47 protein-coding genes and 1 pseudogene are annotated in these 47,009 nt (G+C 36.8%); 30 read left to right on the top strand and 18 right to left on the bottom strand.

Features of this window, described 5'->3' with window-relative positions:
- Positions 1 to 441 precede the first annotated feature (441 nt).
- On the top strand, positions 442 to 1,317 hold the full coding sequence (locus ACRD7B_RS18080; protein ID WP_430826027.1) for a response regulator transcription factor: 876 nt from the start codon (positions 442 to 444) through the stop codon (positions 1,315 to 1,317).
- Between the two features lie 44 nt (positions 1,318 to 1,361).
- Here ACRD7B_RS18080 and ACRD7B_RS18075 read toward each other — a convergent pair whose 3' ends face one another.
- Positions 1,362 to 1,562, bottom strand: a complete 201-nt coding sequence (locus tag ACRD7B_RS18075; RefSeq protein ID WP_430826026.1) for a hypothetical protein — start codon at positions 1,560 to 1,562, stop codon at positions 1,362 to 1,364.
- Positions 1,563 to 2,232: 670 nt separating this feature from the next.
- On the opposite strand from ACRD7B_RS18075, the pseudogene tnpA reads away from it, so the two are divergent.
- Positions 2,233 to 2,511: pseudogene (tnpA, locus tag ACRD7B_RS18070) on the top strand (IS200/IS605 family transposase).
- Between the two features lie 260 nt (positions 2,512 to 2,771).
- Here the strand turns inward: tnpA and ACRD7B_RS18065 are convergent.
- The gene (locus ACRD7B_RS18065) at positions 2,772 to 3,698 is read right to left on the bottom strand and encodes an RteC domain-containing protein (RefSeq protein WP_430826025.1); all 927 of its coding nucleotides are present in this window, start codon (positions 3,696 to 3,698) and stop codon (positions 2,772 to 2,774) included.
- A gap of 232 nt (positions 3,699 to 3,930) precedes the next feature.
- Between ACRD7B_RS18065 and ACRD7B_RS18060 the strand changes: the two genes are divergently transcribed.
- The 19 genes from ACRD7B_RS18060 (at position 3,931) to ACRD7B_RS17970 (ending at position 20,321) form a co-directional block, all read left to right on the top strand.
- On the top strand, positions 3,931 to 4,266 hold the full coding sequence (locus ACRD7B_RS18060; protein WP_430826024.1) for a helix-turn-helix domain-containing protein: 336 nt from the start codon (positions 3,931 to 3,933) through the stop codon (positions 4,264 to 4,266).
- Positions 4,266 to 5,078: a hypothetical protein gene (locus tag ACRD7B_RS18055; RefSeq protein ID WP_430826023.1), complete on the top strand. Its 813-nt coding sequence runs from the start codon at positions 4,266 to 4,268 to the stop codon at positions 5,076 to 5,078. Before ACRD7B_RS18060 ends, ACRD7B_RS18055 begins: the two co-directional genes overlap by 1 nt.
- Positions 5,062 to 5,727 (top strand): ATP-binding protein, encoded by a 666-nt coding sequence (locus ACRD7B_RS18050; protein ID WP_430826021.1) that lies wholly within the window; start codon positions 5,062 to 5,064, stop codon positions 5,725 to 5,727. Before ACRD7B_RS18055 ends, ACRD7B_RS18050 begins: the two co-directional genes overlap by 17 nt.
- A gap of 30 nt (positions 5,728 to 5,757) precedes the next feature.
- Entirely contained in the window at positions 5,758 to 6,066 is a 309-nt protein-coding gene (locus tag ACRD7B_RS18045) for a hypothetical protein (protein WP_430826020.1), read from the top strand.
- Positions 6,067 to 6,806: 740 nt separating this feature from the next.
- Positions 6,807 to 7,181, top strand: a complete 375-nt coding sequence (locus tag ACRD7B_RS18040) for a hypothetical protein (protein WP_430826019.1) — start codon at positions 6,807 to 6,809, stop codon at positions 7,179 to 7,181.
- Positions 7,182 to 7,193: 12 nt separating this feature from the next.
- Positions 7,194 to 7,505, top strand: a complete 312-nt coding sequence (locus ACRD7B_RS18035) for a DUF4134 domain-containing protein (RefSeq protein ID WP_430826018.1) — start codon at positions 7,194 to 7,196, stop codon at positions 7,503 to 7,505.
- 3 nt (positions 7,506 to 7,508) lie between these two features.
- A complete protein-coding gene (locus tag ACRD7B_RS18030) occupies positions 7,509 to 7,823 on the top strand; it encodes a hypothetical protein (RefSeq protein ID WP_430826017.1) in 315 nt (104 codons plus the stop codon).
- A gap of 24 nt (positions 7,824 to 7,847) precedes the next feature.
- On the top strand, positions 7,848 to 10,250 hold the full coding sequence (locus ACRD7B_RS18025) for a TraG family conjugative transposon ATPase (protein WP_430826016.1): 2,403 nt from the start codon (positions 7,848 to 7,850) through the stop codon (positions 10,248 to 10,250).
- A 2-nt stretch (positions 10,251 to 10,252) separates the two neighbouring features.
- Positions 10,253 to 10,897, top strand: a complete 645-nt coding sequence (locus tag ACRD7B_RS18020; protein WP_430826015.1) for a hypothetical protein — start codon at positions 10,253 to 10,255, stop codon at positions 10,895 to 10,897.
- Positions 10,898 to 10,907: 10 nt separating this feature from the next.
- Positions 10,908 to 11,612: a hypothetical protein gene (locus ACRD7B_RS18015; RefSeq protein ID WP_430826014.1), complete on the top strand. Its 705-nt coding sequence runs from the start codon at positions 10,908 to 10,910 to the stop codon at positions 11,610 to 11,612.
- Positions 11,613 to 11,663: 51 nt separating this feature from the next.
- Entirely contained in the window at positions 11,664 to 12,599 is a 936-nt protein-coding gene (locus ACRD7B_RS18010) for a TraJ family protein (protein WP_430826013.1), read from the top strand.
- Between the two features lie 140 nt (positions 12,600 to 12,739).
- Positions 12,740 to 13,366 (top strand): conjugative transposon protein TraK, encoded by a 627-nt coding sequence (gene traK, locus ACRD7B_RS18005; RefSeq protein ID WP_430826012.1) that lies wholly within the window; start codon positions 12,740 to 12,742, stop codon positions 13,364 to 13,366.
- A gap of 19 nt (positions 13,367 to 13,385) precedes the next feature.
- On the top strand, positions 13,386 to 13,682 hold the full coding sequence (locus ACRD7B_RS18000) for a hypothetical protein (protein WP_430826011.1): 297 nt from the start codon (positions 13,386 to 13,388) through the stop codon (positions 13,680 to 13,682).
- Positions 13,657 to 14,790: a conjugative transposon protein TraM gene (gene traM, locus ACRD7B_RS17995; RefSeq protein ID WP_430826010.1), complete on the top strand. Its 1,134-nt coding sequence runs from the start codon at positions 13,657 to 13,659 to the stop codon at positions 14,788 to 14,790. The genes ACRD7B_RS18000 and traM overlap by 26 nt, the downstream gene beginning before the upstream one ends.
- A 27-nt stretch (positions 14,791 to 14,817) precedes the next feature.
- A complete protein-coding gene (locus ACRD7B_RS17990; RefSeq protein WP_430826009.1) occupies positions 14,818 to 15,618 on the top strand; it encodes a DUF4138 domain-containing protein in 801 nt (266 codons plus the stop codon).
- Positions 15,619 to 15,656: 38 nt separating this feature from the next.
- Positions 15,657 to 17,579 (top strand): type IV secretory system conjugative DNA transfer family protein, encoded by a 1,923-nt coding sequence (locus tag ACRD7B_RS17985; protein ID WP_430826008.1) that lies wholly within the window; start codon positions 15,657 to 15,659, stop codon positions 17,577 to 17,579.
- 32 nt (positions 17,580 to 17,611) lie between these two features.
- On the top strand, positions 17,612 to 18,292 hold the full coding sequence (locus tag ACRD7B_RS17980) for a DUF3945 domain-containing protein (RefSeq protein WP_430826007.1): 681 nt from the start codon (positions 17,612 to 17,614) through the stop codon (positions 18,290 to 18,292).
- A gap of 202 nt (positions 18,293 to 18,494) precedes the next feature.
- On the top strand, positions 18,495 to 18,875 hold the full coding sequence (locus ACRD7B_RS17975; protein WP_430826006.1) for a plasmid mobilization protein: 381 nt from the start codon (positions 18,495 to 18,497) through the stop codon (positions 18,873 to 18,875).
- Positions 18,876 to 20,321, top strand: a complete 1,446-nt coding sequence (locus ACRD7B_RS17970; protein ID WP_430826005.1) for a relaxase/mobilization nuclease domain-containing protein — start codon at positions 18,876 to 18,878, stop codon at positions 20,319 to 20,321.
- Positions 20,322 to 20,509: 188 nt separating this feature from the next.
- Here ACRD7B_RS17970 and ACRD7B_RS17965 read toward each other — a convergent pair whose 3' ends face one another.
- Both ACRD7B_RS17965 and ACRD7B_RS17960 read right to left on the bottom strand, forming a co-directional pair.
- Complete coding sequence (locus tag ACRD7B_RS17965) at positions 20,510 to 20,782, bottom strand: HU family DNA-binding protein (RefSeq protein WP_430826004.1); 273 nt, start codon at positions 20,780 to 20,782, stop codon at positions 20,510 to 20,512.
- A gap of 806 nt (positions 20,783 to 21,588) precedes the next feature.
- Positions 21,589 to 21,861 carry an HU family DNA-binding protein gene (locus tag ACRD7B_RS17960; protein ID WP_430826003.1) on the bottom strand — a complete coding sequence of 91 codons (273 nt, stop codon included), beginning with the start codon at positions 21,859 to 21,861 and terminating at the stop codon, positions 21,589 to 21,591.
- Between the two features lie 376 nt (positions 21,862 to 22,237).
- Between ACRD7B_RS17960 and ACRD7B_RS17955 the strand changes: the two genes are divergently transcribed.
- Complete coding sequence (locus ACRD7B_RS17955) at positions 22,238 to 24,049, top strand: PAS domain-containing sensor histidine kinase (protein ID WP_430826002.1); 1,812 nt, start codon at positions 22,238 to 22,240, stop codon at positions 24,047 to 24,049.
- A gap of 2 nt (positions 24,050 to 24,051) precedes the next feature.
- Here ACRD7B_RS17955 and ACRD7B_RS17950 read toward each other — a convergent pair whose 3' ends face one another.
- Positions 24,052 to 24,312, bottom strand: a complete 261-nt coding sequence (locus ACRD7B_RS17950; protein ID WP_430826001.1) for a cysteine-rich small domain-containing protein — start codon at positions 24,310 to 24,312, stop codon at positions 24,052 to 24,054.
- A gap of 178 nt (positions 24,313 to 24,490) precedes the next feature.
- On the opposite strand from ACRD7B_RS17950, the gene ACRD7B_RS17945 reads away from it, so the two are divergent.
- The 3 genes from ACRD7B_RS17945 (at position 24,491) to ACRD7B_RS17935 (ending at position 26,142) form a co-directional block, all read left to right on the top strand.
- Positions 24,491 to 24,925, top strand: a complete 435-nt coding sequence (locus ACRD7B_RS17945; protein ID WP_430826000.1) for a hypothetical protein — start codon at positions 24,491 to 24,493, stop codon at positions 24,923 to 24,925.
- Between the two features lie 74 nt (positions 24,926 to 24,999).
- Positions 25,000 to 25,389, top strand: coding sequence for a VOC family protein (locus ACRD7B_RS17940; RefSeq protein WP_430825999.1), 390 nt, complete (start codon positions 25,000 to 25,002; stop codon positions 25,387 to 25,389).
- A gap of 135 nt (positions 25,390 to 25,524) precedes the next feature.
- Positions 25,525 to 26,142, top strand: coding sequence for a hypothetical protein (locus ACRD7B_RS17935; RefSeq protein WP_430825998.1), 618 nt, complete (start codon positions 25,525 to 25,527; stop codon positions 26,140 to 26,142).
- Positions 26,143 to 26,235: 93 nt separating this feature from the next.
- Here the strand turns inward: ACRD7B_RS17935 and ACRD7B_RS17930 are convergent, their stop codons facing one another.
- From ACRD7B_RS17930 to ACRD7B_RS17910, 5 genes are read right to left on the bottom strand one after another with little or no spacing between them, the layout of a single operon-like run.
- The gene (locus ACRD7B_RS17930) at positions 26,236 to 27,087 is read right to left on the bottom strand and encodes a sugar phosphate isomerase/epimerase family protein (protein WP_430825997.1); all 852 of its coding nucleotides are present in this window, start codon (positions 27,085 to 27,087) and stop codon (positions 26,236 to 26,238) included.
- Complete coding sequence (locus ACRD7B_RS17925; protein WP_430825996.1) at positions 27,084 to 27,833, bottom strand: 3-keto-disaccharide hydrolase; 750 nt, start codon at positions 27,831 to 27,833, stop codon at positions 27,084 to 27,086. The genes ACRD7B_RS17930 and ACRD7B_RS17925 overlap by 4 nt, the downstream gene beginning before the upstream one ends.
- A 39-nt stretch (positions 27,834 to 27,872) precedes the next feature.
- Positions 27,873 to 29,357 (bottom strand): glycoside 3-dehydrogenase, encoded by a 1,485-nt coding sequence (locus tag ACRD7B_RS17920; protein WP_430825995.1) that lies wholly within the window; start codon positions 29,355 to 29,357, stop codon positions 27,873 to 27,875.
- 47 nt (positions 29,358 to 29,404) lie between these two features.
- Positions 29,405 to 30,964, bottom strand: a complete 1,560-nt coding sequence (locus ACRD7B_RS17915; protein ID WP_430825994.1) for a Gfo/Idh/MocA family protein — start codon at positions 30,962 to 30,964, stop codon at positions 29,405 to 29,407.
- Between the two features lie 5 nt (positions 30,965 to 30,969).
- Complete coding sequence (locus ACRD7B_RS17910; protein WP_430825993.1) at positions 30,970 to 31,452, bottom strand: DoxX family protein; 483 nt, start codon at positions 31,450 to 31,452, stop codon at positions 30,970 to 30,972.
- Between the two features lie 315 nt (positions 31,453 to 31,767).
- Here ACRD7B_RS17910 and ACRD7B_RS17905 point away from each other — a divergent pair, with 315 nt between their 5' ends.
- Together ACRD7B_RS17905 and ACRD7B_RS17900 are read left to right on the top strand one after the other, a co-directional pair.
- Positions 31,768 to 32,937, top strand: coding sequence for a DUF362 domain-containing protein (locus ACRD7B_RS17905; protein WP_430825992.1), 1,170 nt, complete (start codon positions 31,768 to 31,770; stop codon positions 32,935 to 32,937).
- Positions 32,938 to 32,940: 3 nt separating this feature from the next.
- A complete protein-coding gene (locus tag ACRD7B_RS17900; RefSeq protein WP_430825991.1) occupies positions 32,941 to 33,714 on the top strand; it encodes a DUF6599 family protein in 774 nt (257 codons plus the stop codon).
- Positions 33,715 to 33,751: 37 nt separating this feature from the next.
- Here the strand turns inward: ACRD7B_RS17900 and ACRD7B_RS17895 are convergent, their stop codons facing one another.
- The 3 genes from ACRD7B_RS17895 to ACRD7B_RS17885 form a co-directional block, all read right to left on the bottom strand.
- Entirely contained in the window at positions 33,752 to 34,465 is a 714-nt protein-coding gene (locus ACRD7B_RS17895; RefSeq protein WP_430825990.1) for a LytR/AlgR family response regulator transcription factor, read from the bottom strand.
- A gap of 68 nt (positions 34,466 to 34,533) precedes the next feature.
- Entirely contained in the window at positions 34,534 to 35,214 is a 681-nt protein-coding gene (locus ACRD7B_RS17890; protein ID WP_430825989.1) for a TrmH family RNA methyltransferase, read from the bottom strand.
- An 88-nt stretch (positions 35,215 to 35,302) separates the two neighbouring features.
- Positions 35,303 to 35,575 carry an HU family DNA-binding protein gene (locus ACRD7B_RS17885; RefSeq protein WP_430825988.1) on the bottom strand — a complete coding sequence of 91 codons (273 nt, stop codon included), beginning with the start codon at positions 35,573 to 35,575 and terminating at the stop codon, positions 35,303 to 35,305.
- Positions 35,576 to 36,041: 466 nt separating this feature from the next.
- Here ACRD7B_RS17885 and ACRD7B_RS17880 point away from each other — a divergent pair, with 466 nt between their 5' ends.
- On the top strand, positions 36,042 to 36,413 hold the full coding sequence (locus tag ACRD7B_RS17880) for a hypothetical protein (RefSeq protein ID WP_430825987.1): 372 nt from the start codon (positions 36,042 to 36,044) through the stop codon (positions 36,411 to 36,413).
- A gap of 80 nt (positions 36,414 to 36,493) precedes the next feature.
- Positions 36,494 to 36,880 (top strand): SRPBCC domain-containing protein, encoded by a 387-nt coding sequence (locus ACRD7B_RS17875; protein WP_430825986.1) that lies wholly within the window; start codon positions 36,494 to 36,496, stop codon positions 36,878 to 36,880.
- Positions 36,881 to 37,182: 302 nt separating this feature from the next.
- Here the strand turns inward: ACRD7B_RS17875 and asnB are convergent, their stop codons facing one another.
- The 5 genes from asnB to ACRD7B_RS17850 all read right to left on the bottom strand — a co-directional run bounded on the left by asnB (position 37,183) and on the right by ACRD7B_RS17850 (position 45,492).
- On the bottom strand, positions 37,183 to 38,769 hold the full coding sequence (gene asnB / locus ACRD7B_RS17870) for an asparagine synthase B (protein ID WP_430825985.1): 1,587 nt from the start codon (positions 38,767 to 38,769) through the stop codon (positions 37,183 to 37,185).
- 292 nt (positions 38,770 to 39,061) lie between these two features.
- On the bottom strand, positions 39,062 to 39,970 hold the full coding sequence (locus tag ACRD7B_RS17865) for an endonuclease I family protein (RefSeq protein ID WP_430825984.1): 909 nt from the start codon (positions 39,968 to 39,970) through the stop codon (positions 39,062 to 39,064).
- A 67-nt stretch (positions 39,971 to 40,037) separates the two neighbouring features.
- Positions 40,038 to 41,384 carry a DUF5689 domain-containing protein gene (locus ACRD7B_RS17860; RefSeq protein WP_430825983.1) on the bottom strand — a complete coding sequence of 449 codons (1,347 nt, stop codon included), beginning with the start codon at positions 41,382 to 41,384 and terminating at the stop codon, positions 40,038 to 40,040.
- A gap of 15 nt (positions 41,385 to 41,399) precedes the next feature.
- Positions 41,400 to 42,782 (bottom strand): DUF5689 domain-containing protein, encoded by a 1,383-nt coding sequence (locus tag ACRD7B_RS17855; RefSeq protein ID WP_430825982.1) that lies wholly within the window; start codon positions 42,780 to 42,782, stop codon positions 41,400 to 41,402.
- 10 nt (positions 42,783 to 42,792) lie between these two features.
- The gene (locus tag ACRD7B_RS17850) at positions 42,793 to 45,492 is read right to left on the bottom strand and encodes a carboxypeptidase regulatory-like domain-containing protein (protein ID WP_430825981.1); all 2,700 of its coding nucleotides are present in this window, start codon (positions 45,490 to 45,492) and stop codon (positions 42,793 to 42,795) included.
- A 241-nt stretch (positions 45,493 to 45,733) separates the two neighbouring features.
- Between ACRD7B_RS17850 and ACRD7B_RS17845 the strand changes: the two genes are divergently transcribed.
- Complete coding sequence (locus ACRD7B_RS17845; protein ID WP_430825980.1) at positions 45,734 to 46,786, top strand: endonuclease/exonuclease/phosphatase family protein; 1,053 nt, start codon at positions 45,734 to 45,736, stop codon at positions 46,784 to 46,786.
- Positions 46,787 to 47,009: the final 223 nt, after the last annotated feature.

Below are 47,009 nucleotides of genomic sequence, written 5' to 3'. Positions count from 1 at the left end.
GCGGGCAACCAAGCTGGAAGGCAGTTTTGGAAAGGATAAACAACATTACTATCTGAATCGCATCAAAGCTCGAACCAAGCAGAATGAAATCCTCTTGATATTCTTTGGTATACATGTTAGCAATGCACTTGAGATAGGTCGGCGGATGCAAGATCACCTATCTTTAGCAGCCTAGGAATTTATGAAAATAACATAGTCCACCTGGGATTGGTATGCTCTTTAATAATCGGAACAAAGCCAATTATATACTCATTAATAGTTATGAAAAGCAAAGAGGCTAACCATAAATGATTAACCTCTAAATTTTATTTAAAATCTTGTTACTTCTGAAATTGCCTAGCTAAAGCTTACATTGAGCTTCACGAAGGAACAATTGATTTTGAAAGTGTACAAAATGAGCTAACAACTTTTAGGATAACGCTGAAAATTGGCACAGAACATTTGCTTGATAGTAATAGCTGTAACAGTGATTCTGAAAGTAATTATAAACGAGAGATCGTTGTTCTTAATAGCACAAATGTTCAAGTTAAATCTACTAATACGAAAGGAAGTGGAGCCAATATTGTTGTTGTTGAAGATGATAAGGAAATAAGAACATATTTAAAAGACTTATTAAGTCAATTTTTCGTTGTTATCGAAGCAGCGAACGGGATTGCAGGCTTTGAGGCTGTTGTTGAACATATACCTGATTTGATAATTTCAGATGTTATGATGCCAGAAATGGATGGCTTTGAGTTATGTGAGAAGGTTAAATCAAATCTTGAGACGGGACATATACCGATACTATTATTGACAGCAAAAGGTTTACCTGAGGATGAATTGTTTGGTACAAAAAAAGGAGCTGATTTATATATTTCAAAACCTTTTCATCCAGATTTATTACTCGAAAAAGTACGAATGTTAATTTCAAGCCGAAAAACGTTAAGTAAAAAATATTCCAAACAGATTCATTTGGCAGCTAAGAATATTGAAATATCAAACCAAGATGCTGTACTTATTGAACAAGCAATTAATCTTATTGAAGAAAATATAAGTGATCCTAATTTAAATTCCGAATATATTGCAAAAAAGATGGCATTAAGTTTGTCAACCTTAAATCGACGTTTAAAGAAAATTACCAATAAAACGTCGCATGAGTTTATTATTTCAGTTAAAATAGAACTAGCAGCTCGTTATTTAACGGAATCATCTGATACAATCTCTGAGATTGCTTATAAAGTTGGCTACAATGAAGTCAAAACATTCAGGAGAAATTTCAAAGATACGTTTAAAATGTCTCCAACTGAATATAAAAATGAACATTCTGAAGCATATTAGGAGCAGCTTTGGGAACAGTATTAGTTCGTGCTTTTTTTTAATTTTTAATGTGTTTTTTTTCCATTCTTTTCCATTTCGTTACTTAAGTAACGCATATCATTTTTGATTCCCTTTGTCCATATGTGATACTTAAATTCTGCTTTTCTTTTATTAAAAAATTGTTTAGCATCATTATATATAATGCGTTCTCCATATATGTAACTTCCTTTTTTTGCTATTAGCGATGACACCAACTTCACCATCATCGACTTAAATAATTAGCTCGTCTTTTTTGCTTTCTACATTAAATGAGTTCCTAAAACACAAATTTTACCGTGATTAGTTTGAACAATGAATTGTTGCTCTTTGGTTTTATACAAAAATTCCTTCACCTTGATGCTCTACTATTTGTTCATTAATATATTTACTGTAATTGATTTTACTATTGATATTTAGAAGTGCAAGTATTTGTCTGGTAAGCTTATTATTTGAGTGCGATTCTTATTTTTAATATGTATATGATTACAAGAAACCACAGCTGAGGAAAATATAGTGAATAACATTAGGTAATTTTTTATATGTAAAAATATTTAGAAATTAGAAAATTAACAATATTGACTGACTTAATAAACTATTAGTAACGTAATACTCTCTTTAATAGTTATTTTTCAGGTTCTAAATCTTCATCACTCAATAGTTATGGATTTGCATTTTGTTTGTCTTAATGAGTATATAACTAGTGAAGTAGTCTTGGTGGAGGGTGTTTTTTATTAACATGTGAGAAATTTAGAAGACGGAAAAATTAATCAACTAATAATGTATGTAGTTTAGTAGAAATAAATTTATTGGTCTCAATTGTAATTAATAGTATGCACTTTAGTGCATCTTGCTCTAGCTTTTAAAAAGGTATCTTTGAAATTATGGTGCAAATAACTAATGTTATACATCGTGTGGTCTACGAAATATCAATACTCCGTTCTTCAAGGAGAAATAAAAATAAGGTCTCGAACATTGCTGATTCAGATATGTGAAGTAGAGGATGTTCTTATATTGAAAGGCGATGTGTCATTGGATGATATTCACACGCATATCAACTGTTGACCATCACAAAATATTAGTGAACTTGTAAAGAAATTCAATGGTATAACTTCTCGAAAGTTGCAGCAGGAACTTCCTGAACTAGGGAAAAATATTGGTGTGGCATTTTGGCAATAGGTTTTGGTTGTTGGAGTACAGTAATTATAACTGATGAAATGGATAAAGCATAATTGGAGCATCATAGAAAGCTCAAAGATTAAAATATCTCAAATTTTATCATAAAATTGTTGAATAGAGCTCAAGAATAATGACTTTCAAACATTCTAGTCGCTATGTAAATCATTGATTATTAGTATACTGTGGTTAATTTATAATGTCTTAAAGTGATTGCTTTTATCTAATGAAAGTACAATACATCTTAAGGTATTATAATAATCCTAACTCATATCACCATCAATACGCTTCCTTAAATTTGCTTTTAGCTTATCAATAAAAGCCGCGGGGTTCTCCCTAATTTTCAAGTCAGAATAAATACGATAAAACTCTAGTTTATCAATGTTAAAGAACAGACAAACATACTTCGCCAGTTCTTTAATATCTACGTTGCCATTATTAATACTCCCAGAGCTTGCCAAGGCATAAATTAATTCTGTGGCCGCTACTTTGGTGTCGGTCCAATAAAAAGGTGAATGGGATAACCACTGTTCAAGTGATTTAAAGGTTTTTTTCTTCTGTGCTTTTAGTTTTAATAATTCATCTTCCAGATATTTAATCACCTTTTCATGAGCTCTGAATTCGGCGAAGAGATAATCCTTACTAGTGGCAAAATTCGTATCTATCATTGAATAGGGATGATAATGATAGTCTTCTACTTTTAGATAACACCTTACAAAATAATATTCATCACATTTCTTATTCCCTTCAGAATTGTAATAGGCATAGCATTTAAAGTTCTTCTTTAAAAAATGACTAAATCTTTCCAGTTTTTTCTCTAAAAATTCTTGTAAGACATAGATGGTGCATACAGGACGATGGTGGGTAATTTCCTTTAAGTAGCAATAGTAGAGAAGGTCTCCTACTATTCGTGGCTTAATGTACTTGAAAAAATTGATTTCATGCTCCTTAGAAGTAAGGCAACCTTCTTGCACTTTAATTCTTAGACGTTGAATAAATATTTTGCTGATTTGAATGCCCTTTTCAATATCAGATAGAGGATTAAATTCATTCAGTTTAATTTGGCTAATTTGCTGTTCGTATTCTGTTAAAATAGCTTGGATAACATCTGGCGATTCATTCTTCATCACATAAGTATTGGTTAAACCATTTAAAAAAAGAGATTCGACAGTAAAAAAAATAACTAGCATTCAAAAGTAGTTATATTTTTGTTTGGTAAAAAGAGTTAGTTCTATCTATTTATATGATGGGTTTATAATTATTGTGAGTTTGATTAGGAAGTTTATCGTAGCATTCGATTAAATTATTTAGCAATCATGGTAATTTTTTTAAAAGTGATACCAACTTGGGTTTGACTTGTGAATGAAATCCAAAAAAGGTCTTAAACTTTGAAGGATTCATTTTTCACCAAATCAAATTATTATGGCACTCAAATCAGAACGGGAAGCGAGTTATGGACATGAGAAATTGTACCGGGAGCAGATTGTTACCACTTATGATCTTAACCATTTCAAAGAAGTTTTGCTAAAAGATTTAACAAAGATTATTGCTGAGAACTATAGTTCAAACCCGAAAAAGTGGTTGAAAAGCTTTGAAGTAAGAGAGCTGTTGGGCATTTCACCAGGTACACTCCAGAATTTCAGGGTTAAAGGTGATTTACCATACACGAGAGTAGGAGGTATGTTGTTTTACGAATACGCTGACATTCAAAAAATGTTGAAGAGTAATAAAATTTCCACTCCCGACAGATTCAAGTAATGAATTACATTAGACATCTAAACAGTGTTTTGGATCGTTTAGCTAAGGACCAACGTGTGTTACCAAGGCATATCAGCTTGTACATGGCCTTATTTCATATCTGGAATAAGTTGACGTTCATTGAAGGAATGCAGATCGCCAGACAAGAAGTGATGCCGCTATCCAAGATAGGTTCTATAAATACCTATACTCGCACCATCAAAGAGTTGGACGCATGGGGATATGTGAAATACAAACCATCAAAAAGCATGTATCAAGGTTCAAAAGTCACTATTATCACTTTTGATAATACCGGTGATAATAGTACTGATAATTCAGATGGTAATACTGGTGGTTTTATCACTGATAAAACCACTGATAAAACAAGTGCTATAAGTGATGGTAACACCCCTGATCATAGTGGTGATAAAACAAGTGATACGCCTTTAATAAATAACTATAAAACATTATTAAACAAAGAAAACAATAATAAACTATTACAAACAAATGGAGCACGCGCGCAAGAGGAAGCCAAAGATAAAGCTGGTCAAAAACCGTTAGAAAAGAAAACAGTAGGATTTAAGAAACCTGAGCTGATAGATGTTAAAAGTTATTTCCAAGAGAAAGAAATTAATGAGATGGAAGCTGTTCGTTTTTTTAATTATTTTGAATCCAATGGTTGGAAGGTAGGAGGTAAGAGTCCCATGAAAGACTGGAGTGCAGCTGCCAGAAACTGGATACTTAACATTTCCAGATATGCTGACAAATCAAAAGAGAATGGTATAGATTATCTATCCACAAAAAATGACAAAGACTATGATGAGCCCCTATAAAACCATGCGTTGGGAGAAAAATGGTTGGATGAATTATAGTTTTCCAGCTTGTTTGACATGGTTAGAACATGCTGGACAGAAACGGTATGGCATGCACTTTAAGGTGCAGACAAAAGACCATGGTGTATTATACAAACTATTGGTTTATGCCATCGGTGATAAAGAGAACATGATTCGACTTGGCTTAAACCCCGATAAAGGACTTTTAGTAGTTGGTCCTGTGGGCTGTGGAAAAACCAGTTTGATGTACCTTTTGAATAACTTTTTCCCCAAGGAGAAACGTTACATCATTCACTCATCGAGAGAAATAACCTTTAGTTTTGTGCAACAAGGCTACCAGCTAATCTCAAAATATACCACTTCCTCCTATCAGTTTCTATCGAATAATTATTGTCCAAAAGTTTACTGTTTTGATGATGTAGGAGTGGAGCGTCCCGTTCATTATTTTGGCAATGAATGTAATGTCATGGCAGAGATACTATTGAGTCGTTACGATCATTTTGTCAATCGAAAAATGTTAACACACCTAACAAGTAATTTGTCGGCCTCGGAATTGGAACGTATCTATGGTAATCGCCTTAGAAGCCGGATGCGTGAGATGTTTAATCTTATCAGTTTTGATAAACAGGTAGGTGATAAAAGGCAGTGAACTATGGATTATAGTTACTATTTTTGAGCTATGAATAAACAGCCTGGAGATATTACAGAGTTGCTAAAAGAACATGTACAGTCATTGGATCCTTACGCGGAGATAACTTTGTTGTTTCCACAAGGTAAAGGACGTGATGAAGAACTACAGGTTTATGTTTTATCGCCCAATAGGGTTGATTTTGGATTGGAACAGAAGTATTTGAACGCACGTTATCAAGTAGAGCTCCATTCAGGTCATTCATTATCGCTTTATGTGTATTCCAAGGAAGACTGGCATAAGCAATTTAGCAATACCCCCATCTACCATAAAGTGAATACAGAAGGCATTGTTCTTTAATGTATATGAGATATTGAGCCCGGCACATTTGAAAAAGAGACGGTAAAAATTAGAGGTTAAATCAAACTATTAGGAGTTACCTTTTTCAAACAAGCCGTTTCGCATCCGCTCACTCCTTAAAGGCATCACAGGCTTCATCGCCTCGCTTAGTTGCCCAAAGCCCATCCGAACCATACTAAGCTCGGCGCTTCACCTAAGATGCCCTTTTGGAAGGTAAAAGAGCTATCACATACGACCTTCCATATTTCAATAAATGAATTATTATTAGCCATTAGTGATGCTATTAGTTAAGCATTGCCATATCGCGCCACAAAGGTGTAATCGGGAGCTGTGTTTTGCAAAAGCGTTCGGCATAAACCCACCGCACTTGATGCGCATGCTTTTCTTATTTGCGGGTGAAACACAGGTGTTTTTCTAAATAGCTTATAGTGACAAGGTCAAATAGTTGTAATCAGTGAACAAAAACACCTAAGTTTCCCACCTTTTTAGGTCATGCCCATCAATAATTGCCAACTGCAAAGTTTTATTCCGTTTCCTTTTGCAAAACACACCAATCCCTATTAGAAAAGTGGTTTACGCGTTATGAAAATGCATCAAAATATGTCAAAGTGATGCAAACTGAATCCCACTTGGGAACGACTGTGGAATGAAATCCAGAAAGCCTTCAGAACTTTGGGAGGTCATTCAAAAGAAGCCAAAGCATTTGAGTTGGTTAAGGAAGTTGAACTAAAACAAAACACATGTTTGGATTAGAAAAGATATCCCATTTGCAGTTCATTCAATTAATAGCACTGTGTTTATTTATCTATTATCTAGTAGTTGTTCTGTATCTATTGGTTAAACAAACAGGAAAGGAAAAGCAACAAAGTTTCGAGTCAGAAGCCCTTGCTCCAAAAGAGCTATTGAAGACCCAGTTTGTCAAAGCCGATGAACTACCTCAGGAACGTGTTTGTGCCGTTGAAAATACGGAGGATAGTTTTGTGTTGAAACCAGATAATGGTGTTGATGAAACAGGCATTAAACTGGACGATATGATGCTTCCATCTAAGATGAGCAATGTTCAAATGAGCCAACAATTGGCCTATGCCGCCAATCAAGAAATACCTAATTCATAAAAATACCAAGACATGAAACACAAGCAAGTTATCATTCGAAAATCCTTATTTATCCTCATAGGATTGCTTTATATTCTTCCAAGGCTATTTGCGCAATCTGCAGACGGTATTGACCAAGCCACAACGGAGGTGCAATCCTATGTAGATCCCGTTGCCAATTTAATAATTGCCATAGGAGCTGTTGTTGGTCTCATTGGCGGTATTCGGGTATACATCAAGTGGCAAAGTGGTGATCAAGACACCCAGAAAGCCTTGATGGGCTGGTTTGGGGCTTGCCTCTTTTTAGTCTTGGTAGGAGTTGTTATCCGAGCTTTCTTTGGTTAAGAAATGAAGGGCAAAAAACACTATCGCATCAGCAAGGTAGATACAAAACTCTATGTCAAAGGATTCTCCGGTGTATTAGTTTACAAAGCCCTGTACGCTGTTTTGATTTCTTTTGGCGGGTTCACTGTGATTTACCTGCTGACAAGCCCTTTGTTAGCTGTCTTTTTAACGGTTCCATTGCTTCTTTTTGTACTTTATCGATTGAGTAAGATTCAACGTACCATGGGACCCGAAGCCTATCAAAAGCAAAAGATAGCCAAACAGCTACCACAGTTTATCAGCATGAAACATCCTTTAAAGAAAATTATCAAGCAATAGTCAACTGAATATCCAATACGCATCATGAAGATAAAAAGCATCGAGGAAAGTATGCCCGTCTTGGGTTTTGATGGAGATATTCTATTATCCAGTAATTTGGATATGACCATTGGAATTCGTTTGCAACTACCCGAATTGTTTTCTTGCAGTGCGGAAACATTAAATGAGCTACACGATATTTTCCGGCGGCTTATTGCTATGTTACCTGCTGGAACCCTTCTTCATCGTCAGGATTATTTCCTCCAGAGATCGTTTAAATCAAAGGAGCAAGACGCAAGCACAGATCAAGTAGAAGTGTCCTTTTTGGATAAAGCGTACCTCAATCATTTTGAGGGCAGAAGTCACCTGCAGCATGAAGCCTATTTGTTTATTTCGCTTATGAACACAGGCCTGTTAAAAAATTTCTTAGGTACCAGCCTTTTCAAACCAGCTGTAAATCGTAGGAAAGCAAAACATGAGCAAGACCAACTGGAAGAAATTAGCACCAATGTAATGGCGCAATTACTTCAAGGTGGAATACAAAGCAGTCTGCTATCTAGAGATGAGATGATGCACCTGATGCAGCGTTACCTAAGCATGAACTTTCAGGATAAGACGAGTGTTTTAGGTAGTCTTGACTTTAGGGATCATTTAAAAGTGATGAATAGTTTTGTTGAGACCTTTAGTCTGAGTAATTATGATCATGTACCAGGAGAGGTGAGCCCTTGCGGGGAAGAACCTATGACCAACCTGCCAGTCTCAATGGTTTATCCACTTAGCTTCGGTTTACCATTTTCCCACATCACCAATTGCTTTTTGTATGTAGGTAATCAAACGGTCATCAAGAGCCAGTTGGAGAGTGCTCACAAAAAGATTTATTCCCTCTCAAAATTCTCTACAGAAAATAAACTCAATGCAGAATTGATAGAGCATTTTCTGGAAATCGTTCAGCAAGGCAGTGAGCCCATTGTGCAAATGCATTATAACCTGATGCTTTTTGATGAGTCTTTAAATGGCTTAAAGCAAAAAAGGAGTGAAGTGCTCACCAGCTTTTCCAAAATGAACTGTTTGCCCTATCGCCATAGCTTTGACCTACCACTCATGTATTGGGCTAATATGCCAGCTAGCACGCAACTGCCCGAAACAGAATTAATGCTGATGCAATCTCCTGAGGCTTGTTGTTTCCTGAATTTTGAAGGCGCCATACAAAATAGCCAATCTCCTTTTTTTATTCAATTCTCAGATCGCCAAAATGGATGTCCAGTTAAAGTGGATATCTCGGATGAACCCATGGAAAAGCATCAGATACATAACCGTAATAAAATCATTATTGGGGGCTCCGGTTCGGGCAAGTCATTTTTAACCAATCATCTTCTAAGGCATTATGCCGAGAGTGATAACTGCCATACGGTACTTCTTGATGTGGGTAGAAGTTATGAGTTGTTGGTGAAGTACCTTGATGAGTACCTGAAAGATAAAGGAGGTGCCATGCATGTGGAATTTACCGAAGAGACACCCATTTCATTTAATCCCTTTGTGCTGAATAATGGCCTTTCTACCGAACGAAAACAAACCATCTTATCGGTGCTCTACACCATTTATAAACCACAGCTTAGTGAAATTGATAAGGATGTGATTGCCCAATCGGTAACAGCTTATTACAAAAAGCACCAAGAAGGACATAGCTTCAATAGCTACTATGAGTTTGTTCAGCAATGGATACCTGCTTTGGTGGGTGATAAAGGCTTGTGTTTTAACACCGGAGAATTCTTCTTTATACTGAGCAAATACTACGTGGGAGGAGAATATGATTACCTCTTGAATAAACAGATGCAGACAGATGAGTTTTTTCAATGTCCCTTCATTGTTTTTGAGCTGGATAATATCAAAGACCACCCTGTAATTTTTCCTGTGGCCACACTCATCATCATTGACATCTTCATGCAGAAAATGCGTCTTTTGAAAGGCACACGAAAAGTCATCTGTATTGAAGAAGCCTGGAAAGCCATCGCCACGCCTCAGATGGCGGATTACATCAAATACTTTTTCAAGACCATACGTAAATTCTTTGGCGAAGCCTTGGTGGTCACCCAGGAGATTGAGGATGTGATCTCCAGTCCCATAATACGCGATGCCATCATTAATAATGCCGATACCAAGATTCTATTGGACATGCGCAAGTTTGCCAATAAGTTCGATAAGATAAGTCAGGTATTGGGGCTGACAGACTTCCAAAAGGAGCAGATCTTATCGGTGAACCGCAACCTGCCCACAGGACGGAAACTCAAAGAATGTTTTGTAGGTCTGGGCAGTTATTCCAGAGTCTTTGCTTTGGAAGTGAGTAAGCAAGAATACCACTGTTATACCTCAGAAGAGAAAGAAAAGCAAGTCTTGCTACAACAAATGCAAGAACATAACTCATTTATCAAACTACTTAAAACGCTATAACCATGAAAAAGCAAATTTATTTATCACTACTCATTATCATGTTTTCAGCTACGGTTTTATCTCAGGCACCTGTTACTGATGTGGGAGCAGGGATTCAGCGAGAAGCATTGTGGATACAAGAAAAAGGTATTCTCAGTAAGATGAGTTGGTATAACATTCTTATTAAAGCCTTGAATGGAGATATCAAAGGATTAACCGGTGATTTACTGGGTATTGATCAGCAGTTATTGGATGCCGTAGAGAATGTCTCAGGACTTATTAAAGACTATAAACGCATTGAGGAAACGCGTGATATGTTGAATAAGATATTGGATATCTATACCACTAAAGTACCCAAGCTGATTCAGGATAATAATTTCACGCCCCAGCAAGCGGCAGCCATCCTACAAGCATTTGATATTATACTGACCGATAGTCGCGATTTGGTCACGAAGGTACTAAGTACCATCACCATTGACAAAGCCTTCATCATGGATGACAAAGCACGTTATGATGTCATCAATGGCATCTACCGTCAGGTGCACCAGCATTATGGCACCATTTGTTACCTCTATAACAAGATTCTGTATGCTTCCTATATGAAAAGCTATAGCATGGGAGATCTGAAGACCTTTGCTTTTTATTATAGCCTTTATGAAACCAACTAATCTTGAATCCATGAAACGTCTATTTATAGTACTAACATGTATTTCACTTTTGAGTATTGAAGTTTATTCTCAAAGCGTCTTTGATACTAAAAAATGGAAAGGACGCTATCCCACCATGAACAATGATTATCCCTTAAGTTTTGTTTGCTGGAAGGGTTGGTTACCACCTGTAGCGCATAGTTTTGTTCGCCTTTATCCAAGTCACTATTACTATTATGCGAATTCAGAACCTGTTTATGATGTTAAAGGCTATTTACATATGGGGGTTAATGATGCGATCAAATTGATATTAAAAAGTCTGGATAAGAAAACTCTGGGTAAGTGTTTGGATGCAGTGGGCGGTATAATGCTCAATCAGGAGGCACACGAGATTATTGAAGGCTTTTTGCGAGATAGTAGACTTATGAATATTCCTGATGTATATGGTTTAACGCAGAATTTTCAATTAAACCTGCAAGCTTTGGATTACCTCAAGCAGCAAAATGTGCCTTCTGAGATAACAGAAATCTTTGAAAATGCCATTAGACAACAAATGGAAGCTTATCTGATGATTAACCACTTGGATGCTGAGCAAGCAGATAAAATAAAGGCAATGGGTGAAGTTCAGCAAGAACTAAAAAACCTATTGGGATCAATCACTTATTCCACTCAAAAGTTTAGTTATTACCAGATGTTGAATCAATCGGGTAATAATCTTGACTTTATGGGGCAATAGATACAGCATTGGCACATCAACGAAACCACTAATACCAAACATTTTAGCACCATGAATATTGAAAACTTCTTTGTATTTACAGATAACTTGATTCAGATAGGCATTGAGCATGCGCGTTTATTAGTGGATATGGCTCGTGCCATTGGTGGGATAGCAGCTTTTTTATTTATAGCCAAGCGTATATTTGAACAACTCATTGCAGATAATCCCATCCTTATATTACCATTGTTAAGACCTTTTGCTTTCGTGTTAGTCATTACTTTCTGGGGGCCATTTGTTCATCTTTTATTGAGTCCAACAAAAGGCTTAACCTATTTGTCAGAAGAGATCTATAGCAATCAACAAGAACACGTAAAAGAAAAATTAGAAGAAAAGCAGATGTCCATTTTATTAACTGATATGCCAAGTTTTCAGGAGAATGGGGACAAGGAAGCCGATCTTTGGGACAGGGGCATTAACGTCATTCTTACTACCTACAATATTGTCAGTGGTCGTGCCCTAGGCAATCAAATAGGTTATTACATTATGGAAGGATTACGCCAAGTGACCGAAGTGGCATTTGAAGTGGTGGTCTATCTGATTGCTTTTTTACGCACCATCTTTTGTGTGCTTCTGATCATCTTTGGCCCCCTGGTTTTTTCCATTTCTATTTTTGATGGTTTTCAGGATAACTACCTACAATGGATAGCTCGTTTTATCAATGTTAATCTTTATTTGCCCATTGCTTTAATCATTTTGTCATTGACCCAACAGTTGCTGATCTATGTGCTCGATATAGAGATCAACCTGATTAATCAGATGGGCGTTTATCAAGCATCCATGTTTTTTGTCTCGGGTTTGATTGTTCCGGTCTGTGGTATCTGTGGTTTGGTGATGGTACCTAAGATAGCGACCTGGATTGTGAATGCTTCAGGAACTAATACAGGAGGTGGTCGAATGCTCAGAACAGCTGCTATGATGGCTGTTTCTAAAGGTGCACTGAAATAGTAGAGTGACGCCCCGGCCAAATGCTGATTGACATGATGTGCGAAAACACATGAGCTCATTATGCCTCGAATAGTCAATAGTAAAAAAACTTCAGCCTCTTAGTGTTGATATCTAAAGGTCTAACAATCTAATGTCTAATTATGCAACAACTTATTCAGATACAACGGCAGTTTCGATACACCGTCTATGTGCTTTTGGTAACGACAATTTTAAGCCTTGGTGCCGGCCTTTATACTTACATCACCTCATTACAAATGGTAAAGGAATCTCGCCAGAAGATATATGTCTTGGATAATGGGCAATCGCTCTTGCTGGCCTTAAGAGCGGATATATCGGAGAATCGAAGCGCAGAAGCCAAGAACCATGTTAAACGTTTTCATGAGCTCTTCTTCACTCTGGAGCCGGATAAGGATTATATCGAAAATAACATACGAGAGGCGCTCTATCTGGCAGATAAAAGTGCTATGAAACAATACCGTACTTATAAGGAGAATAACCTTTATAATCGGGTGATAGCCTCTGATATCAGCATGACTTTAAGTAGTGATTCGGTGCAGGTGGATTTTTCATCTTATCCATACACCTTCCAACTCCACGGTAAGCAAAAGATTGTGCGTAAGTCCAATATTACGATACGCCAATTATCAACAAGTGGTCATTTGCGCAATATCTCACGAACCGATAATAATACCCATGGCTTTTTAATCGAAGGCTGGATTATTAATGATAACAGTGACATCGAAACCCGAAAGCGAAGCAACTTTTAATTCATTAAAAACACAAGTGATGAATAAGAAGATTAAACAGTGGCTCATCAGAGTGGAACAGAAGGACAAGACTTTAAGTAAGGGTAAACGCCAAATTAAATGGCTGAGTATTCTGGGAGTATTCTTTGTCTTGTTTTTACTGTCCTTTTTCATAGGTGATAAAATGGGACTTGGCCATCAAGGAGTTTTACAATTAGACACCTTGAGGCATCAAGAAGATAGTTTAAAGATGGACAGTCCATTTGAACTGCCAGTCGATTCGTTTGAACAACTTTTAAATCAGCAAATCCATGAAGACACTCATCAAAAAAAATAAAGGCTTGTTTATTCTACCCTTATTGGCATTGCCCTTTGTGGTGCTAATTTTTTACATCCTTGGAGGAGGTCAAGGACAAGCAAGCATTAAATCTGCAAACAAAACATTCAATGGGGCCAATTATCAATTACCCGATGCAAATCGGAATATCAAAATAATGGATAAAAAAGAAGCCTATCAGCAGATGGAAACGGTGGAAACACCAACTATTGTTGAACTCAATGTGGATACGACAATAAGTGATGCAACCATTCAGCAGGTGAAGAATCTTGATAAACAAGGCGCTACAGAGGTCTTGATGGAGCGTATTAAAATACAAGAGGAGCGATCAAGACAAGCTTTGAATGAAGCACAAGGAAGCGTCAGTCATGAGAGTCAAAATGCCCAAAATATAAGTGATGCCAAACGAATAAGCGGTCAACGGCCCCCGAAGGCTAAACAGAAAAGACACGCTCGTAGCCAACCAATTGAGCTGGAGGAATTACAAGATCTATTGAGCGAGCATGAACAGCTGATCCGCCAGAAAGACTCCATGCAAATGCAGTTGCAAGAAAAGCAAATGGTGCTAAACCAATATGAAAAGCTACATAGGAGAAAACAGAAAGGCTTTGAAGTAAAGATTAAAACGACATCTGGTTTTAACAAGAATAGCAATGCTCATCAATCCCTAAAAGCTCAAATAGTAGAAGATAGTAAAGTCATGACAGGCAATCGTATCATGTTGCGCCTTTTAAACGATACAGAAATAAATGGCCAGCAAATCAAAGCCAATACCCTGGTGTATGGACTGTGTAAGACAGATAATGAACGATTGCAGATATACATTAGCAGTATTCCCAAACGAGATAATTTCCTAGCAGTTAAACTTAGTGTCTATGATATGGATGGTATTAAAGGTTTGTATGTGCCGGATAATGTAGCACGAAAAGTCTATCAGGATGTGGCAGGTGATATTAATCCATCTGTTTTGCTGACACCAACAGACGATCCAATGGCTTATATGGGAATAAATGCCGCCAATGATCTAAGTAAAAACATGATGAAACGAGTCAGGTTAAAAAAGGTGAACCTCAGAAAAAACACCGTTGTCATTCTTCAAAATGATTAATCAATCTAGACCAGTAAAAGCCACATTATGAAAGTATCTATAATTCTTATACAAGCCCTTTTGATTAGTGCCTTAGTATCGGCAAATAACCTAATTAAAGTCAATGAGCAAACGGTTGTTCACCTGCTTTGTCCAGCTGCCGTTAGTTATGTGCAGGTGGGTAATGCAGAAAAACTAATAGCCGAAACGATTGACGATTATCCCAATATAGTTCGATTGAAAGCACTTGAGATATTTACGGATACGTCTTCTTTGACCCTTGTATGTCAGGATAAACTCTATGCATTTGAAGTGAGTTATCATAAAACGAGTGCTTTGAAGATAAACCTTAATGATTTTAAGGGTGAAGCCTTCTTAGGATTGTCACAATCAGCGATGCCCCTTCATAAGATTCAAAGTGCTATTAATAGAATGCAGACAATGGAATTGAAACGTTCAATTAGCAAGGTTAAAGAAAATGATATTGAGTTGGTATTGGAAGGTATTTGTGTTAAGCATGATTTACTTTTTATGAAACTAAACGTGAAGAATAACTCTAACCTGATCTATCGAGGGGAGTGCCCGGTTTTTTTAATGCGAGACAAACGCCCAAAGAAAGCAGCCAATGTACAGGAATATATGCTTGAACCAATCCAGGTTTCTCAGAAGATACTTTTCATTAAGCCTCAATATACAAGTATTGTTATCCTGGTTTTTAAATCCTTTAGCATCCCAAAACATAAAGAAGTGGAAGTCTTGTTAAAAGAGCAAACCTCGGGTTACACAGGGCGCGATTTAACCCTAAATTTTAATAATAAAGCCATTGTCAAAGCGGCTTACCTTCAATAAGTAAAAGATCACAATACTAAATCAATTAACTAATTGTCATGTCTCAAACAGAGGGAACACAACTTATACGCCTGCATGAAGCCTTTCGCTTTATGAGTTATATGCTGCTTTTTTTATCTATCTACCTTACCTGTTTGGATTACTTTGTGGCGCATAAATTTTACCTCAAAGGATTGGATGTGGTATTTGAACGCTTGTTGAAACTGCGTTTTTTATCCGATATCACCTTGTCAAAACTAGTCTGCTCACTGATACTGCTAGTAACTTGTATGGGAACCAAAGCGCAGAAGAAACCAGACTTAAGTGTTACCACCATTGTACTTCAGATATTGACAGGCTTGTTTTTTTATTGGATTAGCATACTGCTTTTGCCTTCTCAAGTATTGGCCTATATCATTCTCTCAGTGGGGTCTTTTGTGATGCTAAATGTTGGCTTTGACAATGTATCTAAGTTGATCAATGTAAACCTGATGAAAGATCGGTTTAATGAAGGCAATGAAAGCTTTCTGCAAGAAGAAGACTTGAAATACAATCATTGGTCGGTTAATCTTCCCATTAGCTATGTGCATCAACAAAAAGAAAGACAAGGCTGGATTAATGTGGTTAATCCCTTTCGGGCGAGCATGGTAATTGGAACACCAGGATCGGGGAAGTCATATAGCGTAGTTCAGCCTTTCATTACCCAGCATCTGCAAAAAGGTTTTGCTATGTGTGTCTATGATTTTAAGTTCCCTGATCTATCCCAATTGGCCTATAGTCGCTTCTTGCGTGAAAGGGTTAATGGTAGTTTGCCAATGAAAACCCAGTTTTGCGTAATCAATCTAGATGACATTGAAAAAAGCCTAAGGTGCAACCCCTTGGCACCTGAACTCATGGATAGTCCAATAGATGCCTTTGAAGCATCTCGTACCATCTTGTATAACCTGAACCGTGAATGGATTCGTAAACAAGGTGAGTTTTTCTCAGAATCAGCCGTGACCTTTTTTGCAGCTGTCATTTGGTTTTTAAAACGCTATGAAGGTGGACGTTTCTGCACTCTGCCGCATGCTATCGAACTTTTGCAGTTGGATTATGAAGAACTTTTTGATGTCATGGGGACAGAACAAGATGTGGTTAATATTATTAATCCTTTTATCAATGCCTATCACCGTGGAGCTCAGGAACAGCTGGAAGGGCAGTTGGGTAGTTTGAAGATTGCCATTTCGAAAATTATTACTCCAGAAATTTACTGGATATGCTCGGGAGATGACTTTTCATTAGACATTAATAATCCATTATCCCCAAAGGTGCTTTGTCTGGCCAATAACCCATTGCGTATTGAAATATATGGAGCAGTCTTGTCATTGTTTATTACGCGTATGCTGAAGATCATCAATAAAAAAGATCAACAAGCGTCTTCACTAATATTTGATGAGTTACCGACTATTTATTTTAGGGGGTTGGACACATTGATTGCAACAGCCAGAAGTAATCGTATTTCAACATTACTTGGTATACAAACCATAGATCAACTTATTCGAGATTACGGCAAAGAAGCCGCCAATGCGATACTGACCAATATTGGCAATGTGTTCTCGGGTCAAGCCTCTGGGGAAACAGCCAGATACATGCAGAATCGTATGGGCAAAGTACTGCAAGAGCGGCAATCTCTCAGTATCAATAGAAGCACACAGTCCTCTACCTTTTCAACACAGATGGATTTTTTAGTGCCTGAGGGAAAGATGGCCACTTTGCCACAAGGTCATATGATTGGACAGGTGGCTGATAGTTTTAAGTACCCCATCGAGCGAAAAAATTTCAATGCGCTAATTAAAGTTGATACGAAGGGATATAAGCCAACTGTATCGATGCCAGTCTACTACCATTTTGATAACAAAGCACTTATTCTTCAGCGAAATAGAACCCGCATCTACAATGACATTCAAGCCATTTGTCAAAAGCGAATAAACGGCCATAACTAAGCATTTAATGTTGAACCATAAATACAGATATGATGGAACAAAACACACGTTACAAATTAGAAGAGGTACCCTTGGATAAGCTTGAAAAGGCAGGTGTTAAACGAGATTTTATCACCAAGATGGAGCAAAAGGAATTAACTGATTTTTTGAACGGTTTTCGCTCACAAAAGCTTTATACCGTTAATGCCAAAATCAATGATGAAAGCTATCGTATACCGGCTAAAATACGCCTTCAAAAGGAAGAAGGGGAGATGAAGGTGAGGATTCATCCCATTCAGCGCCTGCATATTCCAGATAGTTTCATGGGCCATACCTTCACCAAAGATGAAAAATCAGCTTTGATTAATGATCGTAATTTAGGTAAGGCTTTAGAAATGCAAGACTTTAACGGCAAGAAGGATAAATACTACATTGGTATTGATTCAAAAACCAATGAGATCATACCCCTTAAGCAAAAGAACATCCAGGTGGCTGATAGAATTAAGGGAGTTACACTGACAGCCTCTCAGAAGGAGAAACTAAGCAATGGTGAGAAGGTGCAATTGAAAGGCATGACGGGTCGGAATGATAAGAAATTTTCAGCAGCGCTTCAAATTGATCCGGCAGAACGAAATATTCGCTTTTCTGATTTTAAGCAGGAGAAAAAGGCAGGGCAAAAACAAGAGAAATCGGAAACACAAAAGCAAAGTAAGGCTGCTAAAGTGGGAGGCTGATTATGCCTAATCCAAAACGTAAAAGGAAAAGAGGTATGTCCCCTTTTCCTTTTTTATTAGTTGCTTTTTTCTTTTTAGAAATAGATGAAGGATATCTCTAACGAAGTACAGGCAAGATATGTTTTTGTGATACAAAAACGCTTGTTCTTGCTCTACGAGGTGATAAAAAAAATGATTCATTAGTGAAAGCCAAAAATAACCAATGCGACCGAAAATCATCCCTCAGGAAAAGCTATCAAGTTTTATAATTATCCGTGTAAGTGAAAGAGAGAAAAAAGATATTCAGAAGCAATTTCGGCATGAACGATTTTCCACCTTAAGCGATTTTGCAAGAAATCGACTATTGAAAAAAAGACTTGTTAAACACATTACAGTCAGTGAAGAATACTTTCAAGTGTTTAGACGATTGGATTATCAACTGGCAAAAGTGGGTAATAACATGAACCAGGTTGCCCATAAGTTAAATGCCTATAACACCTATATGCTAAGCGAAGAGGATAAGATGAAAATTCAAGAATGCTATCAACTGCATAAGGAAGCGGTTTCTGTTCTTTCTAATTACTTGAAGGTAATACGTCTTTAAATGATCATTAAGATTCATCAATCACTTAACACGGAAAGAGTCTTTTACTATAATGAAGAAAAGGTAGAGAAGAATGAGGCCCTTTTCTTTGCTTTTGCCAATGCTAATTGCGCGAATCCTTTTATGTATGAAAAGGCATTTCGTCTGAACATCTTAACTCAGATTGAAGACGGAAATAACAGAGCCAAACACAAATGTTTTCACCTATCAATTAACCCTGCTAGTTCTGATTTGGATCGAATTGAGCCAAGCAGTTTAAAAGCAGAAATAGATGCGTTAATGTGCAAGCTGGGATATGGACAGCAACCTTATTACGTCTATCGACATCAGGATATTAAGCGGGAACATTATCATGTGGTGTCAACTCGCATTGATGTGAATACACGAAGGCAGATTAAGAATAGTAATGACCGATATATTATTAAGGATTTTATCAAGGAACTTAATTTGAAATATCAGTTGGAAACAGCCCAAAGCAAAAAAATGGCTCTTAATTTAATTTCATCTTCAAAGAGTGCTGAATTAAAGGAATCTATTCAACAAGTATTTAGCCTATTGAATCGCTCTAATATTGTTTCTAAACAAGAGTACTTAGATATACTCAAGGCCTCTAATCTGGAGATTTATGAATCGGCTAATGGACAATCTGTGTTGGTAAAGGATCAAGAAGGAGTCACGCTACGTCATCCCATCAATATGTCTGATTTTAATGAGAAGGCGGCTTTGGAAAAGGTGCAATTCAATAAAACAGAATTAAATTTAGAGAGGCAGAATGCACTTAAGTCAAAGACAGAGCAAACAATAAAAGGACTGATAAAGAACTATCGCTTTTACACAGAGGAGGAACTTCGAAAAGCCTTTTTGAAAAACGATCTGATCCTTTATAAAGTAACGAAAAATGGCAATTATAATATCTATTCGCCCAATGATAAAATGGTGGTGGATGCTCAATTCATCTTAAAGAAATATAGTGTTCGATTAAAAGATTTTGCCCTCAGTAATGACCAGTTTTATACTATTATTAGAGAATATACACAAGACCTTAAAGGTAAAGGTCAAAGTATTGTTGATGCATTGATCGACAAGGATAAGATGAATAAAACTGAAAGAAATAAAAAGCCAAATATTAGCTTTGAAAAGCTTGATTTAAGCTCTAGTAATGAATTTAGTGCGATAGTGTCAAGTCATGATGAAAAGGCTAAAAAAGCCATTCAAAATGCAGTTAAAGCTCATTTTGAATACCTCTTTTCCAAGATGGATTTAGAAGGAGTCACGACGAACACAGAAAAACGCTACCTGACTAATCAATCAGGATGTTGGGATAAGATTAATCGGCAGTTTTTACTTGAACTAACGAATTATTGGCGTAGGGAGGAGGGTCGAAATAAATTGAAAAAACAAGGGAAGAGCCATCGGTTTAATAAAAGAAAAGGTAGGCGGTTATGAAATCTTTATCAGACCAGGGTGTAATAAAGTCTGACCATAAATGTTTTTGGCAGTTTTTGCATTCACGATATTTTCTTGTGAATGTGTTTTTGTAAAATTGTAAGTTGTCTTTGAGAGTTGTTTTATTGTAACTAAAAAAAGGCTATCGCAACAGATAGCCTTCTATTATTTAGGCCTAATGAAAATTCCTAATTTACACTTTCATCCAAAGCTTTTCCTGCCTTGAATTTAGCTACATTCTTTGCTGCTATCTGAATTTCTTTCCCTGTTTGTGGGTTTCTGCCAGTTCTTGCTGAACGTTCTGAAATTGAGAATGTACCGAATCCAATTAATTGGATGCTTTCCTTTTTAGTAAGAGTTTCTTTTGTTGTTTCAACAAATGCATTAACTGCTTTTTCTGCATCTACTTTTGTAATCCCTGCCTTTTCTGCTATTGCAGAAACTAATTCTTGTTTATTCATACCTTAATAATATTTAGCTTGTACTAAATTATTAAAAAAATCATATAAATTGGGGTTGTATGTAATTAAATAATTTGTAAATCCTTCAACGGCCACTAATAGTTCTAACTATTTAGTACGTTATTAGAAAATTCATAAAAAAGTAAGTTTATATCTACTATACAAATATGAAATAGGTAAATAATTAATTTAAATGGTTGTTATGAAATTTGAATATATAAAAATACCTCGCCATTAAAATAAAAATGACGAGGTAATCTGAACTTTAGACAATTTTGAGTTGTCTCCTCAAATATAGTTTTTTTGTAAATGCGTTAAAAATAATATAATAGAAATTTTCTTAGGATCTGCTCTTTGCAACAGCATGTTATAAAAAACGTCTGTATGGTTCTTTGTAAATTACTAAAAATTCGTAAATTAGTGATTATTAATCTTTATTATTTCGCTAATATCATTTAACTTTGCTTGTGGTCATTTGGATGCATTACAAGCTTTAAGGTACCATTTAAATTATGATGTTCGTAGTGGATTAATAATAAAGAGCGTCAGAGATTGGGTTCGAGTCCCGCTCTGGGCACAGAAGCCGAATTTCTTTTGAGATTCGGCTTTCTTCTTTTTACAGTGGCTATAATTAAATTGTTATCCTCGATAGTTAGCAGATGTCAGCATGCTTCATGCTTTGATTTGAAATGAGTCCTGATATTGAAATGTTATAAACTAAAACAGTCCTCAAGAATTTTCTTGAGGACCGCTTAGAATGTTATTGAATTAGTCTATTTATCTAGAACTATTCACATATCCAATTCTTAATTTACACTTTCATCTAAAGCTTTACCAGCCTTAAATTTAGCTACGTTTTTAGCAGCAATCTGAATTTCTTTACCTGTTTGCGGATTTCTACCAGTTCTTGCAGAACGTTCAGAAATTGAAAATGTACCAAATCCAATTAATTGGATGCTTTCTTTTTTAGCTAGGGTTTCTTTTGTTGTTTCAACAAATGCATTAACTGCTTTTTCAGCATCAGCTTTTGTTAGACCTGCTTTCTCTGCAATCGCAGAAACTAATTCTTGTTTATTCATATCGTTATAATATTTATCTTTTACTAAAGTATAAAAAATTCTAGATAAAATAGGTCATTGCAAATAAATTGGAATAATTAAGTCATCTGCCCACTTTAGTAATGTCACTTTTCTAGTCCTGGGATGCTGTGGTAAAACTATTTATCGTATTCACGTAATTATGAAGTAAAATTGAGGATTCGACTTAAGTATCTAGAATAAATTTATATCTATATATGTAGGAAAAAACAGTCTGTTATTAAGATGATGTTCGTATATAATAATGTTGTTGCACCTGTCTATAAAGGTTAGAAGCATAATATTTAAAAATCATAACATTGGGGAAGTAATATTGTTATATTGAAGAGTTCATAAGGGTGAAAATTAAAAAGGTTGAATGGAGAAGAGTGAAATAAAGAGTTCTGAAATGATATACAATAAAATAACGTTATCATTTCCTGAGCAGATTGAGAAGCTATTTCGAACCAAGTATTATATTGATTCTATTGCTCAGGTTCGTATTGCACTATTGTTGGTAATGTTTCTATACGGAATGTTTGGGATACTCGACTCGATGATATTTCCACAGTATGCACATTACTTTTTCGCGATTCGCTTTTTCGTAGTAATACCTTTATCCATAGTTGTGATTCTGTTGTCATATACTAAGGTATTTCAAAAAGTATGGCAGTTTTTATTGTTAGTATGTTTTATAGTCGGGGGAAGTGGTATCATTGCCATGACGATGTTTGAGCCTGAAAATTATGCTTACTATGCAGGTATGATGTTGGTTATTTTTTCGGGTTACCTTTTTCTAAAAATTCGCTTTTTTGTAGCCGCCATTGGTGGATGGTCAATGATTTTAATATTTAATTTAATAGCGCTTTTTTACGTGAAAGCATCATCCATTGTAATTATCAGTAATAACTTCTTTTTTGTAAGTGCTAATCTTGTTGGGATGTTTGCCGCGTATTTTATGGAACTTAAAATACGACAGAACTTTTTTCTTAATCAGAAATTGGATGAAGAGAAGGTAACTGTTGAAGAGTTGAATGTTGATTTGGAGAAAAAGATTGAGAAACGAACCAAGGAATTAATCGAATCTAAAAATATTGCAGAAGAAGTAAGTGCCAACATTGCTGCAATTATTGAAGGAACTTTTGAGAGTATTTGGGCCTTTGATACAGGTTTCAGAATATTGTATATAAATCAAACGTTTCAACGCGAGTTTTTTGAGAGTTTTGGCGTAAGATTAGAACCTGGAGTTAATTTGATAGAATCCTTACCAGAGCCATTGCAAGCTATCTGGAAGTCAAGATATGATCGTGTTTTAGAGAATGAGCAATTTACCGTTGAAGATGCTGTTCAAACCGAGGGAGGAATAGTATATATTCAAGTTGGGTTTAATCCAATTATTAGACAAGGGAAAGTAGTAGGCGGTTCTTGTTTTGGGCGCGATATAACATTTAAGAAACTAGCGGAACTTGAGATAATTGAGGCAAAGGAGAAAGCCGAAGAAAGTGATCGTTTAAAGTCAGCTTTTTTAGCGAATATGAGTCATGAAATACGTACGCCAATGAATGGTATTTTAGGCTTTTCTGAGTTATTAAAGGAACCTTCACTAAGCGGTGAAGAGCAGCGACAATACATTGAGATAATTGAAAAGAGTGGAAACAGAATGCTTGGTATTATTAATGATATTGTTGATATATCAAAGATTGAAGCTGGGCTGATGGAGATTAATATTGAGAAAGTTGACATTAAGCATCTGATTGATTACGTGTTCTCCTTCTTTAAATTGGAAGCTGAAAGCAAGGGTTTGAAACTTTCTGCAGTAGAGCCTGAATTGAAACAACCCCTAATAATTAAAACTGATAGGGAGAAATTATATGCAGTTCTAATAAACTTAGTTAAGAATGCGATTAAATATACGGATGATGGAAGTATTGAGTTTGGATATGAGTATGATAGGTTGAAGCTTAAATTCTTCGTTAAAGACACAGGCATTGGAATTGCAGACAATCGACAGAAAGCAATTTTCGAACGATTTATTCAAGCTGATTTGATCAATAAGATGCCACACCAAGGAGCTGGTTTAGGCTTGTCTATTTCAAAAGCCTTTATCGAAATGTTGGATGGTGATATTTGGGTGGAAAGTGCAGAAGATGAAGGTAGTACTTTCTTTTTTTTACTGCCATTCAAAGTGTAATTTTATTCTCTTTCACTTCCAATTTTTATAACCACACCCATTTTACTCATTACATAATCGTGCGCTTTTCTAGTATGAGGTATGGTGCAGTCGCTACAATCTTTCACATTGTTTGAATATTTAAAGTTACCGCCGCATTTATCTTTCAACATGTACAATGGGCAATAACAGAATAAGCAGTTGAAATCGGCTTCGTTTTTAACTGAATGGCAAGGGAAATATTCACATTTTTTATGCTGTGAGAATTTATAGTTTTCTGACATTTTATTTTCAATTATTTGGAAGTATAAAAGTACAATTTGTAATTAATCCGTATGCAATATTTACATTAATAATTGTGATTCACAGCTTATAAATTGAATTAAAAGTCTCTCATAATTTTGCTTTTTGATAATTAAAACATATTATTATGTTTTAACTATAATTCAAGTTGTAAGATTGGTGAAAGTTTCAAGGCAAATAAAGCTTGTATGTCATAGATGTTTCGATCTACGTTTGGGTAGTTATGGGGCACTAGCTATGGCTATCATTGTCTTTTGGATAAACTATTCCGCTACCAATGAAATATATCCATCGTCAATAGCTGCATTAAAACAGGCTGCCTATACTTTTCTTTTTGGTGGAAGTTTAATGAAAGCTTGTGAGTATCTTGCTACATCAATAAAGAAACCTGTTTGGGCGATAGTGGCATCAATTATTATACCGTCCATTGTTACTTTGCTGCTTACCTTTAGTCTACATAATATAAAAGGTACACCTGAACCATTGGCATCAACTCTTCCAACGTGTTTTATTATTCCAACTACCGCCTACTGGGGGTATACCAAGCGCAAGCAACTAGATACCGCTATTTTGCTTGAGGAGCAAGCTGTCTGATGGTGGATTTGAGTTTAGTTAGAGGCTATTGGGTGTTTTGATCAATAAAAGTATTTGTACTTAAAGAAAAGTTTATGAAAATCCATCATATTGCCATTTGGGTTCGTGATATAGAGAAAGCAAAAGAATTTTACGAAAAATATTTTAATGCAAGTTGTGGTGAGAAATATGTCAACGAAAAAAAGCATTTCACTTCCTATTTCTTGACTTTTAAGGGTGAAGGAACAAAGCTTGAGTTAATGCACAATCCTGATATTATAGAAGATGTTGAGCAGAAAGCTTACTCAATTGGCTTAACGCATATGGCTTTTTCTGTTGGTGGTAAGAGTTTAGTAGACGAATTAACTGAGACATTAAGAGCAGATGGTTATCGAATTGTTGGAGAGCCCCGAACCACTGGCGATGGTTTCTACGAGAGTGTGGTTGAGGATACAGAAGGGAATAGGATTGAAATTACGGAATGAATTGACTAGGTTGTTTCAGAAGAATTAGAAAGGATTTTTGTGAGTTTAGATACGGATTAGTAATATTTATTATATTAGCATTTTAATAGTTTTGAAATTTTAAAGATTATTTATCTAATACCTAACCTAATTATTATGAAAAAAACACTGATTTTATTTACTTTAGTATTATGCGCTATTTGTGGCAATGCACAAGGACAAAAAGGATTGAGAGAACTTGGTGGAAGTTTTTGGTATAGTTCAGAAAGTAATGATGAATGGGTGCATTACCTTTCTACTAATGTTGAAAGTAAAAGTGAGAGATTTGCAATAAGACCAAAAGTAGGCTGGTTTCTTAATGAATCATCAGTGTTGGGTTTGGGTTTAGGTTATGAGTTTAATAAGTATACTAACCACAATGATATACTAAAAACTAATGCCTTTTCAATAAATCCTTATTTTCGAAACTATAGCAAACTAAGTGAAAAGTTTTATTTTACCACCACTGTCAATTTAACATTTAGTTTTAAAAAAGGAGTAACTAATGATGACACTGATTACAAATCAAGAGAATATCGTTTGGCTGTTTTACCTGGAATAAGCTATTTTATTTCGGAGAAATTCGCTATTAAAACGTATTTTGGCGCACTATACTATAATTACGCTACTGTTAAGGTGATTGAGCAAGAGGAAGAGTTTAAAAGTAAGTCTAATGATTTTAGGCTTGATTTTAGTATGGATTCTTTTGGTTTAGGAGCAAGCTATTATTTTTAGTTTTTTGTAAAACCGGTGCTCTAATTAAGCAGACATATTAAAAAAGCAAGGACAGCAATTAAAGTTGTCCTTGCTTTTTTATTAATCTTGTGCCTATTTCACATAGCTCGCAGCCGTTAAAAAGTCGAGACTTTTTTTCACACTTTCAAGTGGTGTATAGTTGTATCGTTCTACTTCTACAATAATGTATTGCATGCCGGCTTTCTCTGAGGCTTTAAAAATCGGTTCGAAGTTCATTAAACCACTTTCTCCCAGTTCTTTTTCATCTTTCACATGCCACAGTTCAAATCGCTTTGGGTATTTCTCAAAATATTTAAGTGCATTCTTACCACCTTTCATAATCCAATATAAATCGAGTTGGAACATCACTTTTTCAGGGTCGGTATTTTGAAGCATAAAGTCGTAACGTATCTGACCATCTTCAGCTAAAAATTCCTTGTCGTGATTGTGGTATCCAAAACGAATACCCTTTGCATTACATTTTTCACCAACAACATTGAAATAGTCACAATAACGTTTCAGGTCTTCTAACGAACCATAGCCATGTTTATCCATTGATGGTTGCACAATGTATCTAACGCCAGCTTTAACATGAGCCTCTATGCATGTATCCCACCAATTCATGGTTCTTTCCCACGAGCTTGAATCAGGTAAAGGTTGGCCTGTATGAGATGAAATAAAGGCCAGACCATTATCGTTTAATAGTTGTTTGAAGTCTGTCGGCTCCATGCCATAAAACTGCCCATTGTTATAACCAGCTGTTTCCACAAAGGTGTAACCCATCTGGCCTATTTGCTCAATGGTGCCACTTACATCTTTTTTCATGTCGTCGCGTACCGACCATAGTTGAAGACCAATGTCCTTTTTAACCGGTTGTGCGCAGGCATTAAATAACATGGTAGTTACAATTACAATTAATATGTTTTTTGAATTTAGGATTCTCATAATTCCTTAATTTTAATGTTACGAAACCATACATCATCACCGTGATCCTGAAGTCCGATATAACCTTCAGAAGCCACATCGGCCCAAGTTGGGTTTAAGCCAGGGAATTTACTGCCAGCCACTAATTCGTTCCATTCTGGAGTCCATAAATGATATTCAACTACAGTTTTACCATTTTGGATGTGCCATACGGAGCCCTTATAAACTTTAATTTCTACGGTATTCCATTGGCCTGCAGGTTTCGCATTTTGTGGCGTAGCAGAATATAAATCGTACAAGGATCCTGCCTTACGGTTACCATCAATACCAGCTTTGGCATCAGGGTGTTTCTCATTATCCAATATCTGCATTTCGGGTGCCGTCATCCAGATGTAATCGTAATTTTCATTTTCTTGTCCCAGATAGAAAATACCGGAGTTACCACCTTCCGAAATTTTCCATTCCAATTTTAGATGAAAATTACTAAACATTTTCTCGCCATAGAGAATATCACCACGGTCTTTACCACCTGCTTCGCCACGTCCCGAGCCAGGGCAATGAATGGTACCGTCTTCTGTAATATCCCACCCGTCAGGGAAGGTTGTTTTCGCATAGTTGCGCCAGCCGTCTGATGTTTTGCCATCAAATAAAAGCACCCAGCCATCGGCTTTTTCTTCGCTTGTAAGAGTATTCGGGCCTGATTTTTCGGTACATGAACCAAGTGTTAGCATGGCTGTAGCTATAATTAAAATTAGTTTGTTTGTCATGTCTTTAATATTTAAGTGTTCAATAAGGTAATACATAGTTTATTTCGGCATTGGAGGTAAAGTCCATCCATCGCGATAATTGTGTTTGATTAATTCTGCAGCAAAAGCGTTGGCGTTAATTGGATCAGTCCACTCCTTACTAAAAGTAGGATGCCCGTCATGAATCTTAAATCCATCTTTAATCACTGTTTTAATGGTTTCATCATTACCAATGTTGGTGAATCGCATGTTGGCGCCATCCCATTCCAATTCTTTATTGAGGGCTTGTAAACGAACGGCTAATACGCCCATTACCACCATTTCGTTGAATGGCCCGGCTTCGCTGAAAGGAGATAAGGTTTCCGTTCTGTTGTCTGCTGATTCCTTACAAGCTCGCACCCAATCCATTTCGTGACTGGTGTTTATACGAGGTAATGTTTTAGCAACTTTTGGCACATTACCCGATAATAACCAAGGATCTTTGCCGTAACAACCACATACCAAGGTGTCTTTTGAACCGTGGAAAAGAACGCCGCCTCCACTGTTATTCATGTCTTTTCCTGCAGGCCACCCTTCGGGTTTTAAAGGTTGTAAACCACCATCGTACCAATGCACATCTACTTCAGGCATTTTTAATTTACCTACTTTCTTACGTTCCGGGAAAACCATCTTAACTTTTTGAGCTGTAGGTGCGGCATCTGTCAATAACAAGGTCGAGCTGCCTTGCGCTTTTGTCGGATAGCCCAGGTTTAAACCTTTGAAAACAGGGTGCAAGATGTGGCAGGCCATATCACCCAAAGCACCTGTTCCAAAATCCCACCAGCCTCTGAAATTCCATGGGGTATAGATTTCATTGTAAGGTCGCATTTTTGCAGGTCCAACGAATAAATCCCAATTGAACGTTTCCGGTATTTTCTGTACCTCTTCAGGTCTGTTTAAACCTTGTGGCCATATTGGTCTATCGGTGAATGCTTCTACTTTTCGTACTTCACCAATCTCACCATTTTGAATCCATTCGGTAGATTGAGCAACTCCTTCAAGAGAAGCACCTTGGTTACCCATTTGTGTGGCAACTTTATAATGTGCTGCTAAATTAGTAAGTAGGCGTGATTCATAAACTGTATGGGTTAATGGCTTTTCTACATACACATGCTTACCCATTGTAATAGCAGTAGCCGCAATTATGGCGTGTGTATGATCTGCGCTTGCTACCACAACAGCATCTATGGAGTCACCCATTTCATCTAACATCTTTCGCCAGTCCCAATATTTTTTAGCTTTTGGAAAATAATCGAAACAGCCCTTGGCATATTTCCAATCCACATCACATAAGGCAACAATGTTTTCGCTTTCCATGGCTTTGAGTACACCAAAACCACGCCCACCAATTCCAACGCCTGCTATATTTAGCTTGTCGCTTGGTGCACGGTGACCAAGGCCACTCACTACATTAGAAGGGAGAATGGTTAATCCGGCAGCAGCCAATGCGGCGTTGCTCAAGAATCGGCGTCGACTCATTTCTAAGCTTGATTTTTTGTGTGTCATAATGGATGTGTTTGATGAATAAATGTGCTATATTTTGTTCTTTCTACTTATATGATCTTTTCTCTGTCAGCGTCCCAATAAACCTTTCTGTTTTCGCGATAAGCAATGGTGGCCATATGTGCTGTAATGGCTTCTTCGAAGGCTTGATCGATATCGCAACTTGGTTTCTTGTTTTGGCGAATGCATTCGAGCCATTCTTTGATATGCAGATGAGCGGTATTTACACGTTTGCCTTCAACATGTGTATAAAGCAAACCTCGACTGGCAAAATATTGCTCGGTGGCCGAACTAACCACGTCAAGGCTGTTTTGCCCTGGCGCATATGTTATCATGGCTTTATTTGGATTTATCCATCCGGCATCTAATTGTTTTTTGTATTGAGTCGATCGGCTATCAGGATAAATGCTTAAGGTGTTTTCCATTTTCATGGTCGCATCATGTCCCATAATTACTTTTCCTCGATAATGATCATTTGCCAATGAAGCGCTATACATAAATGTTAAGTCGCGATCGGGATATTCAAAAACGGACTGAAAAACATCAGGTACTTCACGGCCATCTTTGAAATAATACACACCACCAGATGCTACTGCGGAATGTGGAATGCCCAATTGTAAAACTTGATTGATGGCATCGTATTCATGTGTTAACAAGTCTCCGCTCAATCCGGTACCATAGTCCCACCAGCAGCGCCATCTAAAAAAACGTTCAGCACTGAAAGCGTGTGAGTTTGTTGGTTCAATGAATTGCTGCCAGTCTATGGTATTGGCATTTGCATCTGGATGAATAGGATAGACCCATGCGCCATTGGGATCATTACGGTTGGTGCAAACCTCAATTAGAGATATTTTACCAAGCACATTTTTGTCAATTAATTCTTTGGCTTTGTTGAAGCTGGCAGTTTGTCGTCCCTGATGGCCCAGTTGCATCACAATACTTGATTGAGCAATGGCTTCTCTTATGGCGAAGGTTTCTTCCACCGTTCGTGTAAATCCTTTCTCAACATAAATGTGTTTACCTGCTTTTGCAGCGTCAATACACATTTGAGCATGCCAATGGTCGGGTGTGGCAATAATAACCGCATCCACATCTTTTGAAGCTAATAAATCGGTGTAACGCTTATACCGTTTGGCTTTAGGATGGATTTGTTTCGTATCTGTTAGTTTGTTTTCATTGGCTGATGCCTGAAGTGCTTGATCGGCATGATGATCGAATATATCGCAGATAGCCGTTATCTCCATATTTAAATCATCCTGATTCCTAAAATCCTCTAAACGTTTGTCATTCGAATTGTTATGGTTGTTTTCTTCCCAGTTTTTGAGGGTATCGGGATGTGCAAAGCCGGCCGATTCCAATAAATATTTACCTCTGCTTCCGCATCCAATTATTCCCACTTTTATGGTAGCACCACTTGATGACTGAATGTTGCTCGGTGCATCATAAAGGTTAAGCCCCAGTTCATCGGCTATGTTATAGGTCTTTTCTTGTTGAAAATTGAGTTTCTTAGCCAAACCATAGCCGAATGCACCTAATACCGGTACTGTGGCCAAAGTTTTCAGTACGTCTCGTCTGCTGAATTTATTTTTGGGAGTTTTATTATCGTCCATACTACTTAGTTGCGTTTGTTTTTAAATAAGAAGCGATCAATGCCAATTATGTGGCTGGTGGGTAGGCTATAAAGTAACAAAAGTATGGCGATGAATATTAAGTTTTTATCCACCCATAAGGTATTTTCCATTAGCATTTGTTGGCTCGTATTTATCAATGGCGGATGAGCCAGGTAGTAAAGAGTGAGTATGCATATTGCAGCGATACTTGCCACTTGTGATAAAGCACCAAGTATTAAACCAAGTCCTATGGCTATAAGTCCCCAAATATTAAGAAAGTTAATAATGTCTACTGTATTGGGGTTTTCACTTATTGATATAAAAAAGGAGGAAAACCAACCCTCTGAACTTTTAAGAAAGCCAATGGCTGTCCAGTGTGGATGCAGTAATTTACTACAACCTTCGTATAAGAAGTACCATCCCAATAAAACGCGAACGGTTAGTAATAAGAAGAGTTGAGTTTTGTTGAGCTTGTTCTGTATTCTCATGTGTGATTTGTCTTTGATAGTTTAGGTGTGCGCTTGTTTCTATTGAAATCTTATTATCAGTTCATTAAATTAGCGATTTTTAGGCTTAATTCTTAATGAATTGGTGAAATGTGAGTTTTATGTGAGGTTTTGTGTATTAATAAAATGACTAACTATTCCCTTTGTTGACGTCTGACGAAATAGGTCGTTATTCTGATATCGCAATAATGATGAGTTTGTATGAAAAAAGTGAATTGAAAATCAGTATTTCTAGTTTGTTTTGATGAAATAGTCGTGCATTATGGTTATTTTGGTGTGTACATAAATCCATTAGTTATGAGTAAAGTAAACTTTAATCGACGTTCCTTTTTTAAGTTAGCTTCAGTTGCTGGTGCTGGTGCTCTTTTAGCACATCCAAAATCGATATTGGCTGCACCTCAAAAAGAGGAAGCTGCAGTGAAACCAGCAACTAATATTGCAGATGCTTTAAAGTATCCACGAAATGAAAAATCGATGCCGGGTAAATATCCGGGTAAAGTCATTAAAGTTGTGAATGAGAAAAGTGTTGTTGACAATCAAATACAAGAGGATGTAGCTTTTCAGATGATTGAAAAAGGTTTGTTACAATTAACAGGAGAGTCTGACATTAATAAGGCTTGGAAACATTTTGTTGGAAGCGATGAGGTGATTGGTTTAAAGGTTAACCCTGTTGCAGGCAAACTCCTAACTACTAGTCATGCTGTGGTTCAATCCATTGTTAAGCAGCTTGAAGCAGCTGGGGTTAAGCGTGAAAACATTGTGATTTGGGACCGACGTTTGATGCAATTACATGAGACCGGATTTACTTCTGATAATTATCCGGGTGTTGAGATCGCTGGTACCGAGCAGCAAGATAAGGATGGTGGATTTTACGGTGAAGATGGAAAGTTGTACGGTGAGAAGATGATTGATAAGGAATGGTATTATTACGCCGAAGTGGAAGGTGAGTACGATGAATATACCATGCCATATATGGTAAATGGCGGCAAGTATTCATACTTCACAAAGATATGTACGCAGCAAATTGATAAAATAATAAACGTGCCTATTCTTAAAAATGCAGGGGCAACTACTACTTTATGTCTAAAAAACCTGGCCTATGGATCGGTTAGTAATACTGGACGTTTGCACAAACAACTATGGAGCGAGACTTGTGCCGAAGTTTGTGCTTTTCCGCCTATTCGTGATAAGGTAGTTCTCAATATTGTAGATGGCTTACGTGGTTGTTACAATGGGGGGCCGGCTGCTAATCCGCAATTTATTTGTAATTATAATACCATTATGATTGGTTCCGATGCGGTTGCCATTGACAGAATAGGACATGATATAGTTGTTAAAAAACGAATTGCAGAGGGGGTACAGGAAGAGGATGATCCAAAATATTTGCATTTTGTTGAATTGGCTGAAGAATTGGAGTTAGGGGTGGCCGATATCACCAAAATTGAAATCGAATCATTAATAGGATAATATATGAGTAAGATTTTTCTAGTGATAACTTTTTTCTTGTTGTTTATAGAAGTAAAAGGACAATCTGATTATGAAGTTGAGTCAGAACAGAGGTATGATGCCGGAGCCTTGTACGGATATATGAATGGAGGATCAGAATTATATCGTGAGTATGATTTTATCTCTTTGACCGTACAAAGTATTAAATATGACGATGGAGAGCTGAAGTTTGAAGTTTATGAGATGAAAGATTCGGATATGGCCTTTGGTATTTATTCCGTCAATACTTATAGGTGCCAAGGTAATGAGTTAGCAGATCTACATCACGTATGTAGCAATCCCTATCAAATACAAGTTGCTATTGGGTCGTATTATTTATCTCTCATAAATACAACCGGAAGTGCCGAAGCGCAATCGATATCCAATGAAATAGTGCAAGCATTTATAGACAATAATCAGCCCTTGTCTAATCGAGAAGTACCCGATTGGTATAATGATCTTGGTGCCGATGATTTACTTTTAATGAACGGTAGACTGGGATTTGAAAATAGGGCAAGTACTTGTTCTTATTTTTATGAAATGCTTGGTGTGAAACAATGTTATGTAGCCAAGTGGAAAAAGCACAAGGCAACGTTGTTAGTTGTTAAGTTGGTGGATAGTGCTAATGTTGATGAGAAAATGTTTTTACCCGTGGAAGAAAAATACCAATGGTTGTATAAACAAAAAGGCGATTACTCATTTTATCTTCAAACACCGTTGAATTCTTTCATTGCAAAAGACTTGCTTGATAAATTTTAGTGTAAAAGAAAAGGCCATCGTGAGATGGCCTTTTTATTTATTTTGTAATCAAGTTAATGTCGTCCATCAACTTATCTTTGTACGATTTTCCAATCGGGATAATCTTAGAACCTCCTTCGTGAAGGATTACAACTGAATTATCTTCAATCACTTTAATCTTATTGATATTTACAATGAATGAACGATGTACGCGTACGTAACGATCCGGTGGCATTTTCTCCGAAATGGCCTTCATGGTAAAGTGAATGGTGTATTTATCTTTAAACGTATTTAGTACTACGTAATTTTCAAGCGCTTCAATCCAAAGAATATCATCGTACTTAACGCGTACTAACGAACTATTATTCTTGATGAATATTTCACTACTTTCTCTCGATACTGTTTCTGTTTCCTCATTCTTTTCTCTAGCTCTTTTCACGGCCTTAATGAAACGACCATACTGAACAGGCTTTAGAAGATAGTCAGTTACATCATACTCATACGACTCAATTGCATATTTTTCTTGCGAAGAATAAACAATAACTTGTGGTAATTCATCTAAAGACTTAAGGAAATCAATGCCACTCATTTCAGGCATTTCAATATCTAGAAATATTAAATCGATATGCTCTTTGTCAGGTTTGGAAAGGAAATTGATTGCACTCACCGCACTGTCAAAACTTCCAACTAAGGTTAAGCCGTCAGTCTTTTCAACAAACTCCTGAATTATTTTTGTAGAAAGCTTATCGTCATCAATAATAATGCAATTCATAGACTATGTTTTTTGCCAAATTTAAAAAAATATCGCCATTTAATCCCTAAGCTAATAAAAAAGTTTAATTATTTGTAATCTTCATTACGTTGGTAGAACTCTTGAACTAGTAAATCACTCTTTTTTATGGTCTCTTTTAACCAATCAACATATAGTTTGTCAGCTTCATTTTCGGTCAATTGCCAGGGTAATTCGCTTTGTCTTAGTTGATAGGAGAGGTGGTGTAAAGTAACAGCGGCTGCCACAGAAATATTAAAGCTTTCGGAATAGCCGAACATAGGAATTTTAATAAATTCATCAGCTTCGTCCATTACCTCTTTCGAAACACCTGTTTTTTCTGTTCCGAAAACCAAAGCTGTTTTACCTTTGCTTAAATCGTAATCTTCCAGATTAGTGTCATTGTCGTGGGGAGTGGTTGCAACAATTCGGTAGCCTTGAGCTTTTAAATGCTTGATGGCGTCAAGTGTATTATTTGATTTGGTGTTGTACTTGTTAAGATCTAACCATTTGCTGGCTCCAATAACCACTTTGGGATTAATGTCGTAGGTGTTTCTGTTTTCTATGATATGCACATCTTGAATGCCGAAACCATCGCAGGTACGAAGCACAGCACTTGCATTCTGTGCCTGGTAAATGTCTTCAAGAACAACTGTTAGGTATTTAGTTCTCTCAGACAGCACGGCCAGCATCTGATCCCTTCTTTCATCAGTAACGCAAGGTTCCAAAAACTTTATGAGCTCTTTTATCATTGATAGTTAATGATATCGTAATCTATATTAACAAAAAAAGAGAGTACAAATGTACTCTCTAAATATTTTTTTGGTTGCCTTACTTAAATTAGTTGATAGAGTCGCTTAACTCACTACCAGCCTTAAATTTAACAACTTTCTTAGCAGGAATTTCAATTTCTTTTCCAGTTTGTGGGTTTCTACCTGTGCGAGCACTTCTTTCAGAAACACCAAAAGAACCAAATCCTACTAATGCAACACGACCACCTGTTTTCAATGAATCACCTGTTACTTTGATAAAAGCATCAAGCGCTTTTTTAGCGTCAGCTTTAGTTAAACCTGCTTCACCAGCAATTGCATCGATTAATTGAGCCTTGTTCATAATACTCCTTAATTATAGGGTTAAATACTAAAAATTCTTAAACTTTCCTCTACAAATATAGAGTATTTCTAGTGTTTACCAAATGTGTGTAAAAAAAAATGTAAAAAAGTTATAAGCTTTTATATTGTGTAAGAAGAGAAAATTATTTTTCACGCAATCATTTTAGTTTCATGTGTCTATATTTTATTTTTCAATGGGCACATGGAACTCGCCTCCCGATAGCCATCGGGATTAGTCATTGACTTCGTCTATCTCACGTTTCTCCGGTGTGAGAAAACTTTTCTCATAACTCGTTCCATATCTATTCAGCGATTACATGGTATTATTTAAGTGTTGATTTAGTCGACTAAAAACCCAAGAGAATAGAATCAACTAGCAAAATGTTCAAAAAAGAGGGCTGAATTCCTAGTTAATTAGTAATTAATTGGCTATCTTATTTAGGTCGTACAATCTAATACACATTGCTATGAAAAATGGGAAAATTAACTTGGTAGATCTTGACTTTGAGTATAAGATGTGGAAAAATCGTTTGCTTTTGTTTGTTAAGGAAATTCATCTCTTAAAGGAGCGAAACGAAGAGGTAAAAACTGAAGAATACATTGAAGAATTAAATACGGTTGAATTAATGGTGCTGGATGAACATGTTGAGCAGCTTCAAAAATTATCGAATCGAATAAAGGTGCAGGAAAATGAAATGCAGTTTTATAATAAGGATTTTCCGATTACAACAGCTCACAAATATTATGCGGAGCATATTGAATTGCGTAAGCAAATGAATGGTATTTCAAGCATACATCTCAATCGGGTGGCAGATTTAATAACAGCCTTAGGTATTTAATTAGATTTTGGCTTTGGATTAAAAGATCTTGCAGGATATGCAAGATCTTTTTTGTTTCTTTGAAGAAATAAAGATATGAGATGAAAGATTTTAAAACCCGTATAAAAATAAAGGCTGAGTTAGAGGATGTCTATGCCGCTTTTACTAATCCTTTCACAATTGCATTGTGGAGTGGTTATCCTGCTACAATGAGTACTGAATCAGGTTTTGAATTTTCGATGTGGGAGGGCGATATTGTTGGGCGAATCGTTGAAGTTGAAGAACAAAAACAAATTGTTCAGGAATGGTACTTTGGCGATCAGGAAGAACAATCTCTTGTAACCATCAAGTTTTTCCCCCAAGGTGCCAGTAAAGTGCAGATTGATGTTATTCATACCAATATTCCAGACGAAGCGTTGGAAGAAATTTCTGAAGGCTGGAATGAGTATTATTTAGGTGCTATAAAGGAATTTCTTGAGGAAGATTAAAGAAAATTGAGCCCTCAGGATATTATTGATTTACACACTTTGTGATACAGTGTCTATATGGCCATGTCATCATTAGATCCTTTCCGGATTTTAAGAATACAAAGAACCATGAAATGGTTCAACATTCATAGCCACGGATTCAAACCCGTGGAAATAGGATCATGGTAAAACAACCCTGATAGGGGTTGAACTATCTTTTTGAGTGTCTCTACCATTGATAGTGACATAGCCTAATGTATTTAAAAGCCGAACTACCTAAGAGGTAATTCGGCTTTCTCGTTTATCATGGTTAATGTTTTGTCTTAACTTCCACTCTTTCCATAGTTTGGTAATACCCTTGCACTAGGATCATCAACATCGCAGTTTTCCCATTCCTTGTTTGGCATCCAAAAATCTTTAACATTTTTGCTTCTACCTTCAAAGTGTTGCTCGAAAATTTCGCGATACATCAACGATTCCTTTGATATTGGCGTGGCATGCGAGTATTTGAACCTTGCCTTTTGCAAATCCTCATCACTATACATTTCTTCGGCATATGCTTTTAAATAATCAACACAGCTATGACCTACTGCATCTGAAAAGGCTGCCTTTTCTCTATAAAGAATATCCTTAGGAAGGTAGTCATCTTCGAAGGCTTTGCGAAGGATGTATTTCCCTACACCTGTATAATTCATCTTTTTTTCAGGAGGAATACTCATTACATATTCAACAAAATCAAGATCTCCGAAAGGAACACGAGCTTCCAGTCCATGGCAAGAAATACTTCTGTCGGCACGTAATACATCGTACATATAAATCTCTTTCAATCGCTTCTCAGCTTCTTGTTGAAAGGCTTCGGGCGAGGGCGCATAGTCGGTGTATTTATAACCAAATATCTCATCACTGATTTCGCCTGTCATTAATACCTTAATGTCTGTGTTTTCGCCCACATATTTACAAATCATGTACATGCCCATTGCGGCACGTATAGTGGTGATATCGTATGTTTCAAGACAAAAAATCAGATGACTTAATGAGTCAAAAATATCCTGTCGTTTAAAAAGTACTTCGGTATGATCGGCTCCCAAGTAATCAGCTACCACTCTTGCATATTTAGTGTCGATAGGATCGTCTTCAATACCCACCGCAAATGTGCGGATTGGTTTATCAAGCATTTTGGCGCCAACAGCACAAACTAAGCTTGAATCGAGACCTCCACTTAAAAGGAATCCAACTGGAACGTCTGCATGTAAGCGTTTTTCAATACCTGCTGTTAATTTTTCATTGATGTTTTGGTATACCTCCTCAATATCATGATCTACATATTCTTTAACTGCTGAAATATCTCGGTATTGTTTGATGCTTTCTCCATCGTAATAATGTCCTGGAGGGAAGGCTTTGACCTCTTTGCATAAACTGTGTAAACTTTTCATTTCGCTGGCAAACATTATTTCGCCTTCATCAGAATAACCATAGAATAAAGGACGAATGCCAATTGGATCACGAGCTGCAAAATATTTTTTAGCAACCGAATCATAGATCACAAAAACAAATTCGGCATCTAAAGATTGTGCAGTTTCTTCAATCCCTTTTTCGAGAAATAGGGGAATGATCACTTCACAGTCGCTGCTTGATTTGAATTCGAATGATGATTCGTATTGATTTCGTAGCGCATCGTAATTGTATACTTCTCCATTACATACCAAATTAATGTGCTTATAAATCAATGGCTGGTTACCAGCTGCCGAAACATCCATAATGCTTAAGCGGTGAAAACCCATCCAGCCTTCATCTTCAAAATCCCTGGTGATGGAATTATCTGGTCCGCGGTATTGAATCTTTTTAAACTCACTCGCAAACCTTAGTTTGTCCATCTTGTCACTTCCTGTATACACTGCAAATCCACACATGACTTTTTAATTTTTAATATAGTAATGGAGTTAATTTGTTTCTTAATCTGATTCAAAAGTAATAAATAGAAACTAAATCGCAATAAAAAGTGAGAATAAATAAGTAAAAATTAATAAATTGTTTCGAATTGGTTATTTCGTGACAGAAAAATATGATGTTTGTAACAATGGATGACATCTTTTGTCCTACATTTTAATAAAGATGTCATCCTTTTATAAAAAAAAGGAACGGTTCTCTCTGTATTAAAATACATAAGAGAACCGTTCCTTTAGAATTTACAATTTGAGGGTACTAGTTAACCCATTCCTCCGATTTTTTACTGCCAAATACATATTTTACCAATTCTGGATGATCGATAAAAGGATTTCTGTTTTTTTGGAAATCGTAAATGATATTATTTCGGCGTATTTCATATGGATCAACTGGATCCAATTCATTCCATTCAAGCAAGGTTTCTAATTTACCATGGCGAGCACCTAGGCCAGTTCCATTATCTACCGTATAACCATAACGTAAGGCCATATAAAAAATAGAACGTGCCACATCGCCTTTAGCACTTAAAGGAGGTTCGTAATAGCTGCCATTTTTTGTACGTGGCCCATTAACGTCATCAAAATCCAGATTTCCTCTGTTGCCGTTTTCTCCGGCATCTGAAGCTCTAAGGTGATGGCCGTCGGTGCCTGGACCTGGGCTGGTACCAAAATCACCATGTGATTTAGCCCAAACATGTTCGCGATTCCAGCCATTGGATCCGGTACTGTGTTCTGTTTTGTCCATGCTTTTTTCGGTGTAGATTAAGTAAACCTCATTGCTGTTAGACGGGTTTTGATCACCGGCTTCGCACATGTCCCACACATCATTACTAGAGCTGCTTGAGTATTGCAGTTTTATCGCTCCGGAATTGACTATTTGAGAAAGTGTCGACTTTAACTCGCTTCCAGAAAGTGTTGAAGCTGATGAATAATAATCATCAGGTATGCGAACAGAAAGCATGTGTTGGCCATCGTCAACTTGAACAACATAGTCCTTTGGTGAATATTCAACAATGATTTTGCCATTGCCATCTACATTTGGGCTTAGGTGATTGGCTTTGTCGAGATTAATAAGGTCATCATCCTTTTTCTGATCTGCAGTGGTATCGTCCTTGCTGCAGGCCATAAGGACTAGACAAAATAGTAGAGTGCTGAATATCGCTTTCATTTTTAATTTTTTTATGAAAAAGGCTACCTTAGGTAGGTAGCCTTATATTTAAAAAATAAACTATGAATTAGTTTGCTGGTGCATAGGTGTGAGAACCAATGTTAGAAACATCATCTTTATCTTTAATTTCCCATTCGGAAGTATTCCAAGTGGTTGCTGGATTTTGTACTGTAGATTTTCTGATCAATGTGTGATCTTTGGTAGCATCAGCAGTGCCATCGATTTCCCAACCTGAACCTGGATCTTCACCTACAACACCAAAGATATCAATAAGAGTCTCGTTCTTAAACAATCCTAATGCATCGTCGCCATTAAAATAGGTAGCTGTTGAAAATTCTACAGAAGCAGTTTTCCCGTCAGGAAGAGTTAGAGTTGCTCCTGAGTTAGCAATAACAAAATTAGCACCGTTTGGAAGTTTTCCGCTTAATGTAACAAAGTCAACTTCTGAGAATTGTTTGCCATTTGAAGCCACTTTGATAGCGTAGTCAGCTAAATCAACTTCAGCGCCAGTTCCATTAAAAATCTCAAGATACTTGTTGTTTGATCCACCTTCAATATATTCAGAAAAGAATAGGTCACTTGCTGCATCTCCCGTATATGTTCCTTCATTAACACCAGCAGCAGCTTCTGGAGCTGTAGTTCCGTCGTCGAAACGTGCATCAGCCATTACAATCTCTGATTCTAAACGAAGCGTCAAACTATAGTTACCATCGTAGTCTTGATAAAGAATAGCTGCGATAGATCCACTTAACTGAGGAGTTTCAATCTCTTTTAATCCGTCGGCATAAGATGAAACATATAATTTAATGCGGTTTAGGCTTTTATCAGAAAGCATTAAACCACTTGTTATTCCTTTCTGTAAATCTTCGGTTAAAACTTGAACTTCTTCTAGTTTAATAAGACTACCAACCATGTCTGCACTAATGTTGTCAATAGTAACGGTTGTTGGCTCAATAGCAACACCGCCATCAACCTTTTCAACAGTGGCAGCAACATCAGCATCAGCAATTAAGGCTACTTTGTAATCAGGATCAGCAGCTGAACCCAATAAATAAGTGTTATTGTTGTTTGCTACAAATAAACCTTGAAGGTGTACAATAACTTTCTGTCCAATTGTGTAAGTTTCGTATTCACCTTTATCGCACGAGATTTTTATTGCGCCAGTTTCGTCTTGAACATAGATGGCTTTATAAAAATTTCCAGATTCACCCTGATTAGATATAACTACACCATCGAAAGATTTTTCTTCTGTAATTTCAACGGCAACATCACCAGTCGCTAATGCCTTAATTTCAGCAATAGTATTTGTTACACCAGGAGCTTCTGGTTCTTTTGGAGCTTCTGCATCGTCACTACAGCTAAAAATTAGTAGTCCAGCTACGAGTAATAAAAATAAATTCTTTAAGTTTTTCATTGATATTTATTTAAACTAGTTAATAATAATGTCATCAATTCGTATTGAGGTGCTTTCAGTATCAGATCCATTATACTTAAACGCAATTACAATATTTTTATCATTCATTACAGGTAATTCAACATTCCCAGAGGTAATCCACTCATGATCAGTAGAGCTTTCGATTGGCAGTCTGAATGTAAGTTCTGTCCAGGTTGCAGATTCCATATTTGATCCATTAAAGTCACTTGAGTAGACGACTTCGAGTGGTTTGTTTACACCTGTATGTTCCCAATATGCTTTGGCACTTATGAACGACATTGATTTTTGCGTTTTTACAATGATTGGAGGAAGCATTATCCAAGAAGTCATTGTGGTTTCGCCTGATTTATAGCCTGTTGCCTGGGCGTAGCGATCCGCATCAAAATGTTTGCCTTGCCATTTCCTACTGCCTGATGTGGTGAAATTATTCCAGCCATTTAAGTTGATGTTCTGATTATCGCCAACACTTGAGAAATCTTCATCAATTGTTTCAACAGGTTCGCCTAGTATAATCTCATTATTTTCACTACAACGCTCTCCTTCAAGTATAATTTCGTCAAAATGACGGATGGTTAATTGAAGAGTAGTGTTAAACTTCGATACTATTCCTATAAAAGTACCTTTCCCTTCTGGTAGCAAGGTGCCTGCGAAATTTGAGTAACCACTCGAACGAACGATTATTTTATTGCCATTGCAATCCACCAAGTCACGATTTGCACTTTGTGGGTCCTGACCTTCATCTTTGGCTACAGCATAGGTCTTACCAAGTTCATTATCGGCGAATTGTACATCATTCAATTGGATTAACATAGCCATATGTTCTTCGCCAACTTGATCAATAGTGGTAATAATGGGCTGTAATTTCTGACCTTCAATTACTTTACGTTTTAGGTATTTGTGCTTGTCGATACCAGCAACGCGGTTATTGCCATTGTCATCTAAGTATGGATCGCCACCTAATTGGATGAAGTCCCCATAGTCACTTAGGTATAATCCTTTGCAATTTATTATTACAGAGTCATTAACAAATAGTCCGCCTGAGGATTGAAAAGTCATTCGTAGACCGGAAGTTTTATCCTGAACGTAGCCTTCTTTGTATAAGTTACCGTTGGAGGTTTTATCATCAGCACTAATTATTCCTTTTATACTGATATCTTCTGTTATTTCGACAGGAACCCTATCGTACCAAGGGATTTCTTTCCCTTCGTCATCGAATAATTGTGAATCATATAATGCCTTGACTTCTGCAATGGTTTTTGTTGTTCCAGGTGTAAACGGTATTACAGGTGGTGCATCGTCGTTATTGGTAACACAGGATGAAACCAATAGCAGTATTGCAATTGAGAGTGTTAGTGTATTTAATATTTTACTAGTCATGATGATATGGTTAGAAGCTTACACTTAGGTTAATGAAATAGTTGAAGCCATAATAGTAATAATATTTAGGCTGAAATAGTTCTGGTCGCTCGGGACTGAAACGCAATTGTTCGTAACCGCCTGTAATAAAACTTTGGTTGTTGGTTACATTGCTTAAGTTAGCGCTTAAAGAGATGTAGAAGTCATCTAAACGCCAGCTTTTACCTGCAAAAGCATCTATTGTATAGGCTGCATCCAATTGCTCAGGTAAACTCCAGAATTCAATAGAGGCTCTGGGAATTGGGTTAAAATCCATGTACATTTGGTCGAAATAGGAAGCTGTTACACCTGCCCACCAGTATTTTTGTGAATTGTATTTTAAGCCAATTGAATAAGCATGTTGTGGTGTTCCACTAATTTTGAATCCTTGCGAATAGACGGTTCCGGTTTCTAATAATTCTTGATTATTATCCTGGGTAACAATCACGTTAGGATTTGATTGGTAAGTATAATCTCCTACGGATGCTACAACGTTAGCACTAAGTGAAGTTGTGATTTTGTATTCAGCACCAAATTCAAATCCCATGTATTGTTTGTCGATATTTGATTGAGAGTAATTCACAAAAGAACGTAATTCTTCGTGATAGAAGTTCATGTTTTTGGCCTGGTCATTTAATCTTGTATAGTAGCCACTTGCTCGCATAGTTAGATTTGGCGAACTGTAAAAATAACCTGCGTCAACCGATATGTGTGTTTCTTCCTTTAGGTTTGGAATAACATGATCTCTTGTTCGAGGAGAAACATATACATTACGGAAAAGTGGAGGCTGTTTGCCAAAGCTGGCATTGGCCTTAACGATGTGGCGTCCTGAAAAACGGTATTCACCACCTGCACGTAGTCCAAAAGTATGAAATTGTTGTTTTTCTGAATTGCCATAGGAGTCATCTGGAAATAATCCCTTTTTCATTAGACCTTCACGCCAGAATTCATTGTATTTATAATGGCCTCCAAAATATACCTTGTACTTATCTCCCTCGAAGTTGGTCATTAACCATAGGTTGTAAGTATTTACATGCGACTTGTAGTGGTGCGAATAAATATCACCCTCTTTCACAATGCGGTTAGGGTTATTTAAATCATTTTGAATAATATCGATGTCGTTAGGGAAATCGCGTTCTGCAAATTGATCAATGTCTAACCAATAATCACCGCCTAATAGATCATCAACAACATTAAAGATATCTCCGGTGTATAAATCTACATTTAACCCGCCGTTTAATCCCCATGGGCTTTCTTCAAAATCGTGCTCGAAATTGGTGTTGAATTGAAATTGCGAAATATCGTTTCTACGATCTTCTACGATGTAGAAGGAGCGGTTTCCTTTATAGGTATTGCCTTCAATTCCATTGGCATTAGGTACTTCAAAATAACCATTGTTGCGGTTAGCTCTATAAAGTCCATCCCAATCAATTTGTCTAACCGATGGATCTGTTCTCCACATCTCAGCTACACGTTCTTGATCTTCAGCGTTAGTGTAGTAACTCGGAAGATATCTGTAATAATCTGGTCGAGGGTCTTTAGCGTTGTTCCAGTTCAAAGAGGTATAACCACCTTTACCAAACCAATAACCAACAGTACTTCTTACTTTAGTTGAAGGCGTTGGTGTCCAGGTGTGTTGTAAAGTAAACAACGGTTTGTTACCACTTCTTACTCTGGCATTACGTTTTTCGCCATTCTGATAGCCCCAATATGGGTTATAGTAATTATCATCTACTAAGTCATATACTTCTTGCATGGCTCCACCACCAACACCTCTGGAGTACATGGCTGTTAATCCGGTGAAGTTAATGCGGTGCTTTTGGTTAAATACTTTTTCAGCAGCAATAAAGAAACTATTCGCATCGTAAAAAGTTGCTTCTTTATAACCTTCCTGACTCCAACGGCGTGAACCTGAAACTGTAAAGGCCCAATTGTTATCCATTAAACCAGTGGAGTGGGTTATCATTGCTCTATTTTGGTACGAACGATTCGAATTGGAATAAACAAGCTTAGTGCCTGGTCGATATTCTGAAGCTGTAGTTAATACATTTGTTAATCCTCCAATGGGTTCATACATGGCACCCGTTGGATCAGCATCGGTTGTAATAGCTGTATTACGCATTACATCATTTAAACCTCCCCAATTCGACCAGTATGGACGACCTGATTCAACTTCATTCATGATAAAACCATTGATCATCACCGATTGAAGCTCCGATTCATAACCTCTGATTCTAAAACGAGCAGGGCCAAAAGTATAGGCTGCCGCTGATACGAAAACATCGCGTGAGGAACTTAATAAGCCATGAATGGTTTGCGACTCTAAAGAATTGTCACTTCCCGATTCGGTTATGGTAATAGTTGGTACCTCCTGTGAGCCGGTAGATAAATTAACCAAAAAGATTGGGCCTATTTCAATTTGAGAATCTGGATCGGTACTTACCATCATAGTAAAGCTTCGGAAGCCCTCTTTTGAAAAAGCTATTTCATAAGTTTCGCCACCTTTAAGCTCAATGGAGAAATAACCATCGCTATTACTTGTGGTGGTTTTGTCAGAAGCTGATACACTAACTCCTTCGATTAGTTGATTGGATTCGGCATCTTTAATGAGCCCCGAGATGACTGCCTCTTGCGCTGACCCTGTAATTGTTATAAGTAACAAGCCAAGTAGCAATGAGATTTTAGCTAACATAGATGATTCTTTAGATTTTTGGTATTATAAATTTAACACTTATAATTAAAATAATAAGGCGCAATTTAGGAAAATATTTGAACAGACCGGACGGTCTAGATTGTTTTTTGATAGAACTAAGGTAAATTTAATGATTTGTTGATGAAGTGATGTGTTATAGCTGTTAGGCCTGTTAATGATTTAGAGTATTTGTGTAGTTTGATTAAAAAATACTATCTTGCCTGAAAAATAATATAATAGTATGTTAAATAAGAGAATTTCATTTGTATTATTTGTTAGCATTATTGCACTAAGTGGCTTAGGTGCGAATGGGCAAACCTACAAGGCTGGCATCGTTGCTTTCTATAACCTTGAGAATTTATTTGACACCATTGATACGCCAGATGTGCGTGACACGGAATTTACTCCGGAAGGATCAAATAAATGGACTGGAGAAAGGTATTGGAGAAAGATAAGTATGATGGCAGATGTGATTTCTGACATTGGTGCTGATGAAGGAATAGGTGCACCGGCTGTTGTTGGCTTGTGTGAAATGGAAAATAGAATGGTTATTGAAGACCTGGTCAATGATCCGAAGTTGAAACCTTATAACTATCAAATTGTGCATTACGATTCGCCTGATGAACGAGGGGTTGATGTTTGTATGATTTATCAACCAAAGTATTTTCAGGTAACCAATAGTAAATCCCTTCCTTTAATCATTTATAAGGAAGAAGTGGATGAGCGTTTGTATACGAGAGATCAGTTGTTGGTTTCAGGAATATTCGACGGAGAACCAATGCATTTTATTGTCAATCACTGGCCGTCGCGTTCCGGTGGTGAAATGCGAAGCAGACCAATGCGAAATGAGGCTGCTAAACTAAGTCGTTCGATTATAGATTCTATTCAGGCAAAGGATAAAAAAGCCAAGGTGATATTAATGGGTGATTTAAATGATGATCCAATAAACGAAAGTGTAGCTGTTCACTTAAATGCTGTAGGTGATAAGGATGAATTGGGAAAAGAGAATTTATTTAATACCATGGATGTATTGTATCGTAATGGTATTGGGACTTTAGCATATCGCGATAAGTGGAATTTATTTGATCAGATAATTGTGACACCAAGCCTGGTAGGAAAGAAATATTCAAGTTATCAGTTTAAGTCGGCACATATCTACAATAGGAAAAAACTACTAGTTCCAGACGGACGATACAAGGGATACCCTTATCGTACCTATGTAGGAAGAACTAGCTACAGAGGTGGTTATAGCGATCACTTTCCTGTTTATATAATATTAATAAAAGCAATTTAGTTGCATTTATTAGTTTAAACCTTTAGTTAAAAAATAGGCTGTCTTTTATTAGGTAGCCTATTTTTTTAAATCTAATCGGGATCGCATCTCTTTTATGAGGCCATTATCAGAGATGCGATCCTGATTAGAATAATACCGTTTACAAACCAAAACGATTGATAAAAAAATCAATCTGTGCTTTTGTATCGGCATTAACCATTGTAATTAGCAAAATGATTTATCA

It is taken from the genome of Carboxylicivirga fragile, assembly GCF_050589805.1.
GTDB classification, from domain to species: domain Bacteria; phylum Bacteroidota; class Bacteroidia; order Bacteroidales; family Marinilabiliaceae; genus Carboxylicivirga; species Carboxylicivirga fragile.
This window is presented reverse-complemented; position numbering and strand designations above follow the sequence as displayed.

Bases quoted from the DNA above. Each gene is read 5' to 3' on its own strand.
- ACRD7B_RS17970 (WP_430826005.1), top strand. From the start codon at position 18,876: ATGATCATTAAGATTCATCAATCACTTAACACGGAAAGAGTCTTTTAC.
- ACRD7B_RS17950 (WP_430826001.1), bottom strand. From the start codon at position 24,312: ATGTCAGAAAACTATAAATTCTCACAGCATAAAAAATGTGAATATTTC.
- ACRD7B_RS18035 (WP_430826018.1), top strand. From the start codon at position 7,194: ATGAAACACAAGCAAGTTATCATTCGAAAATCCTTATTTATCCTCATA.
- ACRD7B_RS17850 (WP_430825981.1), bottom strand. From the start codon at position 45,492: ATGTTAGCTAAAATCTCATTGCTACTTGGCTTGTTACTTATAACAATT.
- ACRD7B_RS17915 (WP_430825994.1), bottom strand. From the start codon at position 30,964: ATGGACGATAATAAAACTCCCAAAAATAAATTCAGCAGACGAGACGTA.
- ACRD7B_RS18050 (WP_430826021.1), top strand. From the start codon at position 5,062: ATGATGAGCCCCTATAAAACCATGCGTTGGGAGAAAAATGGTTGGATG.
- ACRD7B_RS18030 (WP_430826017.1), top strand. From the start codon at position 7,509: ATGAAGGGCAAAAAACACTATCGCATCAGCAAGGTAGATACAAAACTC.
- ACRD7B_RS17955 (WP_430826002.1), top strand. From the start codon at position 22,238: ATGGAGAAGAGTGAAATAAAGAGTTCTGAAATGATATACAATAAAATA.
- ACRD7B_RS17855 (WP_430825982.1), bottom strand. From the start codon at position 42,782: ATGACTAGTAAAATATTAAATACACTAACACTCTCAATTGCAATACTG.
- ACRD7B_RS18010 (WP_430826013.1), top strand. From the start codon at position 11,664: ATGAATATTGAAAACTTCTTTGTATTTACAGATAACTTGATTCAGATA.
- asnB (WP_430825985.1), bottom strand. From the start codon at position 38,769: ATGTGTGGATTTGCAGTGTATACAGGAAGTGACAAGATGGACAAACTA.
- ACRD7B_RS17885 (WP_430825988.1), bottom strand. From the start codon at position 35,575: ATGAACAAGGCTCAATTAATCGATGCAATTGCTGGTGAAGCAGGTTTA.
- ACRD7B_RS17900 (WP_430825991.1), top strand. From the start codon at position 32,941: ATGAGTAAGATTTTTCTAGTGATAACTTTTTTCTTGTTGTTTATAGAA.
- ACRD7B_RS18000 (WP_430826011.1), top strand. From the start codon at position 13,386: ATGAATAAGAAGATTAAACAGTGGCTCATCAGAGTGGAACAGAAGGAC.
- traM (WP_430826010.1), top strand. From the start codon at position 13,657: ATGAAGACACTCATCAAAAAAAATAAAGGCTTGTTTATTCTACCCTTA.
- ACRD7B_RS17880 (WP_430825987.1), top strand. From the start codon at position 36,042: ATGAAAAATGGGAAAATTAACTTGGTAGATCTTGACTTTGAGTATAAG.
- ACRD7B_RS17905 (WP_430825992.1), top strand. From the start codon at position 31,768: ATGAGTAAAGTAAACTTTAATCGACGTTCCTTTTTTAAGTTAGCTTCA.
- ACRD7B_RS17865 (WP_430825984.1), bottom strand. From the start codon at position 39,970: ATGAAAGCGATATTCAGCACTCTACTATTTTGTCTAGTCCTTATGGCC.
- ACRD7B_RS17875 (WP_430825986.1), top strand. From the start codon at position 36,494: ATGAAAGATTTTAAAACCCGTATAAAAATAAAGGCTGAGTTAGAGGAT.
- traK (WP_430826012.1), top strand. From the start codon at position 12,740: ATGCAACAACTTATTCAGATACAACGGCAGTTTCGATACACCGTCTAT.
- ACRD7B_RS17985 (WP_430826008.1), top strand. From the start codon at position 15,657: ATGTCTCAAACAGAGGGAACACAACTTATACGCCTGCATGAAGCCTTT.
- ACRD7B_RS17860 (WP_430825983.1), bottom strand. From the start codon at position 41,384: ATGAAAAACTTAAAGAATTTATTTTTATTACTCGTAGCTGGACTACTA.
- ACRD7B_RS17935 (WP_430825998.1), top strand. From the start codon at position 25,525: ATGAAAAAAACACTGATTTTATTTACTTTAGTATTATGCGCTATTTGT.
- ACRD7B_RS17990 (WP_430826009.1), top strand. From the start codon at position 14,818: ATGAAAGTATCTATAATTCTTATACAAGCCCTTTTGATTAGTGCCTTA.
- ACRD7B_RS17960 (WP_430826003.1), bottom strand. From the start codon at position 21,861: ATGAATAAACAAGAATTAGTTTCTGCGATTGCAGAGAAAGCAGGTCTA.
- ACRD7B_RS18060 (WP_430826024.1), top strand. From the start codon at position 3,931: ATGGCACTCAAATCAGAACGGGAAGCGAGTTATGGACATGAGAAATTG.
- ACRD7B_RS17965 (WP_430826004.1), bottom strand. From the start codon at position 20,782: ATGAATAAACAAGAATTAGTTTCTGCAATAGCAGAAAAGGCAGGGATT.
- ACRD7B_RS18055 (WP_430826023.1), top strand. From the start codon at position 4,266: ATGAATTACATTAGACATCTAAACAGTGTTTTGGATCGTTTAGCTAAG.
- ACRD7B_RS18015 (WP_430826014.1), top strand. From the start codon at position 10,908: ATGAAACGTCTATTTATAGTACTAACATGTATTTCACTTTTGAGTATT.
- ACRD7B_RS17895 (WP_430825990.1), bottom strand. From the start codon at position 34,465: ATGAATTGCATTATTATTGATGACGATAAGCTTTCTACAAAAATAATT.
- ACRD7B_RS18025 (WP_430826016.1), top strand. From the start codon at position 7,848: ATGAAGATAAAAAGCATCGAGGAAAGTATGCCCGTCTTGGGTTTTGAT.
- ACRD7B_RS18020 (WP_430826015.1), top strand. From the start codon at position 10,253: ATGAAAAAGCAAATTTATTTATCACTACTCATTATCATGTTTTCAGCT.
- ACRD7B_RS17940 (WP_430825999.1), top strand. From the start codon at position 25,000: ATGAAAATCCATCATATTGCCATTTGGGTTCGTGATATAGAGAAAGCA.
- ACRD7B_RS17910 (WP_430825993.1), bottom strand. From the start codon at position 31,452: ATGAGAATACAGAACAAGCTCAACAAAACTCAACTCTTCTTATTACTA.
- ACRD7B_RS18045 (WP_430826020.1), top strand. From the start codon at position 5,758: ATGAATAAACAGCCTGGAGATATTACAGAGTTGCTAAAAGAACATGTA.
- ACRD7B_RS17920 (WP_430825995.1), bottom strand. From the start codon at position 29,357: ATGACACACAAAAAATCAAGCTTAGAAATGAGTCGACGCCGATTCTTG.
- ACRD7B_RS17925 (WP_430825996.1), bottom strand. From the start codon at position 27,833: ATGACAAACAAACTAATTTTAATTATAGCTACAGCCATGCTAACACTT.
- ACRD7B_RS18075 (WP_430826026.1), bottom strand. From the start codon at position 1,562: ATGATGGTGAAGTTGGTGTCATCGCTAATAGCAAAAAAAGGAAGTTAC.
- ACRD7B_RS17930 (WP_430825997.1), bottom strand. From the start codon at position 27,087: ATGAGAATCCTAAATTCAAAAAACATATTAATTGTAATTGTAACTACC.
- ACRD7B_RS17890 (WP_430825989.1), bottom strand. From the start codon at position 35,214: ATGATAAAAGAGCTCATAAAGTTTTTGGAACCTTGCGTTACTGATGAA.
- ACRD7B_RS18065 (WP_430826025.1), bottom strand. From the start codon at position 3,698: ATGCTAGTTATTTTTTTTACTGTCGAATCTCTTTTTTTAAATGGTTTA.
- ACRD7B_RS17975 (WP_430826006.1), top strand. From the start codon at position 18,495: ATGCGACCGAAAATCATCCCTCAGGAAAAGCTATCAAGTTTTATAATT.
- ACRD7B_RS17845 (WP_430825980.1), top strand. From the start codon at position 45,734: ATGTTAAATAAGAGAATTTCATTTGTATTATTTGTTAGCATTATTGCA.
- ACRD7B_RS18040 (WP_430826019.1), top strand. From the start codon at position 6,807: ATGTTTGGATTAGAAAAGATATCCCATTTGCAGTTCATTCAATTAATA.
- ACRD7B_RS17980 (WP_430826007.1), top strand. From the start codon at position 17,612: ATGGAACAAAACACACGTTACAAATTAGAAGAGGTACCCTTGGATAAG.